Annotated in this window: 52 protein-coding genes and 1 pseudogene (1 of these 53 running past the window's edge); 9 read left to right on the forward strand and 44 right to left on the reverse strand. The window is 74.3% G+C overall.

Going from position 1 to position 56,714, the window contains the following annotated elements; all coding sequences use genetic code 11:
* Positions 1 to 21 precede the first annotated feature (21 nt).
* From ACY34I_RS03995 to yczR, 3 genes are all read right to left on the reverse strand, one after another.
* Positions 22 to 1,335: a low temperature requirement protein A gene (locus ACY34I_RS03995; RefSeq protein ID WP_462752561.1), complete on the reverse strand. Its 1,314-nt coding sequence runs from the start codon at positions 1,333 to 1,335 to the stop codon at positions 22 to 24.
* Positions 1,336 to 1,468: 133 nt separating this feature from the next.
* On the reverse strand, positions 1,469 to 3,925 hold the full coding sequence (locus ACY34I_RS04000; RefSeq protein WP_462752563.1) for a low temperature requirement protein A: 2,457 nt from the start codon (positions 3,923 to 3,925) through the stop codon (positions 1,469 to 1,471).
* A 58-nt stretch (positions 3,926 to 3,983) separates the two neighbouring features.
* Positions 3,984 to 5,441: a MocR-like transcription factor YczR gene (gene yczR / locus ACY34I_RS04005; protein ID WP_462752565.1), complete on the reverse strand. Its 1,458-nt coding sequence runs from the start codon at positions 5,439 to 5,441 to the stop codon at positions 3,984 to 3,986.
* Positions 5,442 to 5,499: 58 nt separating this feature from the next.
* Here yczR and yczE point away from each other — a divergent pair, with 58 nt between their 5' ends.
* Positions 5,500 to 6,177: a membrane protein YczE gene (gene yczE / locus ACY34I_RS04010; protein ID WP_462752567.1), complete on the forward strand. Its 678-nt coding sequence runs from the start codon at positions 5,500 to 5,502 to the stop codon at positions 6,175 to 6,177.
* 141 nt (positions 6,178 to 6,318) lie between these two features.
* Positions 6,319 to 6,780 carry a hypothetical protein gene (locus ACY34I_RS04015; RefSeq protein ID WP_148796612.1) on the forward strand — a complete coding sequence of 154 codons (462 nt, stop codon included), beginning with the start codon at positions 6,319 to 6,321 and terminating at the stop codon, positions 6,778 to 6,780.
* A 172-nt stretch (positions 6,781 to 6,952) separates the two neighbouring features.
* Here ACY34I_RS04015 and hisF read toward each other — a convergent pair whose 3' ends face one another.
* The 12 genes and pseudogenes from hisF to hisD form a co-directional block, all read right to left on the reverse strand.
* A complete protein-coding gene (gene hisF, locus ACY34I_RS04020; RefSeq protein ID WP_462752569.1) occupies positions 6,953 to 7,720 on the reverse strand; it encodes an imidazole glycerol phosphate synthase subunit HisF in 768 nt (255 codons plus the stop codon).
* An 80-nt stretch (positions 7,721 to 7,800) separates the two neighbouring features.
* Complete coding sequence (locus tag ACY34I_RS04025; RefSeq protein WP_462752571.1) at positions 7,801 to 8,799, reverse strand: NADP-dependent oxidoreductase; 999 nt, start codon at positions 8,797 to 8,799, stop codon at positions 7,801 to 7,803.
* A complete protein-coding gene (locus tag ACY34I_RS04030; protein ID WP_462752977.1) occupies positions 8,796 to 9,221 on the reverse strand; it encodes an organic hydroperoxide resistance protein in 426 nt (141 codons plus the stop codon). Before ACY34I_RS04030 ends, ACY34I_RS04025 begins: the two co-directional genes overlap by 4 nt.
* A gap of 5 nt (positions 9,222 to 9,226) precedes the next feature.
* Positions 9,227 to 9,471 (reverse strand): annotated as a pseudogene (locus tag ACY34I_RS04035) (MarR family winged helix-turn-helix transcriptional regulator); the annotation flags it as partial.
* Positions 9,472 to 9,474: 3 nt separating this feature from the next.
* On the reverse strand, positions 9,475 to 9,873 hold the full coding sequence (locus ACY34I_RS04040; protein WP_462752573.1) for a RidA family protein: 399 nt from the start codon (positions 9,871 to 9,873) through the stop codon (positions 9,475 to 9,477).
* The gene (gene priA, locus ACY34I_RS04045) at positions 9,870 to 10,598 is read right to left on the reverse strand and encodes a bifunctional 1-(5-phosphoribosyl)-5-((5-phosphoribosylamino)methylideneamino)imidazole-4-carboxamide isomerase/phosphoribosylanthranilate isomerase PriA (RefSeq protein ID WP_462752575.1); all 729 of its coding nucleotides are present in this window, start codon (positions 10,596 to 10,598) and stop codon (positions 9,870 to 9,872) included. The genes ACY34I_RS04040 and priA overlap by 4 nt, the downstream gene beginning before the upstream one ends.
* 16 nt (positions 10,599 to 10,614) lie before the next feature.
* Positions 10,615 to 10,938, reverse strand: coding sequence for a hypothetical protein (locus tag ACY34I_RS04050; RefSeq protein WP_148796600.1), 324 nt, complete (start codon positions 10,936 to 10,938; stop codon positions 10,615 to 10,617).
* An 88-nt stretch (positions 10,939 to 11,026) separates the two neighbouring features.
* A complete protein-coding gene (gene hisH / locus ACY34I_RS04055) occupies positions 11,027 to 11,650 on the reverse strand; it encodes an imidazole glycerol phosphate synthase subunit HisH (protein WP_462752577.1) in 624 nt (207 codons plus the stop codon).
* A 34-nt stretch (positions 11,651 to 11,684) separates the two neighbouring features.
* Positions 11,685 to 11,858: a hypothetical protein gene (locus ACY34I_RS04060; protein ID WP_462752579.1), complete on the reverse strand. Its 174-nt coding sequence runs from the start codon at positions 11,856 to 11,858 to the stop codon at positions 11,685 to 11,687.
* 52 nt (positions 11,859 to 11,910) lie between these two features.
* The gene (hisB, locus tag ACY34I_RS04065) at positions 11,911 to 12,522 is read right to left on the reverse strand and encodes an imidazoleglycerol-phosphate dehydratase HisB (protein WP_462752581.1); all 612 of its coding nucleotides are present in this window, start codon (positions 12,520 to 12,522) and stop codon (positions 11,911 to 11,913) included.
* A 45-nt stretch (positions 12,523 to 12,567) separates the two neighbouring features.
* On the reverse strand, positions 12,568 to 13,653 hold the full coding sequence (locus tag ACY34I_RS04070) for a histidinol-phosphate transaminase (RefSeq protein WP_462752583.1): 1,086 nt from the start codon (positions 13,651 to 13,653) through the stop codon (positions 12,568 to 12,570).
* 76 nt (positions 13,654 to 13,729) lie between these two features.
* Entirely contained in the window at positions 13,730 to 15,052 is a 1,323-nt protein-coding gene (gene hisD, locus ACY34I_RS04075; protein ID WP_462752585.1) for a histidinol dehydrogenase, read from the reverse strand.
* A 107-nt stretch (positions 15,053 to 15,159) separates the two neighbouring features.
* Between hisD and ACY34I_RS04080 the strand changes: the two genes are divergently transcribed.
* Complete coding sequence (locus ACY34I_RS04080) at positions 15,160 to 15,861, forward strand: LON peptidase substrate-binding domain-containing protein (RefSeq protein WP_462752587.1); 702 nt, start codon at positions 15,160 to 15,162, stop codon at positions 15,859 to 15,861.
* Here ACY34I_RS04080 and ACY34I_RS04085 read toward each other — a convergent pair.
* From ACY34I_RS04085 to mraZ, 25 genes are all read right to left on the reverse strand, one after another.
* Entirely contained in the window at positions 15,827 to 16,564 is a 738-nt protein-coding gene (locus tag ACY34I_RS04085; protein WP_462752979.1) for a DUF2567 domain-containing protein, read from the reverse strand. The two genes, ACY34I_RS04080 and ACY34I_RS04085, sit on opposite strands and share 35 nt — an antisense overlap.
* 344 nt (positions 16,565 to 16,908) lie before the next feature.
* Positions 16,909 to 18,516: a MinD/ParA family ATP-binding protein gene (locus ACY34I_RS04090; RefSeq protein ID WP_462752589.1), complete on the reverse strand. Its 1,608-nt coding sequence runs from the start codon at positions 18,514 to 18,516 to the stop codon at positions 16,909 to 16,911.
* Positions 18,517 to 18,654: 138 nt separating this feature from the next.
* A complete protein-coding gene (locus ACY34I_RS04095) occupies positions 18,655 to 19,569 on the reverse strand; it encodes a hypothetical protein (protein ID WP_462752591.1) in 915 nt (304 codons plus the stop codon).
* 8 nt (positions 19,570 to 19,577) lie between these two features.
* Positions 19,578 to 20,522 (reverse strand): RluA family pseudouridine synthase, encoded by a 945-nt coding sequence (locus ACY34I_RS04100; protein ID WP_462752593.1) that lies wholly within the window; start codon positions 20,520 to 20,522, stop codon positions 19,578 to 19,580.
* On the reverse strand, positions 20,519 to 21,136 hold the full coding sequence (gene lspA, locus ACY34I_RS04105) for a signal peptidase II (RefSeq protein ID WP_462752595.1): 618 nt from the start codon (positions 21,134 to 21,136) through the stop codon (positions 20,519 to 20,521). The genes ACY34I_RS04100 and lspA overlap by 4 nt, the downstream gene beginning before the upstream one ends.
* 66 nt (positions 21,137 to 21,202) lie before the next feature.
* Positions 21,203 to 21,622, reverse strand: coding sequence for a TraR/DksA family transcriptional regulator (locus ACY34I_RS04110; RefSeq protein ID WP_046569752.1), 420 nt, complete (start codon positions 21,620 to 21,622; stop codon positions 21,203 to 21,205).
* 225 nt (positions 21,623 to 21,847) lie between these two features.
* Complete coding sequence (locus tag ACY34I_RS04115; RefSeq protein WP_462752597.1) at positions 21,848 to 23,350, reverse strand: potassium/proton antiporter; 1,503 nt, start codon at positions 23,348 to 23,350, stop codon at positions 21,848 to 21,850.
* Positions 23,351 to 23,372: 22 nt separating this feature from the next.
* The gene (locus ACY34I_RS04120; protein WP_148796578.1) at positions 23,373 to 23,678 is read right to left on the reverse strand and encodes a DUF167 domain-containing protein; all 306 of its coding nucleotides are present in this window, start codon (positions 23,676 to 23,678) and stop codon (positions 23,373 to 23,375) included.
* A complete protein-coding gene (locus ACY34I_RS04125) occupies positions 23,675 to 24,385 on the reverse strand; it encodes a hypothetical protein (RefSeq protein ID WP_462752600.1) in 711 nt (236 codons plus the stop codon). Before ACY34I_RS04125 ends, ACY34I_RS04120 begins: the two co-directional genes overlap by 4 nt.
* Before the next feature lie 71 nt (positions 24,386 to 24,456).
* Positions 24,457 to 25,260 (reverse strand): DivIVA domain-containing protein, encoded by an 804-nt coding sequence (locus ACY34I_RS04130; RefSeq protein WP_148796574.1) that lies wholly within the window; start codon positions 25,258 to 25,260, stop codon positions 24,457 to 24,459.
* 41 nt (positions 25,261 to 25,301) lie between these two features.
* Complete coding sequence (locus tag ACY34I_RS04135; protein ID WP_462752603.1) at positions 25,302 to 25,607, reverse strand: YggT family protein; 306 nt, start codon at positions 25,605 to 25,607, stop codon at positions 25,302 to 25,304.
* Positions 25,608 to 25,631: 24 nt separating this feature from the next.
* Positions 25,632 to 26,327 carry a cell division protein SepF gene (locus tag ACY34I_RS04140; RefSeq protein ID WP_462752605.1) on the reverse strand — a complete coding sequence of 232 codons (696 nt, stop codon included), beginning with the start codon at positions 26,325 to 26,327 and terminating at the stop codon, positions 25,632 to 25,634.
* Between the two features lie 198 nt (positions 26,328 to 26,525).
* Complete coding sequence (locus ACY34I_RS04145) at positions 26,526 to 27,272, reverse strand: YggS family pyridoxal phosphate-dependent enzyme (RefSeq protein ID WP_462752607.1); 747 nt, start codon at positions 27,270 to 27,272, stop codon at positions 26,526 to 26,528.
* A 9-nt stretch (positions 27,273 to 27,281) separates the two neighbouring features.
* Positions 27,282 to 28,397 carry a cell division protein FtsZ gene (gene ftsZ / locus ACY34I_RS04150; protein WP_148796566.1) on the reverse strand — a complete coding sequence of 372 codons (1,116 nt, stop codon included), beginning with the start codon at positions 28,395 to 28,397 and terminating at the stop codon, positions 27,282 to 27,284.
* A gap of 239 nt (positions 28,398 to 28,636) precedes the next feature.
* A complete protein-coding gene (locus ACY34I_RS04155) occupies positions 28,637 to 29,455 on the reverse strand; it encodes a cell division protein FtsQ/DivIB (RefSeq protein ID WP_462752610.1) in 819 nt (272 codons plus the stop codon).
* Positions 29,452 to 30,942 (reverse strand): UDP-N-acetylmuramate--L-alanine ligase, encoded by a 1,491-nt coding sequence (gene murC, locus ACY34I_RS04160; RefSeq protein WP_462752612.1) that lies wholly within the window; start codon positions 30,940 to 30,942, stop codon positions 29,452 to 29,454. The genes ACY34I_RS04155 and murC overlap by 4 nt, the downstream gene beginning before the upstream one ends.
* Positions 30,943 to 31,027: 85 nt before the next feature.
* The gene (murG, locus tag ACY34I_RS04165; RefSeq protein WP_462752614.1) at positions 31,028 to 32,134 is read right to left on the reverse strand and encodes an undecaprenyldiphospho-muramoylpentapeptide beta-N-acetylglucosaminyltransferase; all 1,107 of its coding nucleotides are present in this window, start codon (positions 32,132 to 32,134) and stop codon (positions 31,028 to 31,030) included.
* Positions 32,134 to 33,576 (reverse strand): FtsW/RodA/SpoVE family cell cycle protein, encoded by a 1,443-nt coding sequence (locus ACY34I_RS04170; RefSeq protein ID WP_462752981.1) that lies wholly within the window; start codon positions 33,574 to 33,576, stop codon positions 32,134 to 32,136. Before ACY34I_RS04170 ends, murG begins: the two co-directional genes overlap by 1 nt.
* 203 nt (positions 33,577 to 33,779) lie before the next feature.
* On the reverse strand, positions 33,780 to 34,904 hold the full coding sequence (gene mraY / locus ACY34I_RS04175; RefSeq protein ID WP_148796557.1) for a phospho-N-acetylmuramoyl-pentapeptide-transferase: 1,125 nt from the start codon (positions 34,902 to 34,904) through the stop codon (positions 33,780 to 33,782).
* Complete coding sequence (locus ACY34I_RS04180) at positions 34,901 to 36,298, reverse strand: UDP-N-acetylmuramoyl-tripeptide--D-alanyl-D-alanine ligase (protein ID WP_462752617.1); 1,398 nt, start codon at positions 36,296 to 36,298, stop codon at positions 34,901 to 34,903. Before ACY34I_RS04180 ends, mraY begins: the two co-directional genes overlap by 4 nt.
* Positions 36,295 to 37,857 (reverse strand): UDP-N-acetylmuramoyl-L-alanyl-D-glutamate--2,6-diaminopimelate ligase, encoded by a 1,563-nt coding sequence (locus tag ACY34I_RS04185; protein WP_462752619.1) that lies wholly within the window; start codon positions 37,855 to 37,857, stop codon positions 36,295 to 36,297. The genes ACY34I_RS04180 and ACY34I_RS04185 overlap by 4 nt, the downstream gene beginning before the upstream one ends.
* Positions 37,858 to 37,909: 52 nt before the next feature.
* On the reverse strand, positions 37,910 to 40,132 hold the full coding sequence (locus ACY34I_RS04190; protein WP_462752621.1) for a peptidoglycan D,D-transpeptidase FtsI family protein: 2,223 nt from the start codon (positions 40,130 to 40,132) through the stop codon (positions 37,910 to 37,912).
* A 3-nt stretch (positions 40,133 to 40,135) separates the two neighbouring features.
* Positions 40,136 to 40,729 carry a cell division protein FtsL gene (gene ftsL, locus ACY34I_RS04195; RefSeq protein WP_148796548.1) on the reverse strand — a complete coding sequence of 198 codons (594 nt, stop codon included), beginning with the start codon at positions 40,727 to 40,729 and terminating at the stop codon, positions 40,136 to 40,138.
* Positions 40,726 to 41,835 carry a 16S rRNA (cytosine(1402)-N(4))-methyltransferase RsmH gene (gene rsmH / locus ACY34I_RS04200; RefSeq protein WP_462752983.1) on the reverse strand — a complete coding sequence of 370 codons (1,110 nt, stop codon included), beginning with the start codon at positions 41,833 to 41,835 and terminating at the stop codon, positions 40,726 to 40,728. Before rsmH ends, ftsL begins: the two co-directional genes overlap by 4 nt.
* A 204-nt stretch (positions 41,836 to 42,039) precedes the next feature.
* A complete protein-coding gene (gene mraZ, locus ACY34I_RS04205; RefSeq protein ID WP_148796546.1) occupies positions 42,040 to 42,471 on the reverse strand; it encodes a division/cell wall cluster transcriptional repressor MraZ in 432 nt (143 codons plus the stop codon).
* Between the two features lie 355 nt (positions 42,472 to 42,826).
* On the opposite strand from mraZ, the gene ACY34I_RS04210 reads away from it, so the two are divergent.
* The 3 genes from ACY34I_RS04210 to ACY34I_RS04220 are packed head-to-tail and all read left to right on the forward strand — an operon-like array spanning position 42,827 to position 45,496.
* Positions 42,827 to 44,074, forward strand: a complete 1,248-nt coding sequence (locus ACY34I_RS04210; RefSeq protein WP_462752985.1) for a MurT ligase domain-containing protein — start codon at positions 42,827 to 42,829, stop codon at positions 44,072 to 44,074.
* Positions 44,064 to 44,783 (forward strand): type 1 glutamine amidotransferase, encoded by a 720-nt coding sequence (locus ACY34I_RS04215; RefSeq protein ID WP_148796544.1) that lies wholly within the window; start codon positions 44,064 to 44,066, stop codon positions 44,781 to 44,783. Before ACY34I_RS04210 ends, ACY34I_RS04215 begins: the two co-directional genes overlap by 11 nt.
* Positions 44,780 to 45,496 carry a TVP38/TMEM64 family protein gene (locus ACY34I_RS04220; protein ID WP_462752625.1) on the forward strand — a complete coding sequence of 239 codons (717 nt, stop codon included), beginning with the start codon at positions 44,780 to 44,782 and terminating at the stop codon, positions 45,494 to 45,496. Before ACY34I_RS04215 ends, ACY34I_RS04220 begins: the two co-directional genes overlap by 4 nt.
* A 122-nt stretch (positions 45,497 to 45,618) precedes the next feature.
* Here ACY34I_RS04220 and leuS read toward each other — a convergent pair whose 3' ends face one another.
* Positions 45,619 to 48,459 carry a leucine--tRNA ligase gene (leuS, locus tag ACY34I_RS04225; protein ID WP_462752627.1) on the reverse strand — a complete coding sequence of 947 codons (2,841 nt, stop codon included), beginning with the start codon at positions 48,457 to 48,459 and terminating at the stop codon, positions 45,619 to 45,621.
* Positions 48,460 to 48,853: 394 nt separating this feature from the next.
* Between leuS and ACY34I_RS04230 the strand changes: the two genes are divergently transcribed.
* The 3 genes from ACY34I_RS04230 to ACY34I_RS04240 all read left to right on the forward strand — a co-directional run bounded on the left by ACY34I_RS04230 (position 48,854) and on the right by ACY34I_RS04240 (position 53,765).
* Entirely contained in the window at positions 48,854 to 49,903 is a 1,050-nt protein-coding gene (locus tag ACY34I_RS04230; protein ID WP_148796539.1) for an AAA family ATPase, read from the forward strand.
* 1 nt (position 49,904) lies between these two features.
* A complete protein-coding gene (locus tag ACY34I_RS04235; RefSeq protein ID WP_462752629.1) occupies positions 49,905 to 51,203 on the forward strand; it encodes a DUF58 domain-containing protein in 1,299 nt (432 codons plus the stop codon).
* 96 nt (positions 51,204 to 51,299) lie between these two features.
* The gene (locus tag ACY34I_RS04240; RefSeq protein WP_462752631.1) at positions 51,300 to 53,765 is read left to right on the forward strand and encodes a transglutaminase TgpA family protein; all 2,466 of its coding nucleotides are present in this window, start codon (positions 51,300 to 51,302) and stop codon (positions 53,763 to 53,765) included.
* A 151-nt stretch (positions 53,766 to 53,916) separates the two neighbouring features.
* Here ACY34I_RS04240 and ACY34I_RS04245 read toward each other — a convergent pair whose 3' ends face one another.
* The 3 genes from ACY34I_RS04245 to ACY34I_RS04255 all read right to left on the reverse strand — a co-directional run.
* Entirely contained in the window at positions 53,917 to 54,312 is a 396-nt protein-coding gene (locus ACY34I_RS04245) for a DUF3040 domain-containing protein (protein WP_148796532.1), read from the reverse strand.
* A 115-nt stretch (positions 54,313 to 54,427) separates the two neighbouring features.
* The gene (locus ACY34I_RS04250; protein WP_462752634.1) at positions 54,428 to 55,687 is read right to left on the reverse strand and encodes a DNA polymerase IV; all 1,260 of its coding nucleotides are present in this window, start codon (positions 55,685 to 55,687) and stop codon (positions 54,428 to 54,430) included.
* 59 nt (positions 55,688 to 55,746) lie between these two features.
* Positions 55,747 to 56,714: the 3' portion of an alkaline phosphatase family protein gene (locus tag ACY34I_RS04255; RefSeq protein WP_462752636.1), read on the reverse strand. 196 nt of this gene lie beyond the right edge of the window; only the last 968 of its 1,164 coding nucleotides appear in the window; its start codon lies off the right edge, out of view; it ends in the stop codon at positions 55,747 to 55,749.

Consider the following 56,714-nt stretch of genomic DNA (forward strand, 5'->3'; position numbering starts at 1 on the left):
TCCGGCGGTCGGCCACGACGGTCACAGGTGGTGCTGGCGCCACCGGCTCCGCTCCGCTTCGGCGGCGACCTCCTCCTCCAGCGCGAGCTGCCGGATCTGGCGCCGCCGGCCGTCCTCGCGCAGCGTCTCGACGACGACGGCGGCCACGCAGAGCACCGACAGCAGCACCACCGCCACCAGCTCCGGCAGCCTGGCCGCCGCCGGCGCCACCGCGACGATCGCCACCACCGCCACCAGCAGCGGCCAGCGCACGGTGCGCAGCGCCAGCAGCACGCAGGCCGCGAGGCTGAGCAGGTAGACGGCGACCCCGCCGTAGAGGACGGTGATCCAGAAGGCGCCGATGGCCTCGCCCCAGGGCGGCGTGCTGGGCGACGCCGACTCGGCGAGCAGGTCCTTGAGCCCGAGGGCGAAGAAGATGACTCCGGCGACCATGGGCAGGTGCAGGTAGGTGTATGCGTTCCGGGCCAGCCGGGCCCGGGCACCCGGCTCCCGGGCGACGTGCAGCCGGTGCTCGATGCCGATCGCGAGGGTGTCGAAGTACGCCCACCAGAGCACCGCGGCGATCGCGATGCCGAGCACCGCGGTGGTCATCACCGGCCCGGTCAGCGGCAGCGCGTTGCCGAACTTCGAGCCGAGCCCGAGCGCGATGATCGACTCACCGAGCGCGAGCAGGACCATCAGGGCGTGCCGCTCCGCCCAGTGCCCGGCGGAGGTCACCACCCAGTAGGAGCCGCCCAGGATGATGCCCGCCACGTACTCCACCAGCACGGCCGCCGCCCAGAGGCCGAGCTGCAGCCCGGTCGCCAGGGCACCGGAGGTGACCCGGGGCGGCACCTGCCCGGCGGCGACCAGCAGCGCCGTGGCGACCACCGGCAGGGCGGCGAGCCGCAGCCAGAGCCGGAACTGGGCCGGATCGGACCGGGCCACCCAGCCGAAGACCGCGAGCTGCGGGGCGCGGACCAGGAAGTAGCAGACGGCGAAGACGAGCGGGCCGTTGAACCCGCCGGGCTGGTCGACGAACGCGCTCGGGATGCTCAGCACCAGCAGGAAGATGGCGGCCACCATGACGAAGCCGACCACCGGCAGCACGCCCTGGTCGGCGCGGACCAGGTTGCCGAGGCCGGCGAACCCTTGCCAGCACCACCAGAGCAGCGCCAGCACAAGCAGGGCCTGGAACAGGCTGTTCCAGCCGGGCCGGCTCGCGGTCAGCCCGGTGACGGTGAGGAACGCGAAGACGAAGACCAGGTCGTAGAAGAGCTCCAGCCGCGTCACCCGGGAGCCCGGGGCGCCGGGCAGGACCACGCTCGCCCATCGGGTGCCGCCTCGGTTCGCCACCTGCGCAGTGTCCCAGCCGCGCCGGGCCCGGTGACCGCGATCCAGGCAGGTCGGCGCGGGGGCCGGCGGCGATCAGACGCCCGCCGTCCTACCCGGATGCGGGGTGCCGGGCGGCCAGGTGCACCGGCACCCGCTACGGACCCGTCTCGGAGACCAGCGGTTCGCGCAGCACCCGTCTGAGCTGCGCCGTACGCGCCGCTTCGACGATCAAGAAGATGATCGAGACGGCGACGAGGACCGCGAGACCCACCAGCCCGGGCAACGGGGCGGTCAGCGGGACCAGCGCGACGAACACCAGGGTCGTGATGCCGCGGATCCGCCGGATGTTGTGCTGGGTCCGCCACCAGAAGGCCTGATCGCCGATCAGATAGAGGATCACCCCGCCGTAGAGGGCGAAGTGGGCCAGGGCGGCCAACCCCATGTCCAGCCCGGGCTTCCGGTGCACCAGCGCGAGCGTCTGGCCCAGACCGAGCGCGACCAGCACGACGCCGGCCACCATCACCAGGTGCAGAAGGGTGTACGCGTCGGCGGCCAGCCGACTGCGGTCGCCCCCCGCGGCGGCCTCCACGGCGCGTTCCCCGGCGATGGCGTCGACGTCGAAGTACGCCCACCACAGCGTCGCCACCAGCGCCGTGCCGAGGACCGCCCCGACCACCACCAGCGCGGATATCGGCGTGTCGGCCACCGCACGTCCGGTGGAGATGATCGCCTCGCCGAGCGCGACGATGACGATCAGGCCGTACCGCTCCGCCCAGTGGCTGGCCGAACTGATCCGCCACTGGCTGACGTTCACCAGGTACCGGCTGCCGTAGTCGACGGCTACGGCGCTCAGCCACAGGGCGATCCGCAGCGGGCTGTAGGGTCCCGGCACGCCGACCAGTTCGGGCAGCAGCGCGGCGCTCAGCAGCAGGAGCACCGCCAGCCCGGCCGCGAGGGCGAGCAGCAGCAGTTGGCGGCGTAAGCCGGGATTGCCGCGCGCGACCACCCAGAACGAGACCAGGTGCAGCAGCCGGACGACGCCGTAGCAGGTCGCGAAGACCAGCGGCCCGTACAGCCCGACCCGCGACGGGTCGTAGAACGCCACCGGGATCGTGATCGCGATGATGAGGATGTTCGCCGCGACGGCGACGTAAACCAGGCGAGCTCCCGGCTCGTCGGTGCGCAGCGCGGTGGACAGCCACGCGAACACGTTCCAGGCCCACCAGAGCACGGCCAGCACCGCCAGCCCGCGGACCAGCCCGTGCCAGGTCGGGTCGGCGGCGATCAGGCTGGTGACCTGGATGAACGCGTAGACGAAGACCAGATCGAAGAAGAGTTCCTTCGGGGCGACACCGACGGCCCGCTGGACGGCGGGCTGGATCGCGCGGTGCAGGACCTCGTGCCGGCCCCGGAAGACGGTACGGTCGGCGAGCACGAGCACGGCCACCAGACCGGCGAGAATCGCGAGCGCGGCCAGCGCCGGCACCTGGGCCGCCGCCGGTATGCCGAGGGCGAGCAGGACGAGGCCGAGCAGCGGCCCGCGGCCCACGATGTGCATCGTGCGCCCTTCGAAGGCGAGCAGCCCGACCAGGTAGAGGATCACGCCGCCGTACAGGGCGAGCAGGGACAGCCCGGGCAGCGGCGCCGATTCGTCGACGGCCCCCACCGCCTTCCGGAGGCCGAGGGAGAGCAGGATCAGGCCGCCGATCATCGGCAGGTGCAGGAAGGTGTACGCGTTGCGGGCGAGCCGTACCCGGGCCGCCCCGGACACCCGTTCAAGGGCGAGTTCGGCGGCGAACCGGGCGAGGTCGAAGTAGGTCCACCAGAGCACGCCCACGACGCTCATGCTGAGCAGGATGGCGACGATCAGCGGCCAGGTGAGCGGTTTGGTGGAGCCGATGCCCCGGCTGACCCCGACGGAGATGATGGTCCCGCCGAACGCGACCATGACGATCAGGGAATGCCGCTCGACCCAGTGTCGTACCGGGATGTCGCGCCCACCCACCGCGCCGGTGAGCACCCCACCGCTGTACTCGATGAGGATCGCCAGGAGCACCAGCCCCAGGCGGGCCCACGGATGGATGTCGACGTCGATCAACCGGCTGGCCAGCAGCCCCGCGAGCAGCAGCAGCGGGGCGGCACCGGCCAGGGGCAGCCAGCCGCGCCGGATCCGCCGCCGGGAGACCGGGTCGGACCTGGCAAAGAGCATCGCGACCAGCAGGGCGCCGGCCCGCGCGGCGAGGTAGCCCAGCACGAAGATGAGCGGGCCGGGCAGCCCACCGGGCCGGTCGACGAATGCCTCCTGAATCGCCACCCCCACCACGAAGATGATCGCGATGAGGCCGAAGGCGACCATCGGCATGATCCCCCGGTCCAACCGGATGGAGTTGCTGAGCCAGGCGTAGGAGGCCCAGCACCACCACAGCAGCGCGAGCAGCAGCAGACCGCGCACGATCCCGAAGAGGTCGGGACGGGCAGCGGCCAGGCTGATCACGTTGAGGAAGGCGTAGACGAAGACAAGGTCGAGGAAGAGTTCCAGCCGGGTCACGCCGCCGCTCTCGGCGACCATCTGGAACCGATCGGACAGTCCCCTCGACCTACCGCTGGCCACCGCTTGAGTCTGCCCGGCGGCGATGCCCGGCGCGGGGCATCCGGCAAGCCCGCCCGGCTCAGGCGATGACGGACGGCTCCCGCCACTGCGGGCGACCGGTGCGGTCCAGGTCGTAGCGGACCGCCGCGAGCCGGCCGACGGCCTCCACCAGGTCGGCGGCGGGCAGCGTGAACGGCAGCCGCAGGAACCGCTCCAGGGTGCCGTCCAGGCCGAACCGGGGGCCGGGCGCCAGGCGTACGCCGACCTCCTCGGCGGCCCGGGCCAGGGCGCTGGAGATCGGGCCGTCCAGCTCGACCCAGAGCGTGACGCCGCCGCGCGGCACGCTGACCCGCCAGTCGGGCAGCCGCTCGGCCAGCGCGCCGACCAGCGCGTCCCGCTGCGCGGCGAGCTGCGCCCGCCGCGCCGCCACGATGGTGGCCGCCTCGGCGAGCAGGTGCACCGCGACGAGTTGGTCGAGCACCGGGCTGGCCATGTCGACGCCGACCCGGGCGGCGGCCAGCCGCTGCACCTGCGGCGCGGACGCCCGGACCCAGCCGATCCGCAGGCCGCCCCAGTACGGCTTGCTCATCCCGCCGATGCTGATCACTCGGGAGTGGCGGTCGAAGGTCGCCACGGGCGGCGGCAGCGGCGTGCCGTCCAGCGGCAGGTCCACGAAGGACTCGTCGATCACCAGGTCGGTCCCGGCGGCGTGGGCCGCGCCGACCAGCCGCTCGCGCAGCTCGGTCGCCATCAGGTGACCGGTCGGGTTCTGGAACTCGGGGATCAGGTAGGCCAGCTTCGGCCGGGCCTGCCGGATGCTGCCCAGCAGCAGGTCGGCGTCCCAACCGACGTCGTCCGTGGCGAGGCCGTGGGTGCTGATCCGGGCCCGGCGGGCCGACAGCGCGGCGAGCGCGTTGGGGTAGGTCGGGGACTCCACCAGCACCCCGCCGCCGGGCGACAGGGCCAGCCGCAGCACCAGGTCCAGCGCGTGCTGGGTGCCGCTGGTGACCATGATCTGCTCCGGGCTGGTCGGCAGCCCCCGCTCGGTGTACGCCCGAGCCACCGCCTCGCGCAGCTCGATGATGCCGGTCGGGTGGTAGCCGGCCCCGCACAGGTAGCGGGGCAGGTCCTCGGCGGCCGCCCGGGTGGCCGGGACGAGCTGCGGCGGGGCGGCCAGCGCGGCCACCCCGAGGTCGATCATGTCGCGGTCGTCCAGCGGGGTCCACAGCCCGGTGCTGGCCACCCGGTGCGTGCCGGGCAGCATGGTCCAGCTGCCGGCCCCGCGGCGGCTGGCCAGGTGGCCGCTCTCGCGCAGCTCCCGGTACGCGGCGGTGACCGTGGTGCGGCTGATCCGCAGCGCCTCGGCCAGCTCGCGCTCGGCGGGCAGGCGTACCCCCAGGGGGAGCCGGCCGTCGGCGAGCAGGCCGCGGACCGCGGCGGCGAGCGCGGCGTAGTCGGGGCTGCGCCGACGGCCGGGCAGTGCGTGCCACTGGCCGAGGAGCCGAGCCAATTGGACGCCACGCACCTGACTCGTCATGGCCACACCTCCGAAATTGGCTCTGTTGTGGGAAAGATTGGCCCCTAGAGTGGCATGCATGGCACCGATTGGCAATTTCCGGTACCGGCCGGCCCGGCGGCTGACCCAGCTCTACGCCGGGCTCGCGCTCTACGGCGTCAGCATGGCCCTGATGATCCGGTCCGACCTCGGCCTCGACCCGTGGGACGTGTTCCACCAGGGCCTCGCCCGGCAGACCGGGCTCTCCTTCGGCACGGTCACCATCGCGGTCGGCGCCCTCGTGCTGCTGCTCTGGATCCCGCTGCGGCAACGCCCCGGCCTTGGCACGGTCAGCAACGTGGTGGTGATCGGACTGGTGGTGGACGGCACCCTGGCCCTGCTGCCACCCGGCGGCGGCCTGCCGGTCCGGATCGGCCTGCTGGTCGTCGGGATCGTCGCCAACGGCGCGGCCACCGGGCTTTACCTGGGGGCGGCCTTCGGCCCCGGCCCGCGCGACGGTCTGATGACCGGATACGTCGCCCGCCGTCCCGGCCGCTCGATCCGGCTGGTGCGGACCGTCATCGAGGTGACCGTGCTGGCGCTGGGCTGGCTGCTCGGCGGCACGGTCGGCGTCGGCACGGTCGCGTACGCGCTCGCCATCGGGCCGCTCGCCCAACTGTTCATCCCGCTCTTCGCGGTGCCCCCGCGGCAGCCCACGGAGTCCGTCGTGGCGCCGTCAGCGGCCGGCACGCCGCGCCCGGCCGGCGAGACGGCGTGATCCGGCGTCCACCCCGCACCGTCACTCCGGGCCCGCTCACGGCCACCGGGTGGGACGGCCCGCACCAGCGCTGAGCTGCGTAAACGGCCGGCGTCGAAACCGGGTGTTTTCTCCGCCGGCAACGCCGGGCATCATTCGTCCATGGGGGAGAACGGATGGCGCTGGACCGACGCCTGGATCTTCGTCTCGCTGGTGATCGCGAGCGGTGCCGGCCGGCACCGCCGCGCGGCCACCACCCGGCGCCCGGAGGGCGTCCGCCTCGCTGACGTCCTCTCCACCGCCGACCACCTCAACCGCGCCATCCCCGAGCGGCACGAGGTCGAGGGCGCGGTCCGCCGGCTCCTCGGCGCGGGCCTGGTCACGGTCACCGACGGCTGGTTCCGGATCACCCCGGACGGCGAGCGGCTGTGGCGCACCCGGCCGAGCGCCGGGGTGGGGACCACGGTGGACAGCGTGCAGGGCGTGCTGACCCGCCGGCACACGCCGGGCACGTCCGACTGGAGCCTCGACGAGGACGACCACGCCGCCGCCGTCCAGGAGTATGTGGTCCGGTCGATCCCGATGCCGCGCCGCTCCCCCGAGGGCCACTCCGGCCGCTCCTGAGCGCCTCTCCCCGACCGGCTCGCGGGCCCGGCGGGGGCGCGGTGCCGGGCCGCTAACCTCGCCTTTGTCCCGGCCCGAGCGACACCGCCGGATCGGCGAGCCGGTGGCCGGTCAGCGCGACACCGCCGGATCGGCGAGTCGGTGGCCGGTCAGCGCGGAGCCGGCGGGCGGATCAGCGGACCGGGTGACCGGCGACGCGCAGGGCGTCCTTGACCTCGCCGACGGTCAGCTCGCCGAAGTGGAAGACGCTGGCCGCGAGCACCGCGTCGGCGCCCGCGCCGATCGCCGGGGGGAAGTGCGCCACCGCGCCGGCGCCACCGCTGGCGATCACCGGCACGTCGACGGTCTCCCGGACGGCCTGGATCAGCGGCAGGTCGAAGCCGGCCTTGGTGCCATCGGCGTCCATCGAGTTGAGCAGGATCTCCCCCGCGCCCAGTTCGGCGCCGCGCCGGGCCCACTCGACCGCGTCGAGGCCGGTGCCCCGGCGGCCGCCGTGGGTGGTCACCTCGAAGCCGCTCGGCGTGCTGCCGTCCGGCGCGCGCCGCACGTCGAGGGAGAGCACCAGCACCTGCCGGCCGAACCGGTCGGCGATCTCGGCGATCAGCTCCGGCCGGGCGATCGCGGCGGTGTTCACCCCGACCTTGTCCGCGCCGGCGCGCAGCAGGGTGTCGACGTCGGCGACCGTGCGTACGCCGCCGCCGACGGTGAGCGGGATGAAGACCGACTCGGCGGTGCGCCGGACCACGTCGAGCATGGTCCCCCGGTCGCTGGCGGACGCGGTGACGTCGAGGAAGGTCAGCTCGTCCGCCCCGGCCCGGTCGTACGCCGCCGCCAGCTCGACCGGATCACCGGCGTCCCGCAGGTCGAGGAAGTTGACCCCCTTGACCACCCGTCCGGCGTCCACGTCGAGACAGGGGATCACCCGTACCGCCACCGTCATGTCGCGAGCCTATCCAACCCTTCCCCACCGGCCGCCCGCCTGTGAGCCCGGCCACGGTGTGAGCAGGGGCCCTCCCCGCGTCACAGCCGGACGAGCATCTTGCCCAGGTTCTCGCCGCGCAGCATGCCGAGGAACGCCGCCGGGGCGTTCTCGATGCCGTCCACCACCGTCTCGTCGTACGCGATCTTCCCGTCGCGCAGCCAGCCGGCCATCTCCTCGACGAACTGCCCGCGCAGGTGGCCGTGGTCGCCGACCAGGAAGCCGCGCAGGGTGAGCCGCTTGCCGATCAGCAGCGCCAGGTTGCGCGGCGCGGCGGGCGGCTCGGTGGCGTTGTACTGGGCGATCATGCCGCAGATGGCGGCCCGGCCGTGCAGGTTCATCGCCCCGATCGCGGCCTCCAGGTGCTCGCCGCCGACGTTGTCGAAGTACACGTCGACGCCGTCGGGCGCGGCGGCCCTGAGCGCGTCGTACACCGGGCCGTCGTGGTAGTCGAAGGCGGCGTCGAAGCCGAGCCCCAGGAGCCGCTCGACCTTGGCCGGTGAGCCGGCGCTGCCGACCACCCGGGCCGCGCCGCGCAGCTTGGCGATCTGGCCGACCATGCTGCCCACCGCGCCGGCCGCGCCGGAGACGAAGACGGTCTCGCCGGGCTTCATGGCGGCCACGTCGAGCAGGCCGGCGTACGCGGTCAGCCCGGTCATGCCGAGCACACCCAGGTAGGCGCTCACCGGGGCGAGGTCCGGGTCGACCTGGCGGGCGGCCTTCGCGTCGACCAGCGCGTACTCGCGCCAGCCGAGGCCGTGCAGCACGGTGTCGCCGGGCGCGAACCCGTCGGCCGCGCTGGCCACCACCTCGCCGACCGCGCCGCCGTCGAGCGGGGCGTCGAGCGCGAACGGCGGCACGTACGACTTGACGTCGTTCATCCGGCCGCGCATGTACGGGTCGACCGACATGAACCGGTTGCGGACCACGAGCTGCCCCGGCCCCGGGGTCGGCACCTCGGTCGCCACGAGGCGGAAGTTGTCGGCGGTGGGCCAGCCCTGCGGGTGGGCGGCCAGGTGGATCTCGCGGTTGGTGCTCATAGCGTCTCCCGGACGGTGAGGGCGACCGCGACGTTGCCCCGGGTCGCGGCGGAGTACGGGCAGACCTCGTGGGCCTGCGCGACGAGCTGCTCGGCAGTGGCCCGCGCGACGGCGGGCAGATCGACCAGCAGGGTGACGGTCAGGCCGTAGCCACCGCCGCCGTTCGGGCCGATGCCCACCTCGGCCTCGACGACCGACCCGGAGACGTCCGCCCTGGTCCGGCGCGCGACGAGCCGCAGCGCGGAGTGGAAGCAGGCCGCGTAGCCGGCGGCGAAGAGCTGCTCCGGGTTGGCCGCGCCGCCGGCGCCCCCCATCTCCTTGGGGATCGCCAGGTTCAGGTCGAGGGTGCCGTCCGAGGTGCGGACGTGGCCGTCCCGGCCGTCCCCGGTCGCCCGGGCGGACGCGGTGTAGAGCACCTGCATGGTGGTCACTGCTCCTTCTGTCGGTGGATCGTCTCGGTGACCCGGGTGAGGGTGTCGCGCAGGGCGACCAGCTCGGCCTCGGTGAGGCCGTGGCCCGGGCCACCCGCCGGGGCAGCTCGTCCATCCGCTGCCGCAGGGCCCGGCCCTGCGCGGTGAGGCCCACCTCGACCCGGCGCTCGTCCCGCGCCGAGCGGGTACGCACCACCAGACCGGCCGCCTCCAGCCGCTTGAGCCGCGGGGAGAGCGTGCCGGGTCAGCCTTCCGGGACCCAGGCCTCCAACTCGACCTCGACCAACTGCTCCGGGTCGATCAGCCCGGCCACCACGACCATCGTCGCCACCGGGCGGACCGCCCCGAACACCGCGTGGTGCGCCCGCCCGACCTCGTCGGCGTGACTCCGGTCCGTCACGTACATCCGGGTCCGGATCACGTTGGCCGGCTCGACACCCACCTCGGCGAGTGCGTCCAGGCCGATGCGCAGCGCCTGCGCGGTCTGGGCCCCGGCGTTCCCCACGTGCGCCACCCGCCCGTCCACCGTCGAGGTGCAGCCGGCGGTGATCGCCAGGTTCCCGACCCGCACCACCCGCGAGTAGCCGAACCGGGCCTCCCACGGCCCGCCGGAGCCGAGGCGGGTGACGACCGGGGACGTCACGCCGCGGCCCGCAGCGTGGCGAGCGCCTCGGCGACGGTGAACGCCCCGGCGTAGAGCGCCTTGCCGGCGATCACGCCCTCCACGCCCACCGGCTCCAGGCCGGCCAGGGCGCGCAGGTCGTCCAGGGTGGAGACACCACCGGAGGCGATCACCGGCGCGTCGGTGCGGGAGCAGACCTCGCGCAGCAGCTCCAGGTTCGGCCCGCGCATGGTGCCGTCCTTGGTGATGTCGGTGACCACATACCGGGAGGCGCCGGCCTTGTCCAGCCGCTCCAGCACCTCCCACAGGTCACCGCCGTCGCGGGTCCAGCCCCGGGCGGAGAGGGTACGGCCGCGCACGTCCAGCCCGATCGCCACCCGGTCGCCGTACTCGCCGCAGACCCGGTCGCACCACTGCGGGTCCTCCAGCGCGGCGGTGCCGATGTTGACCCGGGCCGCCCCGGTGCCCAGCGCCGCCTCCAGCGACTCGTCGTCCCGGATGCCGCCGGAGAGCTCCACCTTCACATCGAGCTGCCGGACCACCTCGGCGAGCAGGTGGGCGTTCGAGCCCCGGCCGAAGGCGGCGTCCAGGTCGACCAGGTGGATCCACTCGGCACCGTCGGACTGCCAGGCGAGGGCCGCCTCCAGCGGATCGCCGTACGCGGTCTCGCTGCCGGCGGCGCCCTGCACGAGCCGGACGGCCTGACCGTCGGCGACGTCCACGGCGGGCAACAGGGTGAGGCTCAATGTTCTTCTCCTCGCATCAGGTACGACGGTCCAGGGCGAGCACCACGATCGCCGGCAGGACCAGCAGCAACAACACGACCAGCGCCAGCCGCAGCGCCAGGTCGTCCACCAAACTCCAGATGGCGGCCAGCGCCGCCCCGGTGAGCAGCACGATCGCCGCGCGCTCGCCCCGGGTGTGCCGCCTCAGCCGGCCCGTGCGGCCGCGCCGCAGCTGCGGCGTCAACCGGCGTACCAGGGCCCGCCGCCGCTCCCGGCGCGCCACCCGGCGGCGGCGGACGGCGCGCTCGGCCTCCAGTTGCGCCTGGCGGGCCTCCCGGCGGCGGGCCCGCTCCTTGCTCACCGCGTCACCGTGTTCCGCGACTGCGCGCCCACAGTGCCGTGCTCGGTTCGCGACTGCGGGGCTCGCAAACCCGGCTCACTCCTCGCGCTCACAGTGTCGCCAACCAGTTGCGGAGCAGCGTGGCGCCGGTGTCGGCCGACTTCTCCGGGTGGAACTGGGCCGCTGACAGTGGGCCCCGCTCCACGGCCGCGACGAACTCGGTCCCGTGCTCGGCGGTGGTCACCGTCGCCCCCGCCGCGGCCAGCCCGGCGGCGTCCGTCACCCCGTACGAGTGGACGAAGTAGAACCGGGCGTCGGCCGGCAGCCCGGCGAAGAGCACCGAGCCCGCCGGCGGGTGGACAGTGTTCCAGCCCATGTGCGGCAACCGCTCGGCGGGCAGCCGGGTCACCCCGCCGGGCAGCAGCCCGAGCCCCTTGGTGACCACCCCGTGCTCGTCGCCGTGCTCGAAGAGCACCTGCATCCCCACGCAGATGCCGAGCACCGGACGGCTGGCGGCGACCCGCTCGGCGATGACCGGGCCGGCGCCGAGCGCCTCGATCCCGGCCATGCAGGCGGCGTACGCGCCGACGCCCGGCACCACCAGGCCCTCCGCCTCGGCGGCGGCGGTCAGGTCATCGGTCACGGTGACGTCCGCACCGGCCCGCGCCAGGGCGCGCTCGGCCGACCGCAGGTTGCCCGAGCCGTAGTCGAGCACCACGATCCGCTTGCTCATGCCGGCACTCCGCTACGCCCGATGATCCGCTCGCTCATGCGCCCTCCCCGGGTAGCAGCCAGAGCAGCCCACCGGCGGTGGCCAGCGCGGCGAGCAGCCCCGTGATCAGCACCGCGCCGCGCGGCGCGCCCTGCCGGTACAGCGACCACGTCCCGCCGACCAGCACCCCGGCCAGGATCAGCAGCAACGTCGGCAGCGCCGCCCCCATCAGATCCGCCCTTCATTCGCGACTGCGGTACTCCGCCGCGTCCTCGCGCTCATCAGAGCGCACCCTTGGTGCTCGGGATCGCCCCGGCGTTGCGCGGGTCGATGGCGGTGGCCTCGCGCAACGCGCGGGAGACCGCCTTGAACTGGGCCTCGACCACGTGGTGGGCGTCCGGGTGGCCGCCGGGGCGGGCCGCCCGCAGCACGTCCACGTGCAGGGTGATCCGGGCCGCCTGGCCGAACGACTCCCAGATGTGCCGGGTCATGCTGGTCGGGTAGACCGGCCCGATGTACGGCGCGAGCGGCGGCTCGTCGTGCACCACGTACGGCCGGCCGGACAGGTCGACCGCGGCCCGGACCAGGACCTCGTCCATAGGGACGGTCGCCGAGCCGTACCGCCGGATGCCGGCCTTGTCGCCCAGCGCCTGGTCGACCGCGGCGCCCAGGGCGAGCGCGGTGTCCTCCATCGTGTGGTGGGCGTCGATCTCCAGGTCGCCGACGGTGTGCACGGTCAGGTCGAAGCCGCCGTGCCGGGCGATCTGGTGGAGCATGTGGTCGTAGAAGCCGACGCCGGTCTCGATGTCGGCCTTGCCGGTGCCGTCGAGGTCGATCTCGACGAGGACCTTGGTCTCCTTGGTGATCCGCTCCACCCGGGCGGTCCGGCTCATACAGGGCAACCTTTCGTTCGCGACTGCGGGGCTCGCAAGAGCGGCTCACTCCTCGCGCTCACGGACCTTCTCCATCGCAGCCAGGAAGGCGTCGGTCTCGGCGGGGGTGCCGGCGGTGACCCGCAGCCAGCCGGGCAGGCCGACGTCACGGACCAGCACACCGGCGTCGAGCAAGGTGCGCCAGGCCGCGGCCTGGTCGCCGCCGACCTCGAAGAGGACGAAGTTGGCGTCGCTGTCGGCGACCCGGTGGCCGCGGCCGCGCAGCTCGGCGACGATCCGGTCGCGCTGCTCCATGATCGCCGCGACCGTGCCGAGCAGCGCGTCGCGGTGCGCCAGGGCCGCCCGGGCGGCGGCCTGGGTGAGCGCGGAGAGGTGGTACGGCAGCCGGACGAGCTGCACCGTCCGCACCACGGCCGGGTCGGCGGCCAGGTAGCCGAGCCGCCCGCCGGCGAACCCGAACGCCTTGCTCATGGTCCGGGTGACCACCAGCCGCGGGTGGTCGGGCAGCACGGCCAGCGCGCTCACCGTGCCCGGCCGGGCGAACTCGGCGTACGCCTCGTCCACGATCACCATGCCGGGCGCCTCGTCGAGCACGGCGGCGACCACGGCCGGATCGAGCGCGGTGCCGGTCGGGTTGTTCGGCGAGCAGAGGAAGACCACGTCGGGCCGGTGCGCGCGGACCTGGGCGACCGCGTCGGCCGCGGTGAGGCCGAAGTCGACGCCGCGGGCGGCGGGGATCCAGCCGGTGCCGGTGCCGAGCGCGAGCAGCGGGTGCATCGAGTACGCCGGGGTGAAGCCGAGCGCGGTCCGCCCGGGACCGCCGAACGCCTGGAGCAGCTGCTGCTGGATCTCGTTGGAGCCGTTGGCCGCCCAGAGCTGGTCGACGGTGAGCCCGTGGCCCAGGTATGCCGCCAGGTCGGCGCGGAGCGCCACGGCGTCCCGGTCCGGGTAGCGGTTGAGGTCGCGCAGCTCGGCCGCGAGGGCCTTGGCGATGGCGTCCACCACCGGCTCGGGCACGGGGTAGGAGTTCTCGTTGGTGTTCAGCCGGACGGGCACGTCGAGCTGCGGCGCGCCGTACGGCCGCAGGCCCCGCAGATCGTCCCGGATCGGCAGCTCGTCGAGCGTGGTCATGCCGCCACCTCGCTTCGCTCGGTGCCGGCCTGAGGCCGGTAAGGGCTGAGCTTGCTGGTTCGCTCGCTCCGCTCGCTCACGAGCTCTCCCCCGGGAAGCGCGCGCTGACCGCCTGGCCGTGGGCCGGCAGGTCCTCCACGGTGGCCAGGGTGACCACGTGCGGGGCCACCTCGCGCAGCGCCTCCTGGCTGTATTCCACGAGGTGGACTCCGCGCAGGAAGGACTGCACCGACAGGCCGGACGAGTGCCGGGCGCAGCCGCCGGTGGGCAGCACGTGGTTGGAACCGGCGCAGTAGTCGCCGAGCGACACCGGCGACCACGCGCCGACGAAGATCGCCCCGGCGTTGCGTACCCGCATCGCCCACTCACGGGCGTCCTCGGTCTGGATCTCCAGGTGCTCGGCCGCGTACGCGTCGACCACCCGCAGCCCCGCCTCGAGGTCGTCGACGAGGACCACCCCGCTCTGCTCCCCGCGCAGCGCGGTGCCGATCCGCTCGGCGTGCTTGGCCGCCGGCACCTGCCGGGCCAGCTCCGCGTCGACCGCGTCGGCGAGCGCCACGGACGGGGTGACCAGCACGCTCGCCGCCAGAGGGTCGTGCTCGGCCTGGCTGATCAGGTCGGCGGCGACGTGCGCCGGGTCGGCGGTGTCGTCGGCCAGGATGGCAATCTCGGTCGGGCCGGCCTCGGCGTCGATGCCAACCACGCCGCGCAGCAGCCGCTTCGCGGCGGTGACCCAGATGTTGCCCGGACCGGTGATCATGTCGACCGGCGTGCAGCGCTCGGCGCCGTCCGGGTCGACGGTAGCGCCGTAGGCGAGCATGGCCACCGCCTGGGCGCCGCCGACCGCGTAGACCTCGTCGACGCCGAGCAGCGCGCAGGCCGCGAGGACCCGCTGGTCAGGCAGGCCGCCGTTGTCCTTCTGCGGCGGGCTCACCACCACCAGCGAGCGCACCCCGGCCGCCTGGGCGGGGACCACGTTCATCACCACGGTCGACGGATACATGGCCAGGCCGCCGGGCACGTACAGGCCGACCCGGTCGACCGGCACCCAGCGCTCGGTCACCGTGCCGCCCGGCACCACCTGGGTGGTGTGGTCGGCGCGGCGCTGGTCGGCGTGGACCTTGCGGGCCCGGGTGATCGACTCCAGCAGGGCGGCGCGCACCTGGGGGTCGAGGCTGTCCTCGGCCGCGCGGATCGTCTCCACCGGCACCCGCAGGCGCTCCGGGGAGATACCGTCGAACCGTTCGCTGGCCTCCCGGATCGCCGGGTAGCCATGCTCCCGGACCGCCTCCACCAGGGGGCGGATCCTCTCGACGGCCACCGACACGTCGAGCTGGGCACGGGGCAGCAGGCGGCGCGGGTCACGCGCGCCGCCGCGCAGGTCGATCCGGTTCAGCACCCTTGCGAGTCTAGGCCGCCGGCCCGGCGCCGACCCGCGCCGCCCGCAGGCCGGGACGGTGAGCCGGGACACGCGGGATCGAGCCCGGTCCGACTACGCTCGGACGGGTGACCGCACGGCTGCCGGTGTTTCCCCTCGGGACGGTCCTGTTCCCCGGGCTGGTCCTGCCGCTGCACATCTTCGAGGAGCGCTACCGGGCACTGGTGCGCCACCTGATCGGGTTGCCGGAGGGCGCACCCCGGGAGTTCGGGGTGGTGGCGATCCAGGCCGGCTGGGAGGTCGCCGCCGGGCCGCCCGGCCAGCCGACCCTCGGCGGCGGGCAGGTCACGCTGCACGAGGTGGGCTGCACCGCGGAGCTGCGGCAGGTCACCGAGCTGGCCGACGGCGGGTTCGACATCGTCACCGTGGGCCGGCGGCGGTTCCGCATCGCCGACGTCGACGCGGGCGCCGCGCCGTACCTGACCGCCGAGGTGGAGTGGCTGCCCGAGCCGGCCGGCACCGACGAGGTGGCCGACCTGCTGGCCGCCCGGGTCATCTCGGTCTTCCGGCAATATCTCGGCCTGGTCCGGCCGGACCCGCAGGAGATCTCCGAGCAGCTGCCGGAGGACCCCACGGTGCTGTCGCACCTGGTCGCCGCGACCGCCGCGCTGACCGTCGCCGACCGGCAGCGGCTGCTCGCCATCGACGACACCGCCGCCCGGCTCCGGGCCGAGCTGCGGCTGCTCCACCGCGAGACGGCGTTGCTGCGCGAGGTCCGGGCGGTGCCCGTGCCGCTCAGCGAGCTGGCGGGTCCCCCGGCGCCGAACTGACCTCCGGGCCGGCGGGCGGCCAGCCGCCGTCCAGCTCCGGCTCCGGCCGCAGCGACGGCCACCGCGACCAGCCGGCCAGCAGGGTGTACGTGACGGCCGCGCCGAACGCGGGCAGCAGCAGGTTGCCGTACGGCACGGGCAGCAGCCCGAACAGCCAGTCCACCCCGCCGGCCCGCAGGTCGGCCGGCTTGGTGAACAGCGTCCCGTCCGGCGCGGTGGCCAGCAGCCGGTGGTAGGTGCCGAGCCCGATCCGGCGGCCGACCTGCCAGGCCACCACCGCGGCGCCGAGGCCGCCCAGCGTCCCGGCGAGCAGCCCGGCCGGGCCGCGCCGGCGGCGGGCCAGGAGCCACAGGGCGACCGCGGCGAGCACCCCGAAGCCGAGCCCGAGCAGGCTGAACCAGCCGTCCGCGGCGATCGGCTGCTCCGGCTGCGGGGTGGCGTAGATCGCCCCCTCGGCGGTCTTCTGCACCGGGGTGCCGGGGGCCACGCCCGCCCAGAGCAGCCCGAGGGGCGCGCCCAGCACGGCCAGCAGGACCACGCCGACCAGGGTGGCCCCGACCACCCGGAGCCGGCCGCCGGCGCGGGCGGGTGTCCCCCCGGGCACCGCGCCGACCACATCCGGGTGCCCGGCGAGCGGGTCCGCGCCCGGTGCCGTCACCGGGGTGCCGGCGGGCACCGGCAGGCCGGCGGGCCACTCGGGGATCTCGCCCCCATCGGCGCGCCCGGCGGTCCCGGCCGCGTCGACCCCGGCGTCGGCTCCTTCCGGCCGGCCGCCGTCGGCCGTCGCCCGCCCGTCGCCGTCGGCCGGCACGTCGGCGCCGGACCCGGCGAACGACCGGTCGGCGCCGGCCTGCCCGGCCGCGTCGGACGTGCCGGCCGGCCGGTCGCCGGCCGGGTCGGGCCGGGGGGAAGGCTCCGGGCCGCCGGACGGGCGGGCGGCGGCGTCGGACGCGCCGGGACGGTCGGCGGCCCGCTCGGGATCAGGGGTGTCCGGACTCACCCGGTGATCCTCTCAGGCGGCGGGCCGGCGCGGGGCGGCGGTGGCGGTCAGCGGGCGAACGGCTCCAGCATCACCGCGGCGGCTTTCAGCCACGCCTGCCGGGTCTCCGCCTGGAGCTGGTGGTGGTCGATCGAGGAGCCGGTCTCCAGCGCCGGGTCGTAGGGCACCACGGTGACCGCCCGGGTCCGGGTGGCGAAGTGCCGTTCCAGGTCATCCTGGATCGAGGTGCGCCCCGGCGTCGGGCAGGAGATCAGGGTCACCGCGTTGTCGGCCAGCTCGCCCATCCCCACCTCGTGCAGCAGGTCGAGCATCCAGTCGGCGCTGAACGCGGCGTCCTCGCGGGGCACGGTGGTCACCACGAGCTGGTCGGCGGCCTGCATGACGGTACGCCAGTTCGGGCTCTCCACGTTGTTGCCGGTGTCCACGCAGACCACCTCGTGGGTACGCCGCAGCAGCTCCAGCACCCGCTTGACGGTGAACTGGTCCAGCCGCTGGGCGAACCGGGGGCTCTCCTCGCCGGCCAGCACGTCGTACGAGCCGTCGGAGGCGTGCCGCAGGTAGTCGTCGAGGTGCTCCAGCAGGGCGGCGCCCTCCAGGATCTCGATCTGGGCGAGATCGTGGATCAGGTGCCGGATGGTCCGGGCGTGCCGGGCGCTGCCGGCGCGCAGGCCGAGGGTGCCACGCAGCTCGTTGTCGTCCCAGGCGAGCACGCCACGGCCGCGGACGCTGCCCACGGTGGCCGCGGCGAGCACGGTCGCGGTGGTCTTGTGCACCCCGCCCTTGGGGTTGGCGAAGGCGAGCACCCGGGGGCGGCCCAGCTCGCGGCGGAGCACGCCGACGGCCCGCTCCACCTCGTCCTCCGGCTTCGGGGCCCGCCACTCGACCCGGGCCGGCTCGACCCGGGCCGGGTAGCCGTCCGCTGGCGGCCGCTGCACGGGGACGGGTGGGACCGGCGCCGCCGGCTGGTGGTTCTCCGGCCGGTAGCGGCCCCGGTCCAGCAGCGCGTACCGGGACTCCACCGGTGGCGGGTCGGGCCGGTGGCCGGGCTCCAGCAACCCGTACCGGGGCTCGACGGGGGCGGTGGCCCGGCCGCGCGGCTCCGGGTCCCGCTGGCCCGGCTCCGGCTCGGCGCGATACGTCGGCTCGGCCCGCCAGGACGGCTCGGCGCCGCCCGGGTGCCCCGGCTCCGGCTCGGCGCGGTACGTCGGCTCGGCCCGCCAGGACGGTTCGGCGCCGCCCGGGTGGCCCGACTCCGGCTCGGCCCGGTACGTCGGCTCAGCGCGCCAGGAGGGCTCGGAGCGGTGGTCCGGCTCGGCGCGGTACGGGGGCTCCGCCCGGCCCACCGGCTCGCCGCCGTATCCCGGTTCGAGTCGGTGGGCCGGCTCCACCCGGTAGGTCGCCTCGACCCGGTAGGGCGGCTGCTCGGCGCCGTACGGCGGCTCGGCGGGGCGCCCGACGGCCTGCGCGCGGCCGGTCCAGCCGGTGCCGGCGGTGCGCCGGGGCAGCGGTTCGGCAGGGGGTGGGGGCTCGGCGGGGCGGTGGTCGGCGTCGATCTGTTCCGCGCCGCGGGGGCCGTGCCGGGCCCGGTCGAGCAGCGCCCGCCACCGCGGTGCCGGCTCAGCCTGCCGACCCCAGCCGGTTTCGCTGCCGTCCAAGGCTTCGTCCTCCCCAGCCGTCGATCTCCGCCTGACAGGCTACGAACGAAACCCTATTCAAACCACACCCCGGTGCGCACATCCCCCCGGTGGCCCTCCTCACCGTCGCATCGGCCGACGACCCGTCGCCGGCACGTCTCAGGAGGTGGGAGCGGGAATCGGGGGTCCCGGACCGGCCGCCGGGCCGCCGGAGGACGGTGCGGATCCGCGCACCGTCGGCGCGGCTTCCGACGTATCGCCCACGCCGGTGGCGCCCGGGGTCGGCCCGGCCAGCCCGGTGTCGACCGGCGGCCGGGCCACATCCTCCTGCTCCGGCAGCGGTGGCGTGAACACCGTGCGGTCCAGGCGGCGCACCTCCGGCGCCGGGTCTACCCCCCGTACGCCGGGGCGGGCGGCCAGGGCCCGCAGCGCCGCCGGGGCGTCCCGGACCACCGCGGCGTAGACGCAGGCGCAGGCCGACCGGTAGGCGGCCGCCTCCTCGGCCGAGACCGTCGCGCCCGTGTCGTACACCCGCCGCAGCTCGGGATCGGCGGTGGCGGCCGGGGCGGTGGCGCGCGACCGGTAGTCGGCGGCCTCCCGGTCCTTTCGGGCGGCCACCTCGGCCATCCCGGCGACCACGTCGTCGGGGACCCGCAGGGTGGCGATCCGGACGATCTCGGTCTGCCGCCCGGACAGCGGCACCCGGGCGACCACCGCCGAGACCGGGGTCGCGCCGAGCGCGGTGGCCAGCTGCGCCGGCGTCAGGTACGACGCGAACGAGACCAGGGCGTAGTCGCCCGGACCGGGGCTGGCCGGCCCGGCCAGCGCGGCCAGTTCGGCGGCGCTGGCGCGCAGGTAGGCCGGGATGGCGTCGCCGTCGGCCACCCCGACCCGGGTGACCTCGCCGACGGTGCGGTCGCCCACCGGCTCCCGGCGGCGGTCCCAGGCGGCGGCGACCAGCACCGCCAGCGCGCAGGCCAGCGCGATCCAGGTGAGCGGGCCGGACCGCGACCGTCCGCGCCGGGTCGGGCGCGGCGGTACGTCGGCGGGTGGGGTGCTGTCCGGATGGTCCATGGGGCGGGTCAGTCGCGGAGGATCTCCAGCGCCCGGGCCAGGTCGTCCGGGTAGTCGCTGACGAAGGTGACCTCCTCGCCCGTCTGCGGGTGCACGAAGCTCAGCGAGCGGGCGTGCAGCCACTGCCGGGCCAGCCCGAGGCGGGCCGCCAGGGTCGGGTCGGCGCCGTAGGTGAGGTCGCCCACGCAGGGGTGCCGCAGGGTGGAGAAGTGCACCCGGATCTGGTGGGTCCGCCCGGTCTCCAGCCTGACGTCGAGCAGACTGGCCGCCGGGAACGCCTCCAGCGTGTCGTAGTGGGTGACGCTCGGCTTGCCGCCGGAGACCACCGCCCAGCGGTAGTCGTGGTGCGGGTGCCGGTCGATCGGCGCGTCGATGGTCCCGCGCAGCGGGTCCGGGTGGCCCTGCACGACGGCGTGGTAGCGCTTCTCCACCTCGCGGTACTTGAAGGCCCGCTTCAACGCGGTGTACGCCTGCTCGCTCTTGGCCACCACCATGATCCCGGTGGTGCCCACGTCGAGCCGGTGCACCACGCCCTGCCGCTCGGCGGCGCCGCTGGTGGAGATCCGGTGGCCGATCGCGGCCAGCCCGCCGATGACGGTCGGCCCGGTCCAGCCGGGGCTCGGGTGGGCGGCCACCCCGACCGGCTTGTCCACCACCACGATGTCGTCGTCGGCGTGGACGACGGTCAGGCCCTGCACGGCCTGCGGCACCACGGTGGGCGGGGCGACCGGCGCGGGCAGCGTCACCTCCAGCCAGGAACCCGCCTTGACCTTGTGCGAGTTGGGCCGTACGACGCCGTCGACCAGCGCGTCCCCGGCGTCGACCAGGGCCGCCGCGGCGGTCCGGGAGAGCCCGAACAGCCGGGACACGGCCTGGTCCAGCCGCAGGCCCTCGAGACCGTCCGGGACGGGCAGCGACCGCTGGTCGCCGCCGGCGGCGAAGACGGAGGTCACGCCCGCTCCCGCTGCTCGCCGGTGGCGGCCCCGGTGACGTCCGCCTGCTCCGCCGACCCGGCGCGGGCCCGGCTGCCGTCGCGCTGCCGGCCGGTCAGCTCCAGCACCACGGCCAGCACCACCCCGCAGACCAGGGAGCTGTCGGCCAGGTTGAACACCGGCCAGACCTGCCCGTACGGGTCGAAGAGGCTGATCATGTCGACCACATGGCCGACGAAGTGCCCGGGGGCCCGGAAGATCCGGTCGGTCAGGTTGCCGAGCGCGCCACCGAGCACCAGGCCGAGCGAGACGGCCCAGGGCAGCGAACGCAGCCGCAGCGCCATCCAGCCGATCCAGGCGATCACGCCGATGGTGACCAGCGGGAAGACCCAGGTGTGGCCGGAGCCGATGCTCCAGGCCGCGCCGCTGTTGCGGGTGAGGGTGAGGTAGACGGTGCCGCCGAGCACGGACACCGGGCCCCGGCCGGTCAGCGACGAGAGGGCGAGCTGCTTGGTGGCCAGGTCGGCGAGCAGCGCGAACAGGGCGACGCCGAGGAGAAGCCCGGTCGCCCTGCGGCGGGACACCCCGGCGCGCGACTCAGCGGTGCCGGACCCGGCGGGCGGTGCTGCGGTCATCTGCTCCCCATCGACGCTCCCGACGGTGGCCCCCACCGTCTCCGACCAGCCGCCGGGGAGCGGACCTCAGCGCCGCTCCTCCAGCTGCTTGCAGGTCACGCAGAGGGTGGCCGACGGGAACGCGGCGAGCCGCTCCACCGGGATCGGGTTGCCGCACCGCTCGCACCAGCCGTACCCACCCTCGTCGAGGCGCTCCAGTGCGCGCTCGACCTGCGTGATCCGCTCCTTGATGCTGTTGGCGAGAGAGATCTCCTGCTCCCGCTCGAACGTCTTGGTGCCGGTGTCGGCCTGGTCGTCCCCGGCCGAGTCGGTCAGCCGATCGCGCTGCAGCTCGGTGATCTCGCTCAGCGTCTGATCGTACTCGGCGTTGAGCTCGTCCCGCCGCGCCGCCAGAGCGGCCCGGATCTTCTCGGTCTCCGCCGCGCTGCGGGTGGCCTTCGCCACCGGCTTGCGGCCGGCGGTTTTGGTGTCGGCTGGCTTCGCCATCGTCAGCTCCCTTGGCCGCGTGCCGCGGCGGTCGGCGGTGCCTGGGCAGGGGACGCCGCCGCGGGTGTCCCCCAGGTGCAAAAACGGGCGCACGGCGACGAGGGCCGTGCACTCCGGAGGGTGGCAAGAATACGGAACGTACAGGCGTCCGACAACGTGCCGCACCGTCGCACCGCGATTCAGCCCCGAACAGCCACCAATCGGGGCAAAAGGAACGCTAGCAGATCAACCGTCCCGGTCCTCGCCGTACTCGCCAAACCAGCGGGCCAGTCGCCCGCGACGGCTCACCGCGCGCAGCCGCTGCTCCACCTCGTCGCGGACCTCGGCCGTGGCGACGATGAGCAGGCTGTCCCCGACCTTCAGCCGGGTGTCCAGGCCGGGCACGAAGCCCGCCCCGTCGCGCAGCACCAGGGTCACCGAGGCGCCCACCGGCAGCCGCAGCTCGTCCACGTGCACCCCGCCCAGCCGCGAGCCCGGGGGCACCTCCACCTGGAGCAGGTCGGCCCGCATCCGCTCCAGCGGGGCGGTCTCCACCCGGATCTCGGCCGCCTCGGCCGGCGCCGTCACCCCGAGCCGGCGGGCCGCCGGAGCGAGGGTCCCGGCCTGGAGCAACGTGAAGATCACCACCAGCACGAAGACGGCGTCGAAGAGCCGCTCCGCCCCCGGCACCCGCGCCGACAGCGGGATGGTGGCCAGGACGATGGGCACCGCGCCGCGCAGCCCGGCCCAGGACAGGAAGAGCTGCTCGCGCGGGCGGATCCGGAACGGCAGCGCGGCGACCGCCACCGACAGCGGGCGGGCCAGGAGCAGCAGGGCCAGCCCGGTGACCACGGCCGGCAGCACCGCCGCGTCCAGCCGGCTCGGCGAGACCAGCAGGCCCAGCAGGACGAACAGGCCGATCTGCGCCAACCAGGCCAGCCCGTCGGCGAAGCCGAGGATGGCCTGCCGGTGCGGCAGCCGGGCGTTGCCGAGCAGCACCCCGGCGACGTAGACGGCGAGGAAGCCGGAGGCGTGCAGCACCGCGCCGGCCGCGTACGCCAGCACCGTGAAGCCGACCACGGCGATCGGGTAGAGCCCGGCCGACGGGAGCGCCGCCCGGCGCAGCGCGTACCGGCCGGTGATCCCGGAGGCCACCCCGACCGCCGCGCCCATGCCCAGCTCGTAACCGACCAGGAGGACCTCGTACCACCACGGGTGGGCGTCCGTGACCCCCCGGGAGAGCAGCAGCACCACGATCACCACCGGGGCGTCGTTCATGCCCGACTCGGCCTCCAGGGTGGCCACCAGGCGGGGCGGCAGGCGCAGCCGGCGCAGGGTGGCGAAGACGGCCGCCGCGTCGGTCGAGGAGAGCACCGCCCCGTAGAGCAGGGCCAGCCGCCAGTCCAGCCCGAGCAGGAGGTGCACCACCAGCCCGACCACCAGGATGCTGACCAGCACGCCGACCGTGGAGAGCGCGGCGGCCATCCCGAGCACCGGGCGCAGGGTGCTCCACCGGGCGGTCAGCCCACCCTCCGCGATGATCACGATGAGGGCCATGAACCCGAGCACTCGGGTCAGCTCGACGTCGTGGAACCGGATGCCCAGCCCGGCCTCGCCGATCGCCACCCCGAGCGCGAGGTAGACCAGCAGACTGGGCACGCCGAGCCGGGTGGAAAAGCGCACCGCGCCCACGGCCACCAGCAGGACGGCCGCGCCGAGCAGCAGCGCGAGATCGAGCCCGGGGGTCATCCGCGGCCGGCCCGGGCGGTCCTCACTCGGCCGATCCGTCGCGCAGCCGGCGCAGCACGTCGGGCAGCCCGGCGGCCGGGCGCTCGACGAGGAAGAGCTTGTCCCGGCTGGCCGCGCCGGCGCGCAGGGAGACCGCCGCCGGCCGGACCCCGAGGGCGTCGGCCAGGGCCCGACGGGCCGCCTCGGTGGCGCGCCCGTCCACGGCGGGGGCGTGCACGGCGATGACCAGGGCCGGCCCGTGCGGGCCGTCGAAGCGTCCGCCGACCCGGGCCCGGGCGGCGCCGGGTTTCACGCGTACGGCGACGGTGAGCGGGGCGTCCATGGTCATCCTCGGCCGGGCCGGGCGTCGGCGAGCAGGACGGTGGCCGGCGCGCAGCGGGCGCACGGGGTGAAGCCGAGCCCGACCGCCTCGGCGACGGGCAGCGGTTCGTCGTCCCGGCCGACCAGGTGGGGGCAGCCGGGCAGGTGGAAGCGCGGGTGGCCGTCGACCACCCGGACCTCGGCGTCGAGCCGGGCCAGCCGGGCCAGGTCCGGGGCCGACAGGTCCTGCGCCGAAGGGTCGCCGTCGAACGGGCCGTCGGCCGCCGGCGAGGTGGGCGCCGGGGCGTCCGGCGCCGGATCGACCTGGTCGGCGGACGGCTCCCGCGGGCCGGGCGGCGGGTACCCCTCGCGCGGGGAGTAGGCCTGCGGCGGCGGGTCGTCCCGGTCGGTCACCGGCGGCTCGGGTGGTTGCCGCCACCCGGGTGCACCGGTGCCGACCGTCGACGGGATGTGCTGGACCGGGATCTCCGGCTCACCGACCCGCGGGTCGTACGGCGGGCCGTCCGACCCGGTCCGGCCGCGGTTGCGCGGCCCGGCCCCCCGATCCGCCGTGCCCCGGCTGGCGGCCGCCTGGCGGGTGCCCGCGACCAGGGCGACGGCGGCCAGCAGGCTGACCGCGATGGAGGTGATCAGCAGCGGACTGGACCCGTTGGCCAGCCCGGCCACCAGGAGCACGACCGCGACGAGGATGAGCAGGATGCTGGCGACTATCACGGCTCACCCCCGCCGCGTCGTGTCGGGCTGCGCGTCCGGCGGCCGTCGTGCGGACGGCCGCCGGTGGCGGATCAGCGGCCGGACTCGATGGAGCCCGCGCGGCCGCCGCCGTAGGAGCCGGCGAGGCCGGCGGTGGCGAGGCCGTTGCTGCCCCCGCCGGAGCGGACGCTCTCGGTGCGGTTCATCTCGGCCTCCAGGCCCTGGCCGCGACCGTCGAGGTCGCGCAGCTGGCTCTCCAGGTAGGCCTTGAGGCGGGTGCGGTACTCGCGCTCGAACTGCTTGAGCTCCTCGATGTGCTTCTGCAGCGCGGTGCGCTTGGCGTCCAGGCCGCCCATGGCCTCCTGGTGCCGCTGGCGGGCGTCCCGCTCGAGGGCGTCGGCCTTGGCGCGGGCCTCGCGGGTGACCTCCTCGGCCTTGGTACGGGCCTCGGAGAGCAGCTGGTCGGCCTCGCGGCGGGCGTCCGACACGTGGTCGTCGGCGGTCCGCTGGGCCATCATCAGCACCCGCAGCGCCTGCTGCTCGCCGTCGCCGCCGGCGGCTGGGCCGCCCTGGGCACGGACCTGCTCCAGCTCGGCCTGCATGGCGCGGGCGGCCTGCTCGGCGGCGGCCTTGTCGCGCTGCACCCGGTCGAGCTGGGCCTTGACGTCGTTGAGCTCGGCTGCGAGTCGGGCGTCGCCGCCGGGGCCGGCCGGAGCGCCGCCGCGGCCCCCGCGCTCCACCTGGGCGCGCAGCTCGTTGTTCTCCTCGATCAGACGGGCGAGCTCGCGCTCGACCTCGTCCAGGAAGGCGTCGACCTCCTCCTCGTCATACCCCCGCTTGCCGATCGGCGGCTTTTTGAAGGCGACGTTGTGGACGTCGGCCGGGGTCAGCGGCATCGAAACTCCTCGGGTCAGTTGCGGCCGCGAAAGCGCGCTGGTCAGGCGAAAGACCTGATCAGCGGATCTAACACGAACTCCATCAGCACGAACAGGATAACCAGGAGCACAAGGGAGGCCAGGTCGATGCTCACGGTACCAATTCGCAGCGGAGGGATCACACGCCTCAACGCCCGCAGAGGCGGATCAGTGACGCTCCACACCGATTCCAGTCCCGCCGCCGCTCCCCGCCCCGGTTGCCAGCGGCGACCGTAGGCCAGAACGGCGCCAAGGACAAATCGGGCCAAAAGCACAAGCAGGAACAGATAAAGGAGCAGATACAGCACCTGGAACAGAATCGACAACACGGCAGGCGACGTCCCTCGGTCGGGCTAGCTCAGGCTGAAAAAGCCGCCCTCAGCGATCTTGGCCTTGTCCTCCGCGGTGACCTGGACATTGGCCGGTGAGAGCAGGAACACCCGGTTGGTCACGCGCTCGATCGTACCGCGCAGCCCGAACGCGAGCCCGGCGGCGAAGTCGACCAGCCGGCGCGCGTCCGCCTCGTCCATCTCGGTGAGGTTGATGATCACCGGCACCCCGTCGCGGAAGTGCTCGCCGATCGTGCGCGCCTCGCGGTAGGTGGTCGGGTGCAGGGTGGTGATCTGGTAGCGCTGCTCCTCCTCGGCCGCCACCGTCCGCTCGCGGGGCTGCACCTGCGGGGCCAGGGCGAGGTTGTCCCGGGTGTGGTAGGTGAGCGCGCCGGAGGTCTCCCCGGCGCCCGAGCGGGTGATCGACCGGACGCTGGACCGGTCGGCCCGCTCCGGGCGCTCCGCCTCGGCCCGGTCGACGTCCCCGCCGCGGCTCGAGACGCGCTCGGTCAGCCGGCCGCGGTCGCCCAGCCGGGAACGGGTCGCCGGCGGCTCCTCGGGCTCCTCGTCGTCCTCGTCGGCGAACTCCTCCGAGTACCGGCTCGACCGGTAGCGCGAGTCCCGGTAGCCACCCTTGTCGTAACCACCGTCGTCGTAGGCCCGGTCATCGTCCTCCTCGACGAGCCCGAGCCAGACCCCCGCCTTGCGCAGTGCACCCATCCCCGCGCCCTTCCGTCCGCCGTGCGGCACGCACCCCCGTGCCGTGTCGCTTGATCACGAGTGGGCTTCAAAATGCCCACCGGACCGGATCGGCAATCCCCGGACGAGCGGTTCGCGGTCCGCCCGCCACGGCCCCCGGCTACGGGAACGCCGTTCCTGAAAACAACACTGATGTAATTTGCTTCTTTCGCGGTCAGGCTACCGCAGCGTGGGGCGCATTCCGAGCAACGCGCTGCCGACGCGGACATGTGTCGCGCCATATTCGATCGCGGTTTCCAGATCCCCACTCATGCCGGCCGACAGCGCGGTCGCCTCCGGATGCCGGACGCGGAACCGCTGCGCCACCTCGGCCAGCCGGGCGAACGCCCGTTCCGGCTCCCAGCCCAGCGGCGCCACCGCCATCAGCCCACCCAGCCGCAGCGCCCCGGACCCGGCCACCGCCTCGGCCACCGGACCGAGCCCCCGGTCGGGGTCCGCCACGTCGGGCAGCGCCCCGCCCCGGGCCGCGTCGCCGTCGATGCTCACCTGCACCAGCACGTCCAGCGGCCGGTCCCGGCCGGCCGCCGCGGCGGCGTCGAGGGCGGCGGCCAGGCGCACGCTGTCGACCGACTGGACGACGTCGGCGTACCGGACCACCGAACGGCACTTGTTGCGCTGCAGCTGGCCGATGAAGTGCCACCGCGGGGTCACCCCGGCCGCCGCCACCTCGGCGGCCTTCGGGGCCGCCTCCTGGTCGCGGTTCTCCCCGACGTCGGTCACGCCGAGCCCGGCCAGCGCCACCACGTCGCCGGCCGGGTACGTCTTGGTCACCGCGACCAGGGTGACCTCGCTCCGGTCCCGGCCGGCGGCCGCGCAGGCGTCGGCGATACGCGCTCGGATCCGGGCGAGCCCGGACGCGAGCTCGGCGCGCCGGTCCGGGCGCACCGTGGCTGGTGTGTCGGTCATCGGCGCGGCTCAGGACCCGTTCTTGAGGAAGTCGGGCACGTCGACGTCGTCGAAGAGCACCCGGCGCGGCGACTGCTGCGGGGTCGGCATGGTGGTCGGCGGCGTCACCGGCGTGTTCGGCTGGGTCGGCTGGTTCTGGTTGGTCTTGCGGGCCGGCTCGACCGCCTTGTACGCGGGCGCACCCCCGTCGAAGCCCGCCGCGATCACGGTCACCCGCACCTCGTCGCCGAGCGCGTCGTCGATGACCGCGCCGAAGATGATGTTGGCGTCCGGGTGGGCCGCGTCGGTGACCAACTGCGCCGCGTCGTTGATCTCGAACAGGCCCAGGTCGGAGCCGCCGGCGATGGAGAGCAGCACGCCGCGCGCGCCGTCCATGCTCTGCTCCAGCAGGGGGCTGGAGATGGCCGCCTCGGCCGCCTCGACCGCGCGGTTCTCGCCGCGGGCGCTGCCGATGCCCATCAGCGCGCTGCCGGCGCCGCTCATCACGCTCTTGACGTCGGCGAAGTCCAGGTTGATCAGACCCGGCGTGGTGATCAGGTCGGTGATGCCCTGGACACCGGAGAGCAGCACCTGGTCGGCGGTGCGGAAGGCGTCCATCATGGAGATGTTGCGGTCGCCGAGCGCGAGCAGCCGGTCGTTCGGGATGACGATGAGCGTGTCGCACTGGTTGCGCAGCTCCTCGATGCCGGCCTCGGCCTGCACCTGGCGGCGCTTCCCCTCGAACGAGAACGGCCGGGTGACCACGCCAATGGTGAGCGCACCGAGCTTGCGGGCGATGTTCGCCACCACCGGCGCGCCGCCGGTGCCCGTGCCGCCGCCCTCGCCGCAGGTCACGAAGACCATGTCGGCGCCCTTGAGCACCTCCTCGATCTCGTCGCGGTGGTCCTCGGCGGCGTTCTTGCCGACGTCCGGGTTGGCGCCGGCGCCCAGCCCCCGGGTCAGTTCCCGGCCGACGTCGAGCTTGACGTCCGCGTCGCTCATCAGCAGCGCCTGGGCATCGGTGTTGATCGCGATGAACTCGACGCCCTTGAGCCCAACCTCGATCATCCGGTTGACGGCGTTGACGCCGCCGCCCCCGATGCCGACGACCTTGATGACCGCCAGGTAGTTGTGCGGAGGTGTCATCTCCGGTCCTTTCCCTTCGAGATTGGCATGGGCCGACCCCACACGGCTTGGCCAGATCAGCGGCGGAGCAGTTCCCAGCGAGGGTGAGGGCTGAAACCCTCACCCTCTACTAGAGGCTTAGAGCTATGTCAACCACTGATCTCTTCGGGGCAACGTAAGCGCCGCCGCGCGATGAGCCAAGGACCTTTCCGGCGTGTCGCCGGCGGGAGCGGGGCGGCTCACGTCCGCTGACCGGCGGATCACCGGAAGGTGACCACGTCCGGGGCGCTGACATCGATCGTGTCGGCCTTCCGACCGAGCAGCGCGGTGGCCACCCTGGACTTGTCCGCGCTGCGGGTCGCGTCCCCCCAGACCACCGTCCGGCCCTCGTGCAGCCGCACGGTGATCCGGGCCAGCCCGGCCACGTCCACCGAGACCAGCTCGGCGCGCAGCTGCGGGCTGAGCGCGCCCAGCACCTCCAGCCCGGCCCGGGTGCCCGGGTCGGCCGCGGCCGGCCGGCCCACCCGGATCACCGGCAACCCGGCCGGGGCCTGGGGCACGTCCTGGAACGGGACCCCCGCACGGTCGATCACCGCGAACCGGTCGCCCTGTGGCACCACCGCCACCGGGCTCCGCTCCACCACCCGGATCACCAGGGTGCCCGGCCAGTCCCGCTCCACCGTGGCCCGTTCCACCGGCGCGAGGGCGCCCACCCGCCGGGCCGCCGCCGCCAGGTCCACCCGGGCCAGCGGCGTGTCATCCGGGATCCCCACGGCGTCGCGCACCTCGACCGGGGTGACCAGCTTCGCCCCGACCACCCGGACCTGGCGGACGCCGAACAGGCCGGTGCCCAGCAGGGTCCAGGCCACCAGCCCGGCGACCACGAGCACGCCGGCGGCGACCGCCCAGGGCAGCGCCGCGCGCATCCGGCGCTGCCGGGCCCGGGCCATGAACCGTCGGGTCGACGGCGGGACGGCGTCGGCGCCGGCCCGGACCAGCTGCCACCGCCGCACCGGGTTGCGCCGGCCGGCCCCGCCGTCCTGACCCGGGGTCCGGCCGCGCGCCGGGCCGGGGCTCATCCGGTCGTGGCCGCCGCGCCGTCCGGACCGACGCCGGTGCCGATCGCCGCCGCGTCGCCCGCCGCCCCGGTGCGGGCCAGCAGGGCGTCGAGCAGCTGGTCGCCCATCAGCGAGATCGGCGGCGCACCCATGGTCACCACGACGTCGCCGGGGCGGGCCCGGCGCGCCACCTCGGCCGGCACGTCGTCCCAGGCCTCGACGAAGACCTTCCGGTCGGGCGGCAGCGGCACCGCCGCGAGCAGCGCGACCGAGCCCTCACCCGGCTGGCGCAGCTCGCCCGGGCCGAACACCTCGAGCAGCACCAGCTCGTCGGCGATGCCGAGGGCGGCGGCGATCTCCGCCTGGAGGTCGCGCGTGCGATAGAGCCGGTACGGCTGGAAGACCACGATCAGCCGGCCCTCGCCGGCCACCTCGCGCAGCGTCTGCAGGGCCAGCGTCATCGACGTCGGATGGTACGCGTACTCGTCGTAGACCAGCACGTCGTCCGCGACGCCCTTGCGCTCGAAGCGCCGCCGGACCCCGGGGAACGCGCCCAGCGCCGCCTCGGCCGCCTCGATCGGCAGGTCCAGCAGGTACGCGGCGAGCACCGCCGAGGCGCTGTTCAGTCCCATGTGCCGCCCCGGGATCGGCAGCCGGATCTCGCCCAGCGACCGGCCGTCGATCTCGGCCAGGTAGCGCACCCCCTGCGCGGAGGAGGCCATCCCGCTCAGCCGCAGGTCGGCGTCGGGCGACTCGCCGTACGTCCACACCCGGCGTCCCTCGGCGCGCAGCGTCTCGGCCAGCCGCCGGCCGCCCGGGTCATCGGCGCAGGTGATGATGAACCCCGCGGGGTCGGTGAGCCGGGCGAAGTCGGCGAACGTCGCCTCCAGGTTGGCCAGGTCGCCGTACGTGTTGAGGTGATCCGCCTCGATGTTCGTGATGATCGAGACGTACGGGCGGTAGATGAGGAACGAGCGGTCGCTCTCGTCCGCTTCGACCACGAAGTGTTCACCCGTGCCGTGGTGCGCGCCCGAGCCCACCTCGGAGATCTCCCCGCCGATCACGAAGGACGGGTCGGTGCCGGCCTGCTGGAGCACCATGGTGACCATCGAGGTGGTGGTGGTCTTGCCGTGGGTGCCGGCGACCGCCACCGTCCGGCGGCCGGTCATCGCGGCGGCCAGGGCCTCGGAGCGGTGCAGCACCCGCAGGCCCCGCCGGCGCGCCTCGACCATCTCCAGGTGGTCCTGCGGGATGGCCGACGAGTAGACCACGGTGTCCACCCCGTCGAGGTTCGCCGCCTCGTGCGTGGAGTGGATGGTGCCGCCCAGCGCCCGCAGGCCGGCCAGGGACGGCCACTCCCGCAGCTCGCTGCCGGAGACCGGCAGGCCCCGGGTGAGGAACAGCCGGGCCAGGCCGCTCATGCCGACCCCGCCCACCCCGATCAGGTGGATCCGGCCCAGGTCCTCCGCGGTCATCGTGCCGGCGGGCGTGAACTGCGCGGTGTTCATGAGAGGTACCTTCCCGTCGCGGTGGCGACCGTCACAGTGCCGTCGTTGTTCGCGACCGCGGGGCTCGCAAGCTCACTCCTCGCGCTCACCGAGCCACCGCCTCGTAGACGAAGTTCAGCAGGGCGACGTCGCCGTCGCGCCGGCCGTACGCGGCCGCGGCGGCACCCATCGCGGCGAGCCGCTGCGGGTCGCGGACCAGCGGGATGACCGTCCGCTCCAGCCAGTCCGGGGTCAGCTCGGCGTCGTCGACGAGCAGCCCGCCGCCGGCCTCCACCACGGGCAGCGCGTTGCGCTTCTGCTCCTGGTTGCTGTGCGGGTACGGCACGTAGATGGCGGGCAGCCCGATGGCGGCCACCTCGGCACAGGTCATCGCGCCGCCTCTGGCCAGCATCAGGTCGGCGGCGGCGTAGCCCAGCTCCATCTCGGACAGGTAGGGCAGGGTCACGTACGGCACCGGCAGGTCGGTGGGGATGGAGACCGGCTCGTTGCGGGCCCCGATCACGTGCAGTACCTGCACGCCGTGGCGGGCCAGCTCCTTGGCCGCCCCGGAGACCGCCAGGTTGATCGAGCGGGCGCCCTGCGAGCCGCCGGCGACGAAGAGCACCGGCAGGTCCGGGCGGAGTCCGAAGTGGGCGCGGGCGGCGTTGCGCATGGCGGCCCGGTCCAGGCCGGCGATGCCCCGCCGCAGCGGCACCCCGACCACGCGGGCGTTGCGCAGCGACTCGGCCTGGCTCGGCTGGTGCGGGAAGCCCACCGCGACGTGCTTGGTGAACTTCATCCCGAGCCGGTTGGCCACCCCCGGCGGCACGTTCACCTCGTGGATGACGATCGGCAGCTCCCGCCGCCACGCGGCCAGGTAGCCGGGCACCGAGACGTACCCCCCGAAGCCGACCACGACGTCGGCCCGCACCTCGTCGATCACCTTGCCCGCCGCGCGGGCCGCCTTCCACATCCGGTCCGGCGTGCGGACCAGGCTCATGTTGACCGAGCGGGGCAGCTGGTAGGCCGGGATCTGCCGCAGGTCGTAGCCGGCCGGCGGGATCAGCTCGTTCTCCAGCCCCTTGGGTGTGCCGAGGCAGGTGATCCGGACGCTGGGGTCGTGTCGGCGCAGGCAGTCGGCGAAGGCCAGCAACGGGTAGATATGCCCGCCCGTGCCTCCTCCGCAGAGCACCACCGAACGCAGCGGACCCATCAGCGCCTCCTCTCGCTCGCCGTCCCGGCGCGCGTCCGGCCCCGCCGGGCGCCGCGGGCTGCGGCCTGGTCGTCCTCCCGCCGCGACCGGGACCGGGGTACGGACCCACGGTCCGCCGGTGGCGACGCCGGGCGGCGGCGTCGGCCGGGAAGCGGCGGCAACGGGGCCCAGAGTAGTCGGACCCACCGGGCCGGCGGACGGGCATGCAGGGCTCGGGCCGCATCCGGCTCGGCCCGGGCGAAGGAGGCGAGCATCCCGACGGCCGCCAGGGTGACCACCAGGGCGCTGCCGCCGTCGGAGATGAACGGCAGCGGCACGCCGGTCAGCGGCAGCAGCCCGGTGACCCCGCCGACGTTGATCACCGCCTGGCCGACCAGCCAGGCGGTGACGCCGGCCGCGGCGAGCCGGCGGAACGGGTCCTCCACCCGCCGGGCGATCCGCAGCCCGGTGTACGCCAGCACGGCGAAGAGCACCAGCACCACGGTGCAGCCGACCACGCCCAACTCCTCGGCGATGATCGCAAAGATGAAGTCGTTGTGCGCCTCGGGCAGCCAGGCCCACTTGAAGGTGCTCTTGCCCAGCCCGACCCCGAACCAGCCGCCGTGCCCGATCGCGTAGCGGGCCTGGATGAGCTGGTAGCAGCCCTCCAACTCCTGCTGGAAGCAGGTCTTCGGGTCGGGCGGGTCGAGGAACGAGGTGAGCCGGGTCAGCCGGTAGTTGGCGGCGTCGCGCGAGCCCGAGCCGGCACCCAGGGAGGCGGCGGCGACCAGCAGGCCGACGCCGAGCAGGCCGACCGCGGAGAGGGCGGCGAAGACCCGCCGCCGGACGCCGGCCGCCCAGAGCAGGCCGACCACCAGGGCCAGCAGGCAGAGCATGCTGCCCAGGTCGTTGTACCCGACCAGCACGCAGAGCAGGCCGACCACCGGGAAGAGCGGGGTGGCCAACTCCTTCCACCAGCCCAGCGCGGCGCCCTTGCGGGCCAGCACGTGCGCACCCCAGAGCACCAGCGCGAACTTGGCCACCTCGACCGGCTGCACCGAGATCGGGCCGAGCCAGAGCCAGAGCAGCTCGGCCTTCAGCGGACCGATCGACTTGACCCGGAACAGCGCCTCCAGCGCGACCAGCAGGTTGAGCAGAAGCAGCAGCACCACCGCCACGCCGAGCGCCGGCCGGCCCAGCGCCCGGAAGGTGCGGGCGGGCAGCCGCTGGCAGGCCCAGAACGCCACGATGCCGATCACCGCGAAGACGGTCTGCCGGACCAGCGAAGCCGAGGCGTCGCCGTCCTCCGCGTAGTCCCGGACGCTGGTCGCCGAGAAGACCATGGTGAGGCCGATCAGCAGCAGCAGGCCGGCGCTGGAGAGCAGCAGATAGTAGGAGGCCAACGGCCGGGCCAGCAGGCCGCGCAGCGCGGCCAGCCCGCCGGCGGCGTCCAGCCCGAGCAGCGGGGCCGGCGGGTCGGCCGGCCGGGTCGCGGCCGGCGCCCGTCTGGTCTGCGTGCTGGTGGTGCCCTCGGTGTCTCGTCCCTCCCCCACCCGCCCATCATCGCGGCTCGACCCGCCCGCCCGTGGCGCAACCGCCCGGTCGGCGTGTCGGGGCGGGAAGAGGGAGGGCCCCGGCCGTCGGCCGGGGCCCTGCACGGCCGCGCTCAGCTGACCGCGGCGAGGAACTCGCTGTAGAACAGGCCCAGCGCGATGGCCACGCCGATGCCGGCGATGATCCAGAACCGGACCACGATGTTGACCTCGCTCCAGCCGGCCAACTCGAAGTGGTGCTGCAGCGGTGACATCCGGAACACCCGCTTGCCGGTGGTCCGGAACGAGATGATCTGGATCACCACGGACATCGTGATGATCACGAAGAGCGCGCCGACGATCGGCAGCAGCAGGATGGTCCGGGTGGACATCGCCATGCCGGCGATCAGACCGCCCAGGCCGAGCGCCCCGGTGTCGCCCATGAAGATCCGGGCCGGCGAGGTGTTCCACCACAGGAAGCCCACACAGGCGCCCGCCGCCGCCCCGGCGATCAGGGCGATCTCCAACGGATCCCGGACGGTGTAGCAGTACGCCTCGGTGTAGTTCGGGTCGGCGCACCAGTGCCGGTACTGCCAGAACGCGATCAGCCCGTACGCGGCGAGCACCATCACCGAGGCGCCGGTGGCCAGGCCGTCGAGGCCGTCGGTGAGGTTCACGCCGTTGGTCGCGGCCATCACCACCAGGACGATGACGATCACCGAGGCGACCTTGCCGATCTCCAGCGCCGGGATGTCCCGGATGAAGCTCAGCGTGGTGCTGCCCACCGTCTCGGCGTTGGTCCGCTTGCCGGTGACGTCGTACATGGTGCTCGGGAAGTAGAGCGCGACCACGCCGAAGATCGCCCCGACCAGGATCTGGCCGGCCAGCTTGCCCCGCTTGTTGAGGCCGCCGCTGTGCCGCTTGCGCACCTTCAGAAAGTCGTCGATGAAGCCGACCGCGCCGGAGAACACCATCAGCCCCAGCAGCACCAGCGCGGTGATGGTCGGCTCGACCTGGGCGATCTGGGCGTCCGGCAGGGTGGTCAGGGCCAGGTGGCCGGCGACGTACGCAATCACCGTGGCCAGGATGAAGACCACGCCGCCCATCGTCGGCGTGCCCTTCTTGCCCTGGTGCATGGCCGGGCCCTCGGCCCGGATCGGCTGGCCGGCCTTGAGCCGGGTGAACACCTTGATCGCGATCGGGGTACCGAAGAGCGAAATGATGAAGGCAACCCCGATGGCGACGATCACCGCCCTCATGAAGCAGCCCCCTCGGTGGCGTCCGCGCGCAGCGCGTCGGCCACCTCCCAGGTGCGGTACCGGGAGCCCTTCACCAGGACCACGTCACCCGGACGTAGCTCGCTCCGCAGCACCTCGACGGCCGCCGCCTGATCGGTGAGCAGCACCGACTCTCCTCCCCAGTTGCCTACCGCTGTCGCGCCCTCGTGGATCGGCGCCGCCGGCTCGCCCACCACGAGCAGCCGATCGACGCCCAGCTCGGCCGCCAGCCGGCCGACCTGCTGATGTCCCTCCCGTTCGAAGTCGCCCAACTCGGCCATGTAGCCGAGCACGGCGAGGGTACGCCCTTCCCCCCGCATGCTCGCCAGCGCCCGGAGCGCGACGCCCATCGAGGCCGGGTTGGCGTTGTACGAGTCGTCGATCACCGTGACCCCGTCGGGACGCTCGAAGACGTCCATCCGGCGGGTGGAGACCAGGCCCAGTTCCCCCAGGGCGGCGGCCAGCTCGGCCAGCGGCATTCCCAGCTCGCGGGCGACCGCCGCGGCGGCCAGCGAGTTGGAGACCTGGTGCCGGCCGGTCAGCCCCAGCCGCACCGGCACGCTCCCCTCCGGGGTCACCAGCGTGTACGACGGCCGTCCCCGCCCGTCCAGCGTCACGTCCACCGCCCGCACGTCGGCCCGCGCCGACTCGCCGTACCGGACCACCCGCGCCCCGGTACGCGACGCCATCGCGTCGACCAGCGGGTCGTCGGCGTTCAGCACGGCCAGCCCGTCGGCGGGCAGCGCCTCGACCAGCTCACCCTTGGCCAGGGCGATGGTCTCCACCGAGCCGAACTCGCCGATGTGCGCGACCCCGACGTTGAGCACCACCGAGATGCGGGGCGGCACCACCTCGCACAGGTAGCGCACGTGCCCCACCCCGCGGGCACCCTTCTCCATGACCAGATATCGGGTCTCCGGGCCGGCCTGCAACGCGGTGTACGGGTGCCCCAGCTCGTTGTTGAACGAGCCGGGCGGCGCCACGGTCGGGCCGAGCCGCACGGCGAGCTGGGCGATCAGGTCCTTGGTGGTGGTCTTGCCGGAGGAGCCGGTCAGCCCGATCACGGTCAGCTCGGGCAGCCGGTCGACCACCGCGCGGGCCAGCCGCCCCATCGCGTCGAGCGCGTCGGCGACCAGCACCATCGGCACGCCGGGCACCTCGCGGGTGCCGAGCACGGCCACCGCGCCGGAGTCGACCGCGGACGCCGCGTAGTCGTGCCCGTCCACCTTCTCGCCGGGGAAGGCGACGAAGAGCCCGCCGGGGCCGACCTTGCGGGAGTCGAACTCCACCGTGCCGGTGACCCGGGCGTCCGGGTCGGCGGCGACCAGCCGGCCGTCGACGGCCGCGGCGACCTCGGCCAGGGTCAGCGGGATCATGGCCGCCCCACCCGGTCACCGAAGCGGACGCGCAGCGCCTCCGCCAGCTCCACCCGGTCGTCGAACGGCAGCACCTCGCCGTTGATCTCCTGGCCGCGTTCCTGGCCCTTGCCGAGCAGGGCCACGATGTCACCCGGTTCGGCCAACCGGACCGCCTCCTCGATCGCGGCCCGCCGGCCGGGCGCCTCGATGATCCGCGCGCCGGTGTTCGCCGCGTACGCCCCGGCGAGCACCTCGGCCCGGATCGCGGCCGGCTCCTCGGTGCGCGGGTTGTCGTCGGTCACCAGCACCACGTCGGCTCCGGTCGCCGCGACCGCCCCCATCACCGGCCGCTTGCCCCGGTCCCGGTCGCCGCCGGCACCCAGGACGCAGATCAGCCGGCCGGTGGTCAGGTCCCGCAGGGCGGTCAGCACCGCCTCGATGGCGTTGGCCTTGTGCGCGTAGTCGACCACCCCGAGCACCGGGGCGTCGCCGCTGACCAGCTCCAGCCGCCCGGGCACCCCACCGCAGGCGGCCACCCCGCGGGCCGCGGTGGCCGGGTCGACGCCGGCGGCCACCAGGATGGCGATGGCGAGCAGGGCGTTGGCCACGTTGTGCCGCCCGGGCAGCGACACGCCGGTCGGCAGGGCCAGCCCGTCCGGGCCGTGCACGGTGAAGCGCTGGGCGTACCCCTCGCCGTCGACGCCGTCAGCCCACCAGGTGGCGGTCGGGTCGCCGGCCGCCGAGTAGGTCACGGTCGCCGGTTTGACCAACGGACGCAGCGCCGGGTCGTCGTGGTTGAGCACCTCCACCTGGCAGCGCCCGTCGAAGAGCTTCGCCTTGGCGGCGAAGTAGTCCGCCTCGTCGGCGTGGAAGTCCAGGTGGTCGGAGCCGAAGTTCGTGTAGCCGCCGACGGTGAACCGGACCCCGCCGACCCGCCCCATGGCCAGCGCGTGGCTGGACACCTCCATGACCACCGCGTCGACCCCCCGCTCCCGGGCCACGGCGAGCATGGCGTGCAGATCGGTCGCCTCCGGGGTGGTCCGGACGCTGTCGATCACCAGGTCGCCGAGCCGGGTCTCCACGGTGCCGATCAGGCCGGTGGTGTGCCCGGCGGCGCGCAGCCCGGACTCGATCAGGTAGCTGGTGGAGGTCTTGCCGGCGGTGCCGGTCACCCCGATCACGGTCAGCCCGGCGGTCGGATCGCCGTAGACCGTGGCGGCGACCTCGCCGAGCACCGCCCGGGGATCGTCCACCACCAGCGTGGGCAGGCCCGCGCCGGCGGCCAGTTCGACGCCGGCCGGGTCGGTCAGCACGGCCACCGCGCCGGCCTCGGCCGCGGCGGCGGCGAACTCCCCGCCGTGCCGGCGGGCGCCGGGCAGGGCCGCGTACAGGTCGCCGGGGCGGACCTCCTGGCTGGCGTGGGTCACCCCGGTGACGGCCACGTCGGCGGCCGGCTCGGGCGCCAGAGCGGCCACCCGGGCGGCGAGGTCGCCGAGCCGGACGGGATTCACGGTACGGGGACGTGGATTGCCGGGCACGGCGTCAGACCCTACCCGGTCGTCCGGTCTCGACCGCACAGCCGCCCCGGTGGTTCGTCGCCACCCACCGATGATGTCTGCCGGTGCCCGCTCAGCGTGGAAAGACCTCGAACTTGGGGGACTTGTTGGTCAGCGAGGGCGGCACCCGGTAGTGGCGGAGAGTGAAGCCCATCATCTCCCGGAAGGCCGGCGCGGCCACCGCGCCACCCTCCCCGCCCGGGCTCCAGACGAAGACCGCCACCACATACTGCGGCTTCTCGGCGGGGGCCATCCCGATGAACGAGCCGACCTCGCCGGGCTGCTGTTTGCCGTCGACGTAGCGCAGGCCGGTGCCGGTCTTGCCGGCCACCCGGTAGCCGGGGACGGCGGCGGCCAGGCCGGTGGCCCGCCCGTCCGGGCCGTCGACCGTGGTGACCGCCTCCAGCAAGGTGCGCAGGTCGGCGGCGTTGCGCGGACTGAGCACCGGGCGGGTGATCGGTTTCGGGCCCGGCGTCCGCTTCCCGTCCGGGCCGATCACCTCCTTGACCAGGTGCGGCTGGACGTAGGTCCCGTCGTTGGCGATCGCGGCGTACGCGGCGGCCATCTGCAACGGGGTGGCGTCCACGCTGTGCCCGATCGGCACCGATCCGTACGCCGACCCGCTCCACTGGTCGGCGGGGAGCAGCCGCCCGGACGCCTCCCCCGGCAACCCCTCGCCGGTGGCCCGGCCCAGCCCGAAGCGCTTCTGGTAGTCGATGAGCCGGTCCTTGCCCAGCTTGTCGGCGATCTCGATGGTCCCGACGTTGGACGAGAACGCGAGCATGCCGGGGATGCTCATCCGCCGCCCGTTCGCCGGATGGGTGTCCCGGTAGGTGACGCCGCCCCTGGTGATCGCGTTGGCCACCGGGAACGCGGTGTCCGGCGCGATCACGCCCTCCTGGAGGGCGGCGCCGTAGGTGATCGCCTTGTGGATCGAGCCCGGGTCGACCACGAAGCTGGTGGCCGCGTCCTCGCGGTCCGCCGGGGAGTTGACCTTCGTCGGGTCGGCGGCGTTGTAGCCGGGGTAGCTCGCCTGGGCCAGCACCTCGCCGGTGCGGACGTCGATGATCACCGCTGCGCCGACGCTGCCCCGCGTCTGGGCCATCTGGGTGGACAGGATCCGCTGGGCCTGGAACTGCAGGTCCCGGTCGATGGTGAGGGTCAGCGAACCGCCGGGCTCGGCCGGGGTGGTCTGGCTGTAGCCGCCCGGGATGGGCGCGGCCAGGTCGCCCTGCCCCACCTCGTACGTCTTCTTGCCGGGCTGGCCCTCCAGGAGGTCGTCGTACTTGGCCTCCAGTCCCTCCAGCCCGACCATGTCCTGGCTGACGAAGCCGATCAGGTTGGCGGCCAGGTCGCCGCCGGGCACCTCGCGCCGCTCGTCGCGGTGCACGCCGATGCCGGCCAGGTCCAGCGCCATGATCTGCTTGGCCTTGTCGATCTTGACCCCGCGGGCCAGGTACTCGAACTGGGACTTGGTGGTGGTGCCGGGGAGGATGCGCTCCTTCATCTTCTCGGCCAGTTCGGAGGCCGACACCCCGAGCAGCGGGGAGAGCAGCTTCGCGGTGGCCACCGGATCCTTGACCTTGGTCGGGTCCGCGTAGACGTAGCGCGCCTCGATGCTGTGCGCCAGCGGCGCGCCGGTCCGGTCGTAGATGGCCCCGCGCGGGGCCGGCAGCTCGACCACGGCGAGCCGGTTGGCGAGCCCGCCGTCGGCGTACGCCGGGGTGTCCACGGTCTGGAGGAAGACCAGCCGGACGCCGATGGTGGCGAAGAGCGCGAGGGCGAGCAGCGTGCCGAGCCGCAGCCGGCGGCGCGGGTCGGCCAGCTTCGGCGGCCGGCGCGGCTTGCGGGCCGGTCGGCGGGCGGTGGCCGGCCGGGCCGGGCGGCGCGGGGTCGTCCGGCGGCGCGGCGGGGCCGGCAGCTCGTCGTCGTCGAAGGGCTCCCGGACCGGACGGGCGGACACGGTCCGCACCACGCCGGACCGGCCGCCCGCGGCGGTTGGCCGGCGGCCGGCACGGGTCGCCCCGGTCCGGCCGCCGTCGAGCACCTGCAGCGCCGGCCGGAACGGGTCACCGGAGCGGCTGCTGCGCGGGGTACGCCGCTGCTCGGCGCCCCCGCCGGCGCGGGCGGCGCCGCCCTCCCGGATGGTCCGCCCCCGGGGCGTGTACGCCCGGGCGTCGGAGATCCCGCCGACGCCCGGCTCCCCCGAGCGGGGGTCGGCGCCCCGGCCGCCCCGGGACGAGCCGCGCCGGGAGCCTGTGGCGTCCCGGCGCGGTTCCTCCGATCTCGGCGACACTGCTCAGCCCCCGTTGCCCTGCTGGCTGGTGATGGCGGGCGCGCCCTGCGCCGGGTGCGGCACGCCGATCATCTTCCCGTCGGGCAGCCGGATGTACGCCGGGTCGCCGGACTCGACCAGGCCGAGCTTGCGCGCGTTGGCCGTGAGGTTGCCGGGAGCCTCCTGGTCGGCGATCTCCTTCTCCAGCTGCTCCTGGTTGACGTCGAGCTTGGCCTGCTCCTGCTGGAGCTTCTCCAGCTTGAACGCGTTCTCGTTGATCTTGGTGTTGACCGCCAGGATGCCCAGCACGCCACCGACCACCAGCACCAGGATCAGCCCGACGAACGGCGCCCGCGGCACGGACACCGGCGGCGGCGGGGCGACCCGCAGCCGCGGCGACGCCGCACCGGTGTTCCGGGTCCGCTCGGCCGGCCGCAGCGCGGCGGCGCCGTCGGTGGGGAACTCGCGCGTCCCCCGGGCGCGGGTCGCCTCCCGGCGGTCGCGCCGGTCGGCCTCCGCCGTCGCGGTCCGCGTGGTGCGCTGCGCCGCGATCCGGCCCCCCGACCGCGGTGCGCGCTGCCCGACGGCGTCCCGGCCGTCGCGCGTGTTGACGTTCATGTCCCCTCCCCCTCTTCGTCCGTCCCGTTCCCGTCCCTCGGGGTCGACCGCGGGTCCGTGACGGACCCCGGTGACCCCGTCCCCGGTTGGTGCATCGCCTTCACCCGGCGGCGGTACCGTTCGCGGTCGGTACGCCCCTGCCGGGCCGCCTCCGGGTCGAGCCGCTCCGCTGCCCGCAGCCGCACCGAGGCGGCGCGCGGGTTCGCGGCGACCTCCGCCTCCCCGGGGAGCTCGGCGCCCCGGCTGAGCAGCCAGAACGTCGGGCCCGACCCGGGCAGTTCGACCGGGAGGTCGATCGGGCCCTTGCTGCGGACCCGGTCGGCGAGCGCCTGCTTGGTGAGCCGGTCCTCCAGCGAGTGGTAGGACAGGACCACCATGCGGCCGCCCACGGTGAGCTTGTCGAGCGCGGCCGGCAGCGCCGATTCCAGCGCTGCCAGCTCTCTGTTTACCTCGATGCGTAAAGCCTGAAACGTTCTCTTTGCCGGGTGTCCCCCGGTTCGTCGGGCTGGTGCCGGAATGCTCTCCCGAACCAGTTCGGCCAGTCGCGCCGACGAGGTGATCGGGGCGCGCTCGCGCTCCCGGATGATCGCCGAGGCGATCTTCCCGGCGAACTTCTCCTCGCCGTACACCCGCAGCACCCGGGCCAGCTCCGGATGGGAGTAGGTGTTGACCACCTCCTCGGCGGTCATCCCCCGGGTCTGGTCCATCCGCATGTCCAGCGGCGCGTCCTGCGCGTACGCGAACCCGCGGTCGGGCGCGTCGAGTTGCAGGGACGAGACGCCGAGATCGAACAGGACCCCGTCGATCGCCGGGTAGCCGAGCCGGTCGAGCACCTCGGGCAGCTCGTCGTAGACGGCGTGTTCGAGGTGGATCCGGTCGGCGAACCGGGCCAGCCGGACCCGCGCGTGGGCGAGGGCTTCGGTGTCCCGGTCCAGGCCGATCAGCACCGTGTTCGGGTGCGCCGCCAGCACCGCCTCGGCGTGCCCGGCCAACCCCAGCGTGGCGTCGACGTGCACGGTGCGGCCGGTCCGCCCCAGCGCGGGGGCCAGCAACTCGAGACACCGCTCGAGCAGCACCGGCACGTGCGTGCCGCGTAGCTCCCCCATGTCGACCCCCACTGGTTGAAACCTTCCGTCCGTCTCGCGTCCGTCGTCGCCACGACGCCTCGTCATACCGCCAGATCCCCATCCGCTCTCGCCCGCCGGAGGCCGCGGTCCCCCGGTACGGATCGTGCGCCTGGCACCGGGGAAGGGGTGCCAGGAACTCGAAAGCGGCTGGAGATCTCGCAGTACGTCGGGCGCCGTCACGCCCTACAGACCGCCGGGCAGCACCCCCTCCTCGATGTCGGCGAAGTCGTCTTCGCTCTCCGCGAGGTAGGCCTCCCAGGCCGCCTTGTCCCAGATCTCCACCCGGGTGCTCGCGCCGATCACGACCAGATCCCGGTCGAGGGCGGCGTACGAGCGCAGGTGCCCGGGGATGGTGACCCGTCCCTGCTTGTCCGGCACCTCGTCGTGCGCGCTGGCGAAGAAGACCCGGCTGTAGGCCCGGGCCGTCTTGCTGGTCATCGGCTGCGCGCGCAACTGGTCGGCGATCCGCTGGAACTCGGGCATCGGGAAAACGTAGAGGCAGCGCTCCTGCCCTTTGGTGATCACGACACCCCCCGCCAGCTCATCCCGGAACTTCGCCGGCAGGATCAACCGGCCTTTGTCGTCCAGGCGTGGGGTGTGGGTGCCGAGGAACATCGGCCCAACCCCCTCGCCCTGAGCGGCGTTCGCGGCGCCGCTGACCCCCCGGGCCGGTGTGGCCCTCCCGGCCTCACCATCGCGCCCCACTCTACTCCACTTCCCTCCACCTGCAACCAGAATCGCCCGCGTGGCGCGTCGCGCCCACGCGCAAAAGAGCACGTCAAACGGGGTGGGGCAGAGTGGAGGGCCGGAGCGGCCCCGGGCGCGGGTCCGCTACCCGACATTGATCGACTCCATCCGGCCGAGCGTCCGCTGGCCGTCCGCCGGACGTCCCCGGCCGAACGGATCGCGGTCGGCGGCGATCTGGCGGGCCCCGGGGTCCGGTAACCTCGCTCGGGTGACGGACGCGAAGATGCCCCTGCGGGCGAAGGTGGCCAGCTCCGTGTCGCGGACCGCCGCGGCGCTGTCGCGGGCCGCGGGTCGCGGCGACGGCTCGGTGATCGGCGGCTGGATCGGCCTCAAGATCGACCCCGACCTGCTCGCGCACCTGTCGGCGGGTCGCGCCATCGCGCTCGTGTCCGGCACCAACGGCAAGACCACCACCACCCGGCTCACCACCGCCGCCGTCGGCGTGCTCGGCCGGGTCGCCACCAACTCCTTCGGCGCGAACATGCCCACCGGCCACACCTCGGCGCTGGCCAAGGCCGGCAGCACCCCGTACGCGGTGCTCGAGGTCGACGAGCACTACCTCGCCCAGGTGCTGGAGGCCACCGAGCCGCACGTGGTGGCCCTGCTGAACCTCTCCCGCGACCAGCTCGACCGGGCCAAGGAGGTCGCCATGATGGCGCAGCTCTGGCGCGCCGCGCTGGTCCGGCACCCCGACGTCCGGGTGGTCGCCAACGCCGACGACCCGATGGTGGTCTGGGCTGCCACCCCGCCGGCCGACCCGGCCCAGGGCCACATCCCGCCCAAGGTCACCTGGTTCAGCGCCGGCCAGCGCTGGCACGACGACTCGTGGGTCTGCCCCGAGTGCGGCGCCACCATCCAGCGCTCAGGTGAGCAGTGGTGGTGCACCGGCTGCCCGCTGCGCCGGCCCGAGCCGCAGTGGACCGTCGAGGACGACGGGGTGCTCGACCCCACCGGCGCCTGGCACAAGGTCCAGCTCCAGCTCCCCGGCAAGGTCAACCTGGGCAACGCGGCCACCGCCCTGGCGGTCGCCGCCGAGTTCGGCGTACGGCCGGTGGACGCGGTCTCCCGGCTCGGCTCGGTCACCTCGGTGGCCGGCCGCTACGCCCAGGTCGACCGGGACGGGCGCAACATCCGGCTGCTGCTGGCGAAGAACCCCGCCAGCTGGCTGGAGGCGTTCGACATGGCCGACGAGGCGCCGACCCTGCTCTCCATCAACGCGCGCGACCCCGACGGGCTGGACACCTCCTGGCTCTTCGACGTCGACTTCGCCCCGCTGCGCGGCCGGCAGGTGCTGATCACCGGCGACCGGGCGTACGACCTCGCCGTCCGGCTCGACGTCAACGGCGTGCCGTTCCAGCACGTACGCAGCTTCGACGAGGCGGTCCGGTCGGTGCCGCCGGGCCGGCTGGAGGTCATCGCCAACTACACCGCCTTCCAGGACATCCGAGCGGAGCTGGACCGTGTCAACTGAGAGCCTGCGCATCGTCTGGATCTACCCCGACCTGCTCTCCACCTACGGAGACCGGGGCAACGCGCTGATCCTGGCCCGCCGGGCCCAGCTGCGCGGCATGCCGGTCGAGGTGCTGGAGGTGCGCTCCGACCAGAGGCTGCCCGCCACCGCCGACATCTACCTGATCGGCGGCGGCGAGGACGGCCCGCAGGCGCTGGGCGCCCAGCGGCTGATCGCCGACGGCGGCCTGCACCGGGCGGTGGCGCAGGGCTCGGTGGTGTTCGGCGTCTGCGCCGGCTACCAACTCCTGGGCACCTCCTTCTACGCCAAGGGCGCCCAGTACGCCGGCCTGGAGCTGCTGGACATCGCCTCCGACCGGGGGCCCACCCGGGCGGTCGGCGAGCTGGCCGGCGAGGTCGACGCGCGGCTGGGCATCCCGTACCTGACCGGCTTCGAGAACCACGGCGGGCGCACCCATCTGGGTCCGGGGGTGTCGCCGCTGGCCCGGGTGACCGCCGGAATCGGCAACGACGGGATGACCGAGGGCGCCTGGCGGGGCAAGCTGCTCGGCACCTACTCGCACGGCCCGGCCCTGGCCCGCAACCCGGCCCTGGCCGACCTGCTGCTGCGCTGGGCGACCGGCGCGCACCAGCTCCCCGCGCTGGACGACACCTGGGCCGAGCGGCTCCGGTCCGAGCGCCGCGCCGCGGTCGCCGCCGCCCGGGCATGACCCCCACCGCCCGGCGGCTGCTCCGGCGGCTGTCCGCATGGTCGGCGCGGTTGCTCCGGCAGCCCTCCGTGCGCCGGTTCGGGCTGTTGCTCCTGCTGCTCGCCGGGTTCGGCGTGGCGCTGCTGCTGGTGCCCCGGCCCGCCCCGGCCCAGCTGCCCCGGCTCGCCGACTCCCTCGGCGGGTACGCCCCGGTGGCGGCGGTCCTGGGCGGCGCGCTGCTGCTGGTGGCGCTGGTGCCACGTACCTTCGTCACGCTCGCCGCGGGCGCGATCTTCGGCCCGGTGGCGGGTGCCGCGTACGCCCTCGGGGCGGCGCTGCTGGGGGCGGCGATCGGCTTCGCGGTCGGCCGCCTGCTCGGCCGGGAGTTCGTGGCCGAGCGGGTCCGGGGCCGGCTGGCCCGGCTGGACGGCTGGTTCGCCCGGCAGAGCGTGCTCGGGGTGATCAGCGTCCGGCTGCTGCCGATCGCCGGTTTCGGGCTGGTCAGCTACGGCTACGGCACCACCGGCGCCCGGGTGCTGCCGTTCCTGGCGGGCAGCGTGATCGCCGCCGCCCCCACCGCCGTCGGGTACGCGGTGCTCGGCGCGGCGGTCAGCTCCACCGGCACCGTCAACTGGTACGCCGCCGCCCCGTCCGGCCTGGGGCTGATCGCCACCGTGGTGATCGTCCACCGCTGGTGGCGCGCCGAGCGGCGGCGCCGCGCGGCCCCAAGCTGAGCCCGGGTCGTGCCCGCTGACCGGCCGCGATCCGCACTCGTTCCCGGAGAGAGTGGCCATCCGCAGCGGGATGGCCACTCTCTCCGGGAAGCTGCGCGCCGGGGCGGGCGCCCCGGGGCGGGTCAGGCGACGACGGAGACCATCCGGCCCTTGACCACGATGACCTTGCGGGGTTCCTTGCCGGCCAGCGAGCCGGCCACCGCCTCCAGCGCGGCCGCCCGGACGTCGTCCTCGGACGCATCGGCGGGGACCTCGATCCGGCCCCGCACCTTGCCGTTGACCTGCACCGGGTAGGTCACCGTCTCGGCGACCAGCAGCGCCGGGTCGGCGGTCGGGAAGTCCGCGTACGCCAGGGAGGTGTCGTGGCCCAGCCGCTGCCACAGTTCCTCGGCGACGTGCGGGGCGAACGGCGCCAGCATCAGCACCAGCGGCTCGGCCACCTCGCGAGGCGTGGCGGACAGCCGGGTCAGCCCGTTGGTCAGCTCGATCAGCTTGGCGATCGCGGTGTTGAACCGCATCCCCTCCATGTCGCCGCGGACACCGTCGACGACCCGGTGCAGCAGCCGGCGGGTCTCCTCGTCGGCCGGCGCGTCGGTGACCCGCACCTCGCCGGTCTGCTCGTCCACGATCGCCCGCCAGACCCGCTGCAGGAACCGGTACGAGCCGACCACCGCCCGGGTCTCCCAGGGCCGGGACACCTCCAGCGGGCCCATCGACATCTCGTAGACCCGGAAGGTGTCCGCGCCGTACGCGGTGCACATCTCGTCCGGCGTGACCACGTTCTTCAGCGACTTGCCCATCTTGCCGTACTCGCGCTTGACCTGGACGTCGCCCAGGTAGAAGCCGCCGTCGCGGTCCACCACGTCGGCGGCGGGCACGTAGGCGCCGCGGGCGTCGGTGTAGGCGTAGGCCTGGATGTAGCCCTGGTTGAACAGCTTCCGGAACGGCTCGAAGCTGGAGACGTGGCCCAGGTCGTACAGGACCTTGTGCCAGAACCGGGCGTACAGCAGGTGCAGCACGGCGTGCTCCGCGCCGCCGACGTACAGGTCGGTGCCGCCGCAGTCGCCCGCGCCGCGCGGCCCCATCCAGTACCGCTCGTTCTCCGGGTCGACGAAGCGCTCGCCGTCGGTCGGGTCCAGGTAGCGCAGCTCGTACCAGCAGGAGCCGGCCCACTGCGGCATCACGTTGGTCTCCCGGGTGTAGCGCTTCGGCCCGTCACCCAGGTCCAGCTCCACCTCCACCCAGTCCCGGCGCCGGGACAGCGGGGTCTCCGGGTCGCTGTCGGCGTCCTCCGGCTCGTAGGTCCGCGGGGAGAAGTCGTCCACCTCGGGCAGCTCGACCGGCAGCATCGACTCGGGCAGCGCGATCGGCGTGCCGGTCTCGTCGTACACGATCGGGAACGGCTCGCCCCAGTAGCGCTGCCGGCTGAACAGCCAGTCCCGCAGCCGCCAGGTCACCGCGCCGGTGCCGTGTCCGTTCGCCTCCAGCCACTCGATGATCCGGGCCTTGGCGTCGGCCACCCCCAGGCCGTTCAGGTCCAGGCCGCGGTCGGGCGCGGCGCTGTTGATCGCCGGGCCGTCCCCGGTGTACGCCTTGCCGGCGAAGCCCTCCGGCGGCTGCACGGTACGCACGATCGGCAGGTCGAACACCTCGGCGAAGTCCCAGTCCCGCTCGTCCTGGGCGGGCACCGCCATGATCGCGCCGGTGCCGTAGCCGGCCAGCACGTAGTCGGCGATGAAGATCGGGACACGCGCTCCGGTCACCGGGTTGATCGCGTACTCGCCGACGAAGACGCCGGTCTTCTCCCGGGTCTCCGCCTGCCGCTCCACGTCCGTCTTGGCCGCGGCGGCCTTCCGGTACGCCTCGACGGCCGCCCGCGGGCTGGCGTGCCCGCCGGTCCAAGCCTCCTTCGTCCCCTCCGGCCAGGCCGCCGGCACCAGCCCGTCGACCAGCTCGTGCTCGGGTGCCAGCACCAGATAGGTGGCCCCGAAGACGGTGTCCGGCCGGGTCGTGAACACCCGGATGGACTCCCGGCCGGCGGGGAAGTCGATGTGTGCGCCCTGCGAGCGGCCGATCCAGTTGCGCTGCATCAGCTTGATCGGCTCCGGCCAGTCCAGCTTGTCCAGGTCGTCCAGCAGCCGGTCGCCGTACGCGGTGATCCGCATCATCCACTGCTTCAGGTTCCGCTTGAAGACCGGGAAGTTGCCCCGCTCGGAGCGGCCGTCGGCGGTGACCTCCTCGTTGGCCAGCACGGTGCCCAGCCCCGGGCACCAGTTGACCGGCGCCTCCGAGACGTACGCCAGCCGGTGGTCGTCGACGATCTTCCGCCGCTCGGCCACGGTCAGCTCGGCCCACGACCGGCCGTCCGGGGTGGGCCGGTTGCCCCCCTCGAACTCGGCGATCAGCTCGGCGATCGGGCGGGCCTTGCGCGCCTGCGCGTCGTACCAGGAGTTGAAGATCTGCAGGAAGATCCACTGGGTCCAGCGGTAGAAGTCGGTGTCGATGGTGGCCACCGAGCGCCGCTCGTCGTGGGCCAGCCCCAGCCGGCGCAGCTGTGCCTTGTACCGCTCGATGTTCGCCACCGTGGTGGTCCGCGGGTGGGTGCCGGTCTGCACCGCGTACTGCTCGGCGGGCAGGCCGAACGCGTCGAAGCCCATGGCGTGCAGCACGTTGCGCCCGGCCATCCGCTGGTAGCGGGCGAAGCAGTCGGTGCCGATGTAGCCCAGCGGGTGGCCGACGTGCAGGCCGGCGCCCGACGGGTAGGGGAACATGTCCAGCACGTACAGCTTCTCCGCGCCCGCCCGCGGGTGGTCGGGGTCGGCCAGCGGCCCGGTGGGGTTCGGCGCGTGGAAGGTGCCCTCCCGCTCCCAGGTGTCCTGCCAGCGGTGCTCGATCTCCTCGGCCAGGGCCGCGGTGTACCGGAACGGGGGGATGTCGGTCGCCGGTGCGGCTGCCTCACTCATGGCGTCTCCTCGGCGCGGGTCAGATCGGGTGATGGGGAGGTCTGCTGCGGGCACAAAAAAGCCCCTCGCGCAGGAGGGGCCGCCGTGCTGTCGCGCGTCAGCGCATCAGCACGGCCCGGTAAGAAGCAGGAAGACTCCGGCCATGTCCGGCAGTGTACCCCGCCTGCCCAGCGACTATCTCGCCCGCACCACGGGACGGGACTCATCCCCCGGTTCGGCGAATATTTGGGGCGTAACCGACCGACCGGCTGCGGGGGTCGGCGACAACGACAAACATGGTTAGCCTGAGAGACCAGTGAGATTTCTGCGGCAGACGTGGCTCGACGTCGCGAACCAAACGGCGGGTCCAGGTGCTCTATTCAGCGCTGCCGTCCAGGCGACGAGGAGGAGGCCCGTGACACAACAGACCTGGGACGAGGTGGGCGGTCTGCTGCCGCACGACGAGTTCCGCGCGGCCAGCGAGGCCATCGTGGCCAACATCGAGCAGGTGATCGAGGGCAAGACCGCCACGGTCCGACTCGCCCTGGCCGTGCTGCTCGCCGAGGGTCACCTGCTCATCGAGGACGTGCCCGGCGTCGGCAAGACCAAGCTCGCCAAGGCCCTGGCCCGTTCGATCGACTGCTCGGTGCGCCGGATCCAGTTCACCCCCGACCTGCTGCCCAGCGACGTCACCGGGGTCAGCGTCTACAACCAGGAGACGCACGACTTCGAGTTCCGGCCGGGCGCGGTCTTCGCCAACCTGGTGGTGGGTGACGAGATCAACCGGGCCTCGCCGAAGACCCAGTCGGCCCTGCTGGAGTGCATGGAGGAGCGGCAGGTCACCGTCGACGGGGTCACCTACCAGCTGCAGACGCCGTTCATGGTGATCGCGACGCAGAACCCGATCGAGATGGAGGGGACCTACCCACTGCCCGAGGCGCAGCGCGACCGGTTCACCGCCCGCATCGCGATGGGCTACCCGGACGCCGGCGCCGAGCTGGCCATGCTGGACGGCCACGGAGCCACCGACCCGCTGACCGAGCTGCGCCCGGTCTCCGACGCGGCGACCGTCCGCCAGCTCATCGGCCACGTCCGGCAGGTGCACGTCGCCGACGCGGTCAAGCAGTACGCGATCGACCTGGTCACCGCCACCCGCGAGGCCCCCGACCTGCGGCTCGGCGCGTCCCCGCGGGCCACCCTCCAACTGCTGCGCACCGCCCGCGCGGTGGCCGCCCTGGAGGGCCGGGACTACGTCCTCCCCGACGACCTGCAGGCCCTCGCGGTGCCGGTGCTGGCGCACCGGATCATCCCGACCGCCGACGCGCAGCTCGCCCGGCGTACCACCGACGCGATCGTCGCCGAGCTGGTGCACCGGCTGCCGCTGCCGCACGACCGCAAGCGTTCCCCGTACGACACCCGCCCCGGTGGCACCGGTCGCGGGCCGTTCGAGCCGCGGAGGCCGTGAGGTGCGCGACGGGCTGCGCGGGCTGACCACCCGCGGCCGCTCGTTCCTGGCGGCCGCGGTCGCCGCCGCGATCTCGGCCGGCATCCTCGGCGAGAAGGACCTGCTCCGGGTGGCCGTCCTGCTCGCCGTCCTGCCGCTGCTCGCGGCGGCGTACGTGGGTCGCAGCCGCTACAAGCTGGCCTGCAGCCGGTCCCTCGAACCGCACCGGGTGCCGGTCGGCGCCAGCTCCCGGGTGGTGCTGCGGCTGCAGAATTTGTCCCGCCTGCCGACCGGCACCCTGCTGCTGGAGGATCGGCTGCCGTACGCGCTGGGCAGCCGGCCCCGGGTGGTGCTGGAGCGGCTCGGCGCGCACCAGGCCAGCTCGGTGGCCTACACCGTGCGGGCCGACGTGCGCGGCCGCTACGAGGTGGGTCCGCTGGTGGTCCGGCTGACCGACCCGTTCGGGCTCTGCGAGCTCAGCCGGGCCTTCCCCAGCATCGACCACCTCACCGTGATCCCGCAGGTCACCCCGCTGCCCCCGATCCGCCTTCCCGGCGAATACGCCGGCAGCGGCGACAGCCGGGCCCGCTCGGTCGCGGTGCACGGCGAGGACGACGCGGCCACCCGGGAGTACCGGGTCGGCGACGACCTGCGCCGGGTGCACTGGAAGTCGACCGCGCGCACCGGCGAGCTGATGGTGCGCCGGGAGGAGCAGCCCTGGGAGAGCCGCGCCACGGTGGTCCTGGACACCCGCGCCGCCGGCCACCGGGGCGACGGCCCGACGGCGAGCTTCGAGTGGTCCGTCTCCGCCGCCGCCAGCATCGCCGTGCACCTGCGCCACGCCGGCTACAAGCTGCGCCTGGTCACCGGCTCCGGCGCGGACGTCGGCGCCACCGAGGCGGCCGGTGACGGCCTGCTCCTCGACCACCTCGCCGAGGTACGCCTCGACAAGCGCGGCGAGATCACCACGTTGGTGGAGCAGGTCCGGCAGCGCGCCGACGGCGGGCTGATCATCGCGCTGTTCGGCACGCTGAGCACCGCCGAGGCGGAGCTGCTGGCCGGGCTGCGCGGCAGCGGCGCGACCTGCGTCGGCTTCCTGCTCGACAGCACCACCTGGCTCAACCTGCCGGCGAAGGCCCGCAGCGAGGCGGAGCACGCGCACGGCACCGCCGCGCTCGCCCTGCTGCAGAGCGGGTGGCGGGTGATCGGCGTGGCGCACGGCAACCGGCTGCCCGTGCTCTGGCCGCAGGCGGCCCGCGGCTCCCAGGGCTTCGCGCTGCGGGCGGCGCTGGCCGAGACGGTGGCCGGAGGCGTGCGATGACCGGAAGGGTGGTCTCGTGAGGGAGCGGAGCGAGCGAACCATTTGGCTCAGCACCGGGGCGCGTCGCGCCGCCGGCGAGCGAAGCGAGGCGGTGGCGTGACCGCGCACCGCAACCTCGGCTTCGTCGCCGCCGCGGCGACCCTGCTGGCGGCGGCCCCGCTGTCCGCGATCTTCCAGCACTGGACGTGGCTGGTCGAGGCGGCCATCGTGGTCGCCGTGGTGGCCGGCGCCGCCGCGCTGAGCCGGCTGGCCCGGGCACCCCTGTGGGGCCAGATCATCGCCATGCTCGCCGGTCTCACGCTGGGCCTGACCTGGGTCTTCCCGGGCGGCACCGAGCTGCTGGCGTTCCTGCCCACCCCGGGCACCTTCGCCCACTTCGGCGAACTGCTGGGCGCCTCGGTGCAGGACATGCGGACATACAGCGTGAAGGTCGACGACGTCGACTCGCTGCTCTTCCTCGCCGTGCTGGGCATCGGTGCCGTCGCCGTGGTGGTGGACGTGCTGTCCGTCGGGCTGCGCCGGCCGGCGCTGGCCGGGCTGCCCATGCTGGCCATCTACTCGGTACCGGTGGCGGTCTACGTGGACAACGTCCCCGCCACCCCGTTCGTGGTGGGCGCCTGCGGCTACCTGTGGCTGCTGGTCACCGACAACGTCGACCGGGTACGCCGGTTCGGCCGCCGGTTCACCGGGGAGGGCCGCGACGTCGACGTCTGGGAGGCCTCGCCGCTGGCCGCGGCGGGTCGCCGGCTGGCCGTGGTCGGGGTCGCCCTCGCGGTGGCGCTGCCGCTGGCCGTGCCCGGGATGACCAGCGGGCTGATGAACAGCGTCGGCAACGGCACGGGCGACGGCAACGGGCGGTCGGGCCACGGCAGCGGCGGCCGGGTCGACCTGTTCGCCGCGCTCAGCGGTCAGCTCAACCGGACCGAGGTGACCGAGCTGGTCAAGGTCACCACCAACGAGCCGAACCCGTTCTACCTGCGCTTCGGCGTGGCCGACGAGCTGACCCCGAGCGGCTTCCGGGACCGGGTCCCCGTCGGGAAGGCGGTGAACCAGGACCTGCCCGACCCGTCGGAGCGCGCCGGCCGCAACGTCGAGCGGCAGCGCTACCGGGCCACGGTCGAGGTGACGAAGAACCTCAACATGCCGCTGCTGCCGGTCTACGCCGAGCCGGTGAAGACCGAGGACCTCAGCCGCAGCTGGCGCTACGACCCGAACCTGCAGGTCCTCTTCTCCGACCGGGAGAACTCGCGGGGCAAGCGCTACTCGTTCGACTACGTCCGCTCGACGTACAGCCCGGCCGCGCTGCGCGCGGCGCCGTCCCGGCCGGCCGACGACCAGGTGCTGGGCAAGCAGGTCTTCACGCCGCAGGTGCCGGCGGTCCGCAAGCTGGTCGATCGGCTGATTAAGGGCAAGCAGACCGACTACGACAAGGTCCGGGCGATCTACAACTACTTCTCGGTGGAGAACGGGTTCACCTACTCGCTCTCGACCAAGGGTGGCACCAGCGGGGACGACATCACCGACTTCCTGTCCACCAAGGCGGGCTTCTGCCAGCAGTACGCCAGCGCGATGGCCTGGCTGGTCCGGCAAGCCGGCATCCCGGCCCGGGTGGCGTTCGGCTTCACCAACGGCAACAACTCCGGCGGCGGCACGTACGTGCTGACCAACCAGAACCTGCACGCCTGGACGGAGGTCTACTTCGGCGGGATCGGCTGGGTGCCGTTCGACGCCACCCCGGCGGCCAGCGTCCCCGGGTCGGTCCGGTCCGCCTGGGCCCCCGACACGGAGGCCACCGACGAGCCCACCCCGTCGCCGGGGAGCACCGCCGCCCCGGGCGGGGTCGACCCCTCGGCCGGCCCGAACGGTCCGGACCGGCTCGACAAGGACGCCGACCAGGGCCTCTCCGTCGGCGCCGGCGGCCCGGCCCGGCAGTCGCCGGTCTGGCCGTGGTGGGCGGCCGGGGCCCTCGCCCTGCTGGCGCTGCTCGCGGTGCCGGCGCTGCGCCGCTCCGCGCTGCGCCGGCGCCGGCGGGTCCGGGTCGCGGCCCCGGTGGCCACCGCGCTGGCCACCATTCCCGGCCCGCGCGGTGAGGTACGCGACATCGTGGTCGGGGTGGACGCCGACCGGGCCCGCGCGGACGCGCACGCCGCCTGGGACGAGCTGCTCGACACCCTGGTGGACTTCCAGGTCCGCGTGGACCGGACGGAGACTCCCCGGGCGACCGCCGAGCGGCTGGTCCGGGAGACCCTCGTCGAGGACGCCGGCGCGGTGACCGGCGCCCGGCTGCTCGGCCGGGCGGAGGAGCGGGCCCGCTACGCCCGCGACCCGCTGGCCGGCGAGGAGCTGCATCCGGCCCTGCGGTCGGTACGCGGGGCGCTGGCCGCCCGGGCCGACCGGCGTACCCGGATCATGGCGGCCCTGCTGCCGCCGTCGGTGCTGCTGCGCTGGCGGACCACGATGTCGGAGCGTTCCGCCCAACTGGTCACCGTGAGCGGGCAGGTGCGGCAGCGGCTGCTCCGGTGGAGCCCGCGCCGGCTGCTGGCGGGCCGCCCGGCCCGGTGACCGGCACCGCGGCACGACCGTGTTGCGCCCTGGAAGTGGTGGTGTCCGGGTTCACCGGATGCCACCACTTCCGCGACGCGGCGCGCCACCGGAATGAGACCGGCGGCTCGCCCGCGCGGGTGGGCCTGTCCTCAGCGTCGTTGCGCGCCGATCAGCGGTGCCCCTCCGGGCGCTGCCGCCAGCGGTCCTCCATCCGGTCGAGGAAGGATCCCCGCCGGCCGGTCCGGCCCCGGGGACGGCGCCGGCTCGTCGTGCCGCCCACCACGTGCAGGTCGGGCGACTGGGACCGCCGGTGCGACTGCACCGCGTAGCCGAGTGAGGCCAGCATGACGACGAAGCCCGCCACGGCCACCGGGGGCGCCTTGATCACGGCTCCGTAGATCAACAGGGCCAGACCAGCGATGACCACGCCGGCAGCGACGAGCACGCGACGCCGCGCGTGGAAACGCGGGTCGCTGGCGCGCACGGCCGAGGCGAATTTGGGGTCCTCGGCAAGCGACCGCTCGATCTGCTCGAACAGCCGCTGCTCGTGCTCCGAGAGCGGCACGGCACTCCTCCCCGGTCACGTTGGTCGGCCCGGTCGGGCCGACAGACCGTGGCAGCCAACCGGCTGCTTACCCGCAAGTCTACGAGGGGGCTCGCGCGTCGGAAAGCGGGACGACCTACGGCCGGGCCGGTTTTTCGATTCGTCGCTGATCACGCTTCCCGAGCAGACTGGCCGGACCTATGACGGACCGCCCGAATCGGGCAGCGGCCGCGTCGGCGGCCGCCTCCGCCTCCCGCCAGCCGCGCTCCGGCGCGCCGAGGGTGAGCTGTCGCGGGGTCTCCGCCGCGGTGGCGAGCCCCTCCATGCGTACGCCGACCAGGCGGACCGGCTCGCCGGGGGCGAGGGCGGTCCAGAGGGCCCAGACCGTGTCGAACATCTCCCGGGCGGTGTCGGTCGGCACGGTGAGGGTGCGGGACCGGTTGACCGTGCGGAAGTCGGCCAGCCGGACCTTGAGCGACACGGTCCGGCCCACCTGACCGGCGGCGCGCAGCCGGGCGCCGACCTTCTCGGCGAGGGCCAGCAGGGCGCGGCGGATCTGCGCCGGGTCGGTGACGTCGACGTCGAAGGTCACCTCCGCGCCGATCGACTTCTCCACCTGCTCCGGGGAGACCCGGCGCGGGTCCCGCCCCCAGGCCAGCTCGTGCAGGTGGGTCGCCGCCGCCTCGCCGACCGCCCGCCGGAGCAGGCCGAGCGGCGCCTCGGCCAGGTCGCCCACGGTGTTCAAGCCGAGCCGGCGCAACGTCTCGGCGGAGCGCTCCCCCACGCCCCACAGCGCCCCCACCGGCAGCGGGTGCAGGAAGTCGAGCACCCGGGCGGCGGGCACCACGAGCAGCCCGTCCGGCTTGGCCCGGGTGGAGCCGAGCTTCGCCACGAACTTGCTCGGCGCCACCCCGACCGAGCAGGCCAGCCCCTGCTCCTCGGCGACCCGGCGGCGGATCAGCCGGGCGATCCCGGCCGGCGAGCCGAAGAGCCGGCGGGCGCCGGCGACGTCGAGGAACGCCTCGTCCAAGGAGAGTGGCTCGACCAGCGGGGTGACGTCCCGGAAGATCCGCATCACCGCCTGGGAGGCCGCCGAGTATTGCGCGAAGTCAGGCGGCAGGTAGACCGCGTCCGGGCAGAGCGCCCGGGCCCGTGCGGTCGGCATGGCGCTGCGGACGCCGTACCGGCGGGCCTCGTAGCTGGCCGAGCTGACCACCCCGCGCGGCCCGACCCCGCCCACCACGACCGGCCGGCCGCGCAGCTCGGGCCGGCGGCGCACCTCGACGGAGGCGAAGAACGCGTCCATGTCGACGTGCAGGATCGGACAGCCGGTGTCGTCGGCGTCCGGCCCGAAACGCGGATCACCGCCTCGGGGCAACGACTGGCTGCGGCCCATCCCCGCACGCTAACCGCCCGGTCCGACAACCCGCCGGTCGGGCGGGCGCGGGCGGCGGGTCAGCCGCGGATGAGCAGGAGCGGGATGGTCATCTCGGCGGCCGTGTCGGCGCCGTGGTACGCCACCAGCCGCGACTCCATCGGCTTCTCAGAGCGGGTGGCGACCACGGCGTACGTGCCCCGGCAGACCACCACCACGTCGCCGATCCGCTGCAGGTGCTCCTCGGCCACCGGCCCGAACCAGCCGGTGGCCACCGCCTCGTCCCGGGTGGTCACCCACGCGGCGCCGTCCAGCACCGCCGACCAGGCGGCCACCACGTCGGCGGTGGCGCCCGGCTCGACGTGCAGGTAGCGGACCCGGGGCTCACCGGCGACCACCCGCACCCCGGCCCGCAGCCGGGGATCGGTGTCCAGGTCGATCCGGTGGTCCGCCGGCACGTTGAGCTGCCCGTGGTCGGCGGTGACCAGCAGCGCGGCGTCCGGCGGCAGCCCGTCGACCAACTGGACGAGGAGCCGGTCCACCTCGGTGGCGGCCAGCCGCCAGGGCACGGAGTCGACGCCGCTCAGGTGCCCGTGCCGGTCCAGGTCGGGGTGGTACCCGGAGACCAGGGCCGGTCCGGCGCCGGACGCGAGGGCGGCGAGCATCTGCCCGGCGAGCGCGTCGACGTCGGAGGCGCCCCGGTAGTCGCCGCCCCGGTTCGCGGCCAGGGTCAGCCCGCTGCCGGCGTACTCGGGACGGCTGACCACGGTCACCGCGACCCCGGCGGCGCGGGCCCGCTCGTACTGGGTGGGGACGGGCTGCCAGCGCAGCGGCTCGGGGTCGCCGGCCCACTCGATGTGGCTGAGCACCCGGTCGGTGTCCGGCACGCGGACCTTGAAGCCGAGCACCCCGTGCGCCCCGGCGGCCGCTCCGGTGCCGAGGGTGACCAGGCTGGTCGGGGTGGTGGAGGGAAACCCGGAGGTGAGCGGGGTGCCGACGGTGGCGGCCAGCCCGGCCAGGGTCGGCGCGTACGGGGCGGCGGTGGGGA

The sequence above is a fragment of the Micromonospora sp. RTBAU3-60 genome, from assembly GCF_054963695.1.

Bases quoted from the DNA above. Each gene is read 5' to 3' on its own strand.
- ACY34I_RS04110 (WP_046569752.1), bottom strand. From the start codon at position 21,622: ATGGCGAAGCCAGCCGACACCAAAACCGCCGGCCGCAAGCCGGTGGCG.
- ftsL (WP_148796548.1), bottom strand. From the start codon at position 40,729: ATGAACGTCAACACGCGCGACGGCCGGGACGCCGTCGGGCAGCGCGCA.
- yczR (WP_462752565.1), bottom strand. From the start codon at position 5,441: ATGACGAGTCAGGTGCGTGGCGTCCAATTGGCTCGGCTCCTCGGCCAG.
- ACY34I_RS04140 (WP_462752605.1), bottom strand. From the start codon at position 26,327: ATGGGTGCACTGCGCAAGGCGGGGGTCTGGCTCGGGCTCGTCGAGGAG.
- murC (WP_462752612.1), bottom strand. From the start codon at position 30,942: ATGAACACCGCGCAGTTCACGCCCGCCGGCACGATGACCGCGGAGGAC.
- ACY34I_RS04030 (WP_462752977.1), bottom strand. From the start codon at position 9,221: ATGCAGGTGCTCTACACCGCGTCCGCCCGGGCGACCGGGGACGGCCGG.
- leuS (WP_462752627.1), bottom strand. From the start codon at position 48,459: ATGAGTGAGGCAGCCGCACCGGCGACCGACATCCCCCCGTTCCGGTAC.
- hisB (WP_462752581.1), bottom strand. From the start codon at position 12,522: ATGAGCCGGACCGCCCGGGTGGAGCGGATCACCAAGGAGACCAAGGTC.
- hisF (WP_462752569.1), bottom strand. From the start codon at position 7,720: ATGACGGTGGCGGTACGGGTGATCCCCTGTCTCGACGTGGACGCCGGA.
- ACY34I_RS04060 (WP_462752579.1), bottom strand. From the start codon at position 11,858: ATGGGGGCGGCGCTGCCGACGTTGCTGCTGATCCTGGCCGGGGTGCTG.
- ACY34I_RS04070 (WP_462752583.1), bottom strand. From the start codon at position 13,653: ATGACCACGCTCGACGAGCTGCCGATCCGGGACGATCTGCGGGGCCTG.
- hisH (WP_462752577.1), bottom strand. From the start codon at position 11,650: ATGAGCAAGCGGATCGTGGTGCTCGACTACGGCTCGGGCAACCTGCGG.
- ACY34I_RS04015 (WP_148796612.1), top strand. From the start codon at position 6,319: ATGGGGGAGAACGGATGGCGCTGGACCGACGCCTGGATCTTCGTCTCG.
- ACY34I_RS04250 (WP_462752634.1), bottom strand. From the start codon at position 55,687: ATGGGCCGCAGCCAGTCGTTGCCCCGAGGCGGTGATCCGCGTTTCGGG.
- ACY34I_RS04180 (WP_462752617.1), bottom strand. From the start codon at position 36,298: ATGATCCCGCTGACCCTGGCCGAGGTCGCCGCGGCCGTCGACGGCCGG.
- yczE (WP_462752567.1), top strand. From the start codon at position 5,500: ATGGCACCGATTGGCAATTTCCGGTACCGGCCGGCCCGGCGGCTGACC.
- ACY34I_RS04210 (WP_462752985.1), top strand. From the start codon at position 42,827: ATGCCCCTGCGGGCGAAGGTGGCCAGCTCCGTGTCGCGGACCGCCGCG.
- lspA (WP_462752595.1), bottom strand. From the start codon at position 21,136: ATGACCGCAGCACCGCCCGCCGGGTCCGGCACCGCTGAGTCGCGCGCC.
- mraY (WP_148796557.1), bottom strand. From the start codon at position 34,904: ATGAGGGCGGTGATCGTCGCCATCGGGGTTGCCTTCATCATTTCGCTC.
- ACY34I_RS04025 (WP_462752571.1), bottom strand. From the start codon at position 8,799: ATGAGCACCAACCGCGAGATCCACCTGGCCGCCCACCCGCAGGGCTGG.
- rsmH (WP_462752983.1), bottom strand. From the start codon at position 41,835: ATGGGGGAGCTACGCGGCACGCACGTGCCGGTGCTGCTCGAGCGGTGT.
- ACY34I_RS04120 (WP_148796578.1), bottom strand. From the start codon at position 23,678: ATGACCATGGACGCCCCGCTCACCGTCGCCGTACGCGTGAAACCCGGC.
- mraZ (WP_148796546.1), bottom strand. From the start codon at position 42,471: ATGTTCCTCGGCACCCACACCCCACGCCTGGACGACAAAGGCCGGTTG.
- ACY34I_RS04145 (WP_462752607.1), bottom strand. From the start codon at position 27,272: ATGACCGACACACCAGCCACGGTGCGCCCGGACCGGCGCGCCGAGCTC.
- murG (WP_462752614.1), bottom strand. From the start codon at position 32,134: ATGGGTCCGCTGCGTTCGGTGGTGCTCTGCGGAGGAGGCACGGGCGGG.
- ACY34I_RS04115 (WP_462752597.1), bottom strand. From the start codon at position 23,350: ATGACCCCCGGGCTCGATCTCGCGCTGCTGCTCGGCGCGGCCGTCCTG.
- ACY34I_RS04220 (WP_462752625.1), top strand. From the start codon at position 44,780: ATGACCCCCACCGCCCGGCGGCTGCTCCGGCGGCTGTCCGCATGGTCG.
- ftsZ (WP_148796566.1), bottom strand. From the start codon at position 28,397: ATGACACCTCCGCACAACTACCTGGCGGTCATCAAGGTCGTCGGCATC.
- ACY34I_RS04155 (WP_462752610.1), bottom strand. From the start codon at position 29,455: ATGAGCCCCGGCCCGGCGCGCGGCCGGACCCCGGGTCAGGACGGCGGG.
- ACY34I_RS04095 (WP_462752591.1), bottom strand. From the start codon at position 19,569: ATGGACCATCCGGACAGCACCCCACCCGCCGACGTACCGCCGCGCCCG.
- ACY34I_RS04130 (WP_148796574.1), bottom strand. From the start codon at position 25,260: ATGCCGCTGACCCCGGCCGACGTCCACAACGTCGCCTTCAAAAAGCCG.